General features: G+C 62.8%; 52 protein-coding genes and 1 riboswitch (1 of these 53 running past the window's edge). Of the genes, 35 read left to right on the top strand and 17 right to left on the bottom strand.

Features of this window, described 5'->3' with window-relative positions:
- From NTA49_RS15480 to nrdF, 7 genes are all read left to right on the top strand, one after another.
- On the top strand, positions 1-497 hold the end of the coding sequence (locus tag NTA49_RS15480; protein WP_258295713.1) for a TRAP transporter substrate-binding protein. 532 nt of this gene lie to the left of the window's left edge; the window shows 497 of its 1,029 coding nt (coding positions 533-1,029); the start codon falls outside the window, past its left edge; its stop codon occupies positions 495-497.
- Between the two features lie 73 nt (positions 498-570).
- Complete coding sequence (locus NTA49_RS15475; protein ID WP_258295712.1) at positions 571-1,140, top strand: TRAP transporter small permease subunit; 570 nt, start codon at positions 571-573, stop codon at positions 1,138-1,140.
- Positions 1,137-2,474 (top strand): TRAP transporter large permease, encoded by a 1,338-nt coding sequence (locus tag NTA49_RS15470; protein ID WP_258295711.1) that lies wholly within the window; start codon positions 1,137-1,139, stop codon positions 2,472-2,474. The genes NTA49_RS15475 and NTA49_RS15470 overlap by 4 nt, the downstream gene beginning before the upstream one ends.
- 43 nt (positions 2,475-2,517) lie before the next feature.
- Positions 2,518-2,701: riboswitch (cobalamin riboswitch) on the top strand.
- Positions 2,702-2,802: 101 nt separating this feature from the next.
- Entirely contained in the window at positions 2,803-3,024 is a 222-nt protein-coding gene (gene nrdH / locus NTA49_RS15465; protein ID WP_258295710.1) for a glutaredoxin-like protein NrdH, read from the top strand.
- A 16-nt stretch (positions 3,025-3,040) separates the two neighbouring features.
- The gene (gene nrdI, locus NTA49_RS15460; protein ID WP_258295709.1) at positions 3,041-3,457 is read left to right on the top strand and encodes a class Ib ribonucleoside-diphosphate reductase assembly flavoprotein NrdI; all 417 of its coding nucleotides are present in this window, start codon (positions 3,041-3,043) and stop codon (positions 3,455-3,457) included.
- On the top strand, positions 3,439-5,583 hold the full coding sequence (gene nrdE, locus NTA49_RS15455; protein ID WP_258295708.1) for a class 1b ribonucleoside-diphosphate reductase subunit alpha: 2,145 nt from the start codon (positions 3,439-3,441) through the stop codon (positions 5,581-5,583). The genes nrdI and nrdE overlap by 19 nt, the downstream gene beginning before the upstream one ends.
- A gap of 10 nt (positions 5,584-5,593) precedes the next feature.
- Positions 5,594-6,568, top strand: coding sequence for a class 1b ribonucleoside-diphosphate reductase subunit beta (gene nrdF / locus NTA49_RS15450; protein ID WP_258295707.1), 975 nt, complete (start codon positions 5,594-5,596; stop codon positions 6,566-6,568).
- A gap of 71 nt (positions 6,569-6,639) precedes the next feature.
- Here the strand turns inward: nrdF and NTA49_RS15445 are convergent, their stop codons facing one another.
- Complete coding sequence (locus NTA49_RS15445) at positions 6,640-8,202, bottom strand: acetolactate synthase large subunit (protein WP_258295706.1); 1,563 nt, start codon at positions 8,200-8,202, stop codon at positions 6,640-6,642.
- 163 nt (positions 8,203-8,365) lie between these two features.
- Complete coding sequence (locus tag NTA49_RS15440) at positions 8,366-9,853, bottom strand: alpha/beta hydrolase (protein ID WP_261368355.1); 1,488 nt, start codon at positions 9,851-9,853, stop codon at positions 8,366-8,368.
- Between the two features lie 228 nt (positions 9,854-10,081).
- On the opposite strand from NTA49_RS15440, the gene NTA49_RS15435 reads away from it, so the two are divergent.
- The 6 genes from NTA49_RS15435 (at position 10,082) to NTA49_RS15410 (ending at position 15,878) form a co-directional block, all read left to right on the top strand.
- Positions 10,082-10,444: an STAS domain-containing protein gene (locus NTA49_RS15435; RefSeq protein WP_258295704.1), complete on the top strand. Its 363-nt coding sequence runs from the start codon at positions 10,082-10,084 to the stop codon at positions 10,442-10,444.
- Between the two features lie 19 nt (positions 10,445-10,463).
- Positions 10,464-10,724 (top strand): DUF1127 domain-containing protein, encoded by a 261-nt coding sequence (locus NTA49_RS15430; protein WP_258295703.1) that lies wholly within the window; start codon positions 10,464-10,466, stop codon positions 10,722-10,724.
- Positions 10,721-11,596, top strand: coding sequence for an oxygenase MpaB family protein (locus NTA49_RS15425; RefSeq protein WP_258295702.1), 876 nt, complete (start codon positions 10,721-10,723; stop codon positions 11,594-11,596). The genes NTA49_RS15430 and NTA49_RS15425 overlap by 4 nt, the downstream gene beginning before the upstream one ends.
- Positions 11,597-11,749: 153 nt before the next feature.
- Entirely contained in the window at positions 11,750-12,823 is a 1,074-nt protein-coding gene (locus NTA49_RS15420; RefSeq protein ID WP_258295701.1) for a class I SAM-dependent methyltransferase, read from the top strand.
- A gap of 81 nt (positions 12,824-12,904) precedes the next feature.
- The gene (locus NTA49_RS15415; protein WP_258295700.1) at positions 12,905-13,420 is read left to right on the top strand and encodes an isoprenylcysteine carboxyl methyltransferase family protein; all 516 of its coding nucleotides are present in this window, start codon (positions 12,905-12,907) and stop codon (positions 13,418-13,420) included.
- 649 nt (positions 13,421-14,069) lie between these two features.
- Entirely contained in the window at positions 14,070-15,878 is a 1,809-nt protein-coding gene (locus NTA49_RS15410; protein WP_258295699.1) for a PAS domain-containing sensor histidine kinase, read from the top strand.
- Here the strand turns inward: NTA49_RS15410 and NTA49_RS15405 are convergent.
- Positions 15,875-16,483 (bottom strand): PAS and helix-turn-helix domain-containing protein, encoded by a 609-nt coding sequence (locus tag NTA49_RS15405; RefSeq protein WP_332844296.1) that lies wholly within the window; start codon positions 16,481-16,483, stop codon positions 15,875-15,877. The genes NTA49_RS15410 and NTA49_RS15405 overlap by 4 nt on opposite strands.
- 100 nt (positions 16,484-16,583) lie before the next feature.
- Between NTA49_RS15405 and NTA49_RS15400 the strand changes: the two genes are divergently transcribed.
- The 7 genes from NTA49_RS15400 to NTA49_RS15370 all read left to right on the top strand — a co-directional run bounded on the left by NTA49_RS15400 (position 16,584) and on the right by NTA49_RS15370 (position 23,269).
- Positions 16,584-17,780 carry a substrate-binding domain-containing protein gene (locus tag NTA49_RS15400; protein WP_258295697.1) on the top strand — a complete coding sequence of 399 codons (1,197 nt, stop codon included), beginning with the start codon at positions 16,584-16,586 and terminating at the stop codon, positions 17,778-17,780.
- A gap of 101 nt (positions 17,781-17,881) precedes the next feature.
- Positions 17,882-18,649 (top strand): ABC transporter ATP-binding protein, encoded by a 768-nt coding sequence (locus NTA49_RS15395; protein ID WP_258295696.1) that lies wholly within the window; start codon positions 17,882-17,884, stop codon positions 18,647-18,649.
- Positions 18,646-19,350, top strand: a complete 705-nt coding sequence (locus NTA49_RS15390) for an ABC transporter ATP-binding protein (RefSeq protein WP_258295695.1) — start codon at positions 18,646-18,648, stop codon at positions 19,348-19,350. The genes NTA49_RS15395 and NTA49_RS15390 overlap by 4 nt, the downstream gene beginning before the upstream one ends.
- Before the next feature lie 10 nt (positions 19,351-19,360).
- Positions 19,361-20,365, top strand: a complete 1,005-nt coding sequence (locus NTA49_RS15385) for a branched-chain amino acid ABC transporter permease (protein WP_258295694.1) — start codon at positions 19,361-19,363, stop codon at positions 20,363-20,365.
- A gap of 11 nt (positions 20,366-20,376) precedes the next feature.
- The gene (locus NTA49_RS15380; protein ID WP_258295693.1) at positions 20,377-21,453 is read left to right on the top strand and encodes a branched-chain amino acid ABC transporter permease; all 1,077 of its coding nucleotides are present in this window, start codon (positions 20,377-20,379) and stop codon (positions 21,451-21,453) included.
- Complete coding sequence (locus NTA49_RS15375) at positions 21,450-22,292, top strand: alpha/beta fold hydrolase (protein ID WP_258295692.1); 843 nt, start codon at positions 21,450-21,452, stop codon at positions 22,290-22,292. Before NTA49_RS15380 ends, NTA49_RS15375 begins: the two co-directional genes overlap by 4 nt.
- Before the next feature lie 101 nt (positions 22,293-22,393).
- A complete protein-coding gene (locus NTA49_RS15370) occupies positions 22,394-23,269 on the top strand; it encodes a DUF305 domain-containing protein (RefSeq protein ID WP_258295691.1) in 876 nt (291 codons plus the stop codon).
- An 18-nt stretch (positions 23,270-23,287) separates the two neighbouring features.
- On the opposite strand, the gene NTA49_RS15365 is transcribed toward NTA49_RS15370, so the two are convergent.
- Positions 23,288-23,770: a DUF1622 domain-containing protein gene (locus tag NTA49_RS15365; RefSeq protein WP_258295690.1), complete on the bottom strand. Its 483-nt coding sequence runs from the start codon at positions 23,768-23,770 to the stop codon at positions 23,288-23,290.
- Positions 23,771-23,978: 208 nt separating this feature from the next.
- On the opposite strand from NTA49_RS15365, the gene NTA49_RS15360 reads away from it, so the two are divergent.
- The 5 genes from NTA49_RS15360 to NTA49_RS15340 all read left to right on the top strand — a co-directional run bounded on the left by NTA49_RS15360 (position 23,979) and on the right by NTA49_RS15340 (position 28,845).
- On the top strand, positions 23,979-24,566 hold the full coding sequence (locus NTA49_RS15360) for an EF-hand domain-containing protein (RefSeq protein WP_258295689.1): 588 nt from the start codon (positions 23,979-23,981) through the stop codon (positions 24,564-24,566).
- Between the two features lie 325 nt (positions 24,567-24,891).
- Positions 24,892-25,953 (top strand): extracellular solute-binding protein, encoded by a 1,062-nt coding sequence (locus tag NTA49_RS15355; RefSeq protein WP_258295688.1) that lies wholly within the window; start codon positions 24,892-24,894, stop codon positions 25,951-25,953.
- A gap of 69 nt (positions 25,954-26,022) precedes the next feature.
- Positions 26,023-27,138: an ABC transporter ATP-binding protein gene (locus NTA49_RS15350; protein WP_258295687.1), complete on the top strand. Its 1,116-nt coding sequence runs from the start codon at positions 26,023-26,025 to the stop codon at positions 27,136-27,138.
- Positions 27,128-27,994: an ABC transporter permease gene (locus tag NTA49_RS15345; protein ID WP_258295686.1), complete on the top strand. Its 867-nt coding sequence runs from the start codon at positions 27,128-27,130 to the stop codon at positions 27,992-27,994. Before NTA49_RS15350 ends, NTA49_RS15345 begins: the two co-directional genes overlap by 11 nt.
- Positions 27,991-28,845 (top strand): ABC transporter permease, encoded by an 855-nt coding sequence (locus tag NTA49_RS15340; protein WP_258295685.1) that lies wholly within the window; start codon positions 27,991-27,993, stop codon positions 28,843-28,845. The genes NTA49_RS15345 and NTA49_RS15340 overlap by 4 nt, the downstream gene beginning before the upstream one ends.
- A 15-nt stretch (positions 28,846-28,860) precedes the next feature.
- Here NTA49_RS15340 and NTA49_RS15335 read toward each other — a convergent pair whose 3' ends face one another.
- From NTA49_RS15335 to NTA49_RS15305, 7 genes are all read right to left on the bottom strand, one after another.
- Positions 28,861-29,253 (bottom strand): Na+/H+ antiporter subunit G, encoded by a 393-nt coding sequence (locus NTA49_RS15335; RefSeq protein WP_258295684.1) that lies wholly within the window; start codon positions 29,251-29,253, stop codon positions 28,861-28,863.
- Entirely contained in the window at positions 29,250-29,534 is a 285-nt protein-coding gene (locus tag NTA49_RS15330) for a K+/H+ antiporter subunit F (protein ID WP_258295683.1), read from the bottom strand. Before NTA49_RS15330 ends, NTA49_RS15335 begins: the two co-directional genes overlap by 4 nt.
- Positions 29,531-30,031 carry a Na+/H+ antiporter subunit E gene (locus tag NTA49_RS15325; protein ID WP_258295682.1) on the bottom strand — a complete coding sequence of 167 codons (501 nt, stop codon included), beginning with the start codon at positions 30,029-30,031 and terminating at the stop codon, positions 29,531-29,533. Before NTA49_RS15325 ends, NTA49_RS15330 begins: the two co-directional genes overlap by 4 nt.
- A 1-nt stretch (position 30,032) precedes the next feature.
- On the bottom strand, positions 30,033-31,574 hold the full coding sequence (locus NTA49_RS15320; protein WP_258295681.1) for a monovalent cation/H+ antiporter subunit D: 1,542 nt from the start codon (positions 31,572-31,574) through the stop codon (positions 30,033-30,035).
- Positions 31,571-31,927, bottom strand: coding sequence for a Na+/H+ antiporter subunit C (locus tag NTA49_RS15315; RefSeq protein WP_258295680.1), 357 nt, complete (start codon positions 31,925-31,927; stop codon positions 31,571-31,573). The genes NTA49_RS15320 and NTA49_RS15315 overlap by 4 nt, the downstream gene beginning before the upstream one ends.
- Before the next feature lies 1 nt (position 31,928).
- Complete coding sequence (locus NTA49_RS15310) at positions 31,929-34,808, bottom strand: monovalent cation/H+ antiporter subunit A (protein ID WP_258295679.1); 2,880 nt, start codon at positions 34,806-34,808, stop codon at positions 31,929-31,931.
- Between the two features lie 164 nt (positions 34,809-34,972).
- The gene (locus NTA49_RS15305) at positions 34,973-35,620 is read right to left on the bottom strand and encodes a TetR/AcrR family transcriptional regulator (protein ID WP_258295678.1); all 648 of its coding nucleotides are present in this window, start codon (positions 35,618-35,620) and stop codon (positions 34,973-34,975) included.
- 61 nt (positions 35,621-35,681) lie between these two features.
- On the opposite strand from NTA49_RS15305, the gene NTA49_RS15300 reads away from it, so the two are divergent.
- From NTA49_RS15300 to NTA49_RS15285, 4 genes are read left to right on the top strand one after another with little or no spacing between them, the layout of a single operon-like run.
- Positions 35,682-36,998, top strand: coding sequence for a flavin-containing monooxygenase (locus NTA49_RS15300; RefSeq protein WP_258295677.1), 1,317 nt, complete (start codon positions 35,682-35,684; stop codon positions 36,996-36,998).
- Complete coding sequence (locus tag NTA49_RS15295) at positions 36,995-37,888, top strand: bile acid:sodium symporter family protein (protein ID WP_258295676.1); 894 nt, start codon at positions 36,995-36,997, stop codon at positions 37,886-37,888. The genes NTA49_RS15300 and NTA49_RS15295 overlap by 4 nt, the downstream gene beginning before the upstream one ends.
- Positions 37,885-38,814, top strand: a complete 930-nt coding sequence (locus tag NTA49_RS15290; RefSeq protein ID WP_258295675.1) for an SDR family oxidoreductase — start codon at positions 37,885-37,887, stop codon at positions 38,812-38,814. Before NTA49_RS15295 ends, NTA49_RS15290 begins: the two co-directional genes overlap by 4 nt.
- On the top strand, positions 38,811-39,581 hold the full coding sequence (locus NTA49_RS15285) for an SDR family NAD(P)-dependent oxidoreductase (protein ID WP_258295674.1): 771 nt from the start codon (positions 38,811-38,813) through the stop codon (positions 39,579-39,581). The genes NTA49_RS15290 and NTA49_RS15285 overlap by 4 nt, the downstream gene beginning before the upstream one ends.
- A gap of 13 nt (positions 39,582-39,594) precedes the next feature.
- Here the strand turns inward: NTA49_RS15285 and NTA49_RS15280 are convergent, their stop codons facing one another.
- On the bottom strand, positions 39,595-40,773 hold the full coding sequence (locus NTA49_RS15280; RefSeq protein ID WP_258295673.1) for an amidohydrolase: 1,179 nt from the start codon (positions 40,771-40,773) through the stop codon (positions 39,595-39,597).
- A 147-nt stretch (positions 40,774-40,920) separates the two neighbouring features.
- Here NTA49_RS15280 and NTA49_RS15275 point away from each other — a divergent pair, with 147 nt between their 5' ends.
- Positions 40,921-42,105 carry an efflux RND transporter periplasmic adaptor subunit gene (locus tag NTA49_RS15275; RefSeq protein WP_258295672.1) on the top strand — a complete coding sequence of 395 codons (1,185 nt, stop codon included), beginning with the start codon at positions 40,921-40,923 and terminating at the stop codon, positions 42,103-42,105.
- Positions 42,102-45,191, top strand: coding sequence for an efflux RND transporter permease subunit (locus tag NTA49_RS15270; protein WP_258295671.1), 3,090 nt, complete (start codon positions 42,102-42,104; stop codon positions 45,189-45,191). The genes NTA49_RS15275 and NTA49_RS15270 overlap by 4 nt, the downstream gene beginning before the upstream one ends.
- Here the strand turns inward: NTA49_RS15270 and NTA49_RS15265 are convergent.
- Positions 45,188-46,102: a LysR family transcriptional regulator gene (locus NTA49_RS15265; protein ID WP_261368353.1), complete on the bottom strand. Its 915-nt coding sequence runs from the start codon at positions 46,100-46,102 to the stop codon at positions 45,188-45,190. The two genes, NTA49_RS15270 and NTA49_RS15265, sit on opposite strands and share 4 nt — an antisense overlap.
- Positions 46,103-46,208: 106 nt before the next feature.
- Between NTA49_RS15265 and NTA49_RS15260 the strand changes: the two genes are divergently transcribed.
- Entirely contained in the window at positions 46,209-47,792 is a 1,584-nt protein-coding gene (locus NTA49_RS15260) for a proton-conducting transporter transmembrane domain-containing protein (RefSeq protein ID WP_258295669.1), read from the top strand.
- Entirely contained in the window at positions 47,789-50,194 is a 2,406-nt protein-coding gene (locus NTA49_RS15255) for a YbcC family protein (RefSeq protein WP_258295668.1), read from the top strand. Before NTA49_RS15260 ends, NTA49_RS15255 begins: the two co-directional genes overlap by 4 nt.
- Positions 50,195-50,242: 48 nt before the next feature.
- Here the strand turns inward: NTA49_RS15255 and NTA49_RS15250 are convergent, their stop codons facing one another.
- The 4 genes from NTA49_RS15250 to NTA49_RS15235 are packed head-to-tail and all read right to left on the bottom strand — an operon-like array spanning position 50,243 to position 54,184.
- Positions 50,243-50,806 carry a PqiC family protein gene (locus NTA49_RS15250; protein ID WP_258295667.1) on the bottom strand — a complete coding sequence of 188 codons (564 nt, stop codon included), beginning with the start codon at positions 50,804-50,806 and terminating at the stop codon, positions 50,243-50,245.
- A gap of 7 nt (positions 50,807-50,813) precedes the next feature.
- On the bottom strand, positions 50,814-52,913 hold the full coding sequence (locus NTA49_RS15245) for a PqiB family protein (protein ID WP_258295666.1): 2,100 nt from the start codon (positions 52,911-52,913) through the stop codon (positions 50,814-50,816).
- Positions 52,914-52,916: 3 nt separating this feature from the next.
- Positions 52,917-53,561, bottom strand: a complete 645-nt coding sequence (locus tag NTA49_RS15240) for a paraquat-inducible protein A (RefSeq protein WP_261368352.1) — start codon at positions 53,559-53,561, stop codon at positions 52,917-52,919.
- On the bottom strand, positions 53,531-54,184 hold the full coding sequence (locus NTA49_RS15235; protein ID WP_258295664.1) for a paraquat-inducible protein A: 654 nt from the start codon (positions 54,182-54,184) through the stop codon (positions 53,531-53,533). The genes NTA49_RS15240 and NTA49_RS15235 overlap by 31 nt, the downstream gene beginning before the upstream one ends.
- A gap of 325 nt (positions 54,185-54,509) precedes the next feature.
- Here NTA49_RS15235 and NTA49_RS15230 point away from each other — a divergent pair, with 325 nt between their 5' ends.
- On the top strand, positions 54,510-55,676 hold the full coding sequence (locus tag NTA49_RS15230; protein ID WP_258295663.1) for a M20 aminoacylase family protein: 1,167 nt from the start codon (positions 54,510-54,512) through the stop codon (positions 55,674-55,676).
- Positions 55,677-55,754: 78 nt separating this feature from the next.
- The gene (locus NTA49_RS15225; RefSeq protein WP_258295662.1) at positions 55,755-56,894 is read left to right on the top strand and encodes a M20/M25/M40 family metallo-hydrolase; all 1,140 of its coding nucleotides are present in this window, start codon (positions 55,755-55,757) and stop codon (positions 56,892-56,894) included.
- Positions 56,895-57,245 lie beyond the last annotated feature (351 nt).

Below are 57,245 nucleotides of genomic sequence, written 5' to 3'. Positions count from 1 at the left end.
AGCTGGGCGCGAACACGCAACTGGTCCCCGCGGGAGAGATTTACGTCTCGCTTGAAACCGGCCGCATCGACGCTGCCGAATTTTCGGCGCCGCAGCTGGACAAGAACTTTGGTTTTTCGGAAATCGCCAAGACCTACTACTTTCCTGGTTGGCACCAGCCATCCAGCTGGGACAGCATCATCATCAATCAAGACGTCTGGAATGGTCTGACCGAACAGCACCAGAACATCATGGTCGAGGCCTGCAAGGCCAACATCGTGGACAACCTGGGCGACCAGCTGAACCAGCAGATCACCGCGATCGAGGAAATCGAAGCCTCCGGCGTGACGGTCAAGCGGTTCCCCGATGAGGTCTTGCTGGCGATGAAAGATGCCGCAAACGAAGTGATGCAGGAAGAGGCGGCCAAGGACCCGATCTTCAAGGAAGCCTACGAGTCTCTGACAGAGTACGTGGCTCGCGTCGGGCGTTGGAGCGACTTGCAGACGCTGCCCCGCTAAGACGGCTCGCAAACTTGCAGTGGGGGCGGGGTCTTCGTCGCCACTGCGCATCCTACTTTCGGGACACTTGGTTATGGACAGATTTCTGACGCATGTGATTGACCTGTGCGTTCTCCCCGGACGGCTGGTCGGATGGCTTTTGTTGCCACTGATCGCGTTCGTCTGTGCGGCCGTCTGGGCTGCGCAGAGCGGGCGGAACAGCTTTTTTACCTGGGACGCCGATCTGTTCCTGCTGGGGCAGGGCGTCACGGTGAACACGCTGATCGACCTGCAATGGCATATCTTTGCGATACTTGTACTGGCAGGCGGGTCCTATGCGTTTCGCGACGACGCCCATGTTTCCGTCGATTTCGTCTCGGCAAACCTTTCGCCGCGCAGCAGGGCCGTCATTCAGGTGATGGGCGATCTGCTTTTCGTATTGCCCTTTTGTCTGATCATCCTGTGGTTCGGGCAAAAGTTCGCGATGACGGCCTTTACCTCGGGCGAAGGCAGTAACTATGGCGGGTTGCAAGACCGCTGGTTCATCAAGGCTTGTGTGCCCATCGGCTTTGGTCTTCTGGGTCTGGCCGCCCTAGCACGTGCACTTCAAACCATACTGCGGCTGGTGCGTGGCACGCTGCCGGAAAGCGAGCATTTGACATGAGCGATTTCATCTGGCCGATGGCCATGTTGTTGGCTTTGATGGCCGGCATCTTTTCGGGCTATCCAGTGGCTTTCGTTCTGGCAGGCGTGGGCATCATATTCTCTGTGATCGCCGACGTGCCGATCCTGTTTTTGTCGCTGGGCATGCAGAGGATATTCTCCGGCGTGCTGACCAACTGGTTGCTGATCGCCATACCGTTGTTTGTCTTCATGGGCCTGATGCTGGAACGCTCCGGCGTGGCCGAGCGGCTGTTGCGTTCGCTGGCGACGCTCTTTCGCACATTGCCAGGCGGTTATGCCTTCGCGGTGGCCTTGATCGGCGTCATCATGGCCGCCTCGACCGGGATCATCGGCGCGTCTGTCGTGTTGATGGGGATGATGGCGTTGCCCCCGATGCTGGCCAACGGCTATGATCCCAAGATCTCGACCGGGTTGATCGCGGCCAGCGGTACGTTGGGCATTCTGATCCCGCCTTCGGTCATGTTGATCATCCTGGGCGACCAGCTGGGAATATCCGTCGGCAGCTTGTTCATCGGCGCAGTCGGGCCCGGTTTGCTTCTTGCACTGCTTTATGTCGCCTATCTGGCATTCGTCGTCTGGCGTCAGCCCGAACGCATGCCGCCCATCGCGCAAGAGCCGCATGCAAATTTCGGCGCACTGGTGCTGCGGCTGGTGTTTGATCTGATGCTTCCGATTGTTCTGATCCTTTCGGTGCTGGGAACCATTGTCGCGGGCATCGCCACACCGACCGAAAGCGCAGCCATCGGTGCCGCCGGGGCCATGATCCTTGCGCTGATCTCACGCCGTCTGGACATCGCCACGCTTGGACGGGCGTTGTCGGATACGACGCGTACCACAGCCATGATTATATTCGTGATGATCGGCGCCACCATCTTCAGCCTGATCTTTCGCAAGCTCGGGGGGGACAAGATGATCCTGGACCTGTTCTTGTTGGAAGGCATCACGCCCTACGCATCCTTCCTGCTGATCATGGGCGTCGTGTTCGTCCTGGGGTTCTTTCTCGAGTGGGTCGAGATTACCCTCGTTGTGGTGCCCATCGTGGCGCCAGTGATTGTCGGGCTGGACTTTGGGCTTGAGAAAGACGCCGCACTGGCCTGGTTTGCGATTGCGCTGGCCGTGAATTTGCAAACGTCTTTCCTGACGCCACCGTTCGGGTACGCATTGTTCTATCTGCGCGGAATCGCACCGGATGTTCCGATCACGACCATCTATCGCGGCGTGATGCCATTCGTGGGGCTTCAGATGTTCGCGCTTGCGTTGATCATCGTATTTCCGGGTATTGCGATCTGGCTTCCTGCCTACTTGGGGCGTTGAGAACCCGCTAAATCTATATATTGACACCCCTCCACCCCAAGGCCCAATATGCAGGTGCTTTGGTTCTCGCGATTCACACCGCGAGCTAAGAGGGAAGCCGGTGAAAAACCGGCACTGCCCCCGCAACTGTAAGCGGCGAGCGACGCTGGATCACCACTGGGAAACCGGGAAGGCCAGCCAAGCGATGATCCGCAAGTCAGGAGACCTGCCCAGGCAAGATACGACGACCAAAGGCGGAGGGCCTTGTGGTGCGCGATTGCCTTGGACTTAGCTGCGCCAATGCCCGTGTGTCCTGCCCTTGCTGAACATAATGAAAGAGGGCAGAGCCATGACAATCACCGTTTACTCCAAACCCGCCTGCGTGCAGTGCACCGCGACCACCCGCGCGCTCGAAGCGCGTGGGCTCTCCTTTGACGTCATTGACCTGACCCAGGACGACGAAGCGTTTTCGCGGGTCAGCGATCTGGGTTACCGCCAGGTCCCGGTCGTCATCGCGGGCGAGGATCACTGGACCGGGTTTCGCCCCGACCTGATCGGTCGGCTGTTCTGAGATCGGACCCGAGATCATGGCGGGGCTGGTCTATTTCTCTTCGCGGTCGGGCAATACCGCGCGTTTCGTGCAGGCCCTTGGCGGGCCAGCCCAGCGCATTGCCGTGGCGATGGATGCCCCCCTGCCGATGCCGCTGGCGCCCTTCGTGCTGGTCTGTCCGACCTATGCCGATGGCACGGGGCGCGGTGCTGTGCCGAAACAGGTGATCCGGTTTCTGAACGATCCCGTCCGTCGCGGCCTGATCCGCGGCGTGATCGCAGGCGGCAATCGAAACTTCGGTGCCACCTTCGCGCGTGCGGGCGATGTGATCGCGCGCAAATGCAATATTCCGGTGCTCTATCGTTTCGAGCTGGCCGGTTCCGAAACCGACATTGCCCGCGTGCGCGCAGGGCTTAACACATTCTGGGGGATGGTATGCTTGACCACGGCCTGACCACTACGGACACCAAGGGGCTGGATTACCACGCCCTGAACGCGATGCTGAACCTCTACGACGAGGCGGGCAATATCCGCTTTGACGCCGACCGCATGGCGGCGCGGCAGTATTTCCTGCAACACGTCAACCAGAACACGGTGTTCTTTCATTCACTGGATAAAAAGCTGGGCTACCTCGTCGACGAAGGATATTACGAGGCAGAGGTGCTGGACCATTATCCCCGCGCCTTCCTGCACCGTATCTGGGAGGCTGCATTCGCCCGCAAGTTTCGCTTTCCCACTTTCCTCGGGGCGTTCAAATATTACACCTCTTACACCCTGAAGACCCGCGACGGTCAGAGATTTCTTGAGCGGTTCGAGGATCGCGTGGTCATGGTTGCCCTTGCCCTTGCGCGCGGGGACGAGGCGCAGGCGATGGCCTTTATGGAAGAGATCATCGCTGGCCGGTTCCAACCTGCCACCCCCACCTTCCTGAACGCGGGCAAGACAAGCCGCGGCGAGTTGATTTCGTGTTTCCTGCTGCGGCTGGAGGACAACATGGAAAGCATCGGGCGCGGCATCAACTCCGCGCTGCAACTCAGCAAGCGCGGTGGCGGCGTGGCGTTGATGCTGACAAACGTGCGCGAGCACGGCGCGCCGATCAAGGGCATCGAGAACCAGTCATCGGGTGTCATTCCGGTGATGAAACTGCTTGAGGACAGCTTTTCCTATGCCAACCAGCTTGGCGCGCGGCAGGGCGCGGGGGCCGTCTATCTGAATGCGCACCACCCCGACATCCTGCGCTTTCTCGACACCAAGCGCGAGAATGCAGACGAGAAAATCCGCATCAAGACGCTGAGCCTGGGCGTGGTGATCCCGGATGTCACGTTCGAATTGGCCAAGACCAACGCGGATATGTACCTGTTTTCGCCACACGACGTGGAAAAGGTGTACGGGGTGCCGTTCTCGGAAATCTCGGTGACCGAGAAATACGACGAGATGGTCGGTGACAAACGCATTCGAAAACACAAGATCAACGCGCGTGATTTCTTTCAGACCCTCGCCGAGATCCAGTTCGAATCCGGCTATCCCTACATCATGTTCGAGGACACGGTGAACCGGATGAACCCCATCGACGGGCGCATCACCATGTCGAACCTCTGCTCCGAGATCCTGCAGGTGAACGAGGCGTCGCAGTTCAACGACGATCTGAGCTATGCGCATCTTGGCACCGACATCTCCTGCAACCTTGGCTCGCTCAACATCGCCACGACCATGGACGGAGGCGATCTGGGCAATACGGTTGAAACCGCGATCCGTGCCTTGACGGCGGTCTCGGAAATGTCGGCCATCGACAGCGTGCCCTCGATCCGGCGCGGCAATGACGAAAGCCACGCCATCGGGCTGGGGCAGATGAACCTGCATGGCTTTCTCGCCCGCGAGCGGATCATGTACGGCAGCCCCGAGGGCATCGACTTTACCCGCGCCTATTTCGCCGCCGTGGCCTTTCACGCCCTGCGCGCATCCCACGCGATTGCCTGCGAAAAAGGTTCGTTTTTCAAGGGGTTCGAGAAAACCGACTATGCCGATGGCAGCTTTTTCGACAGATACACCACCCGTGATTGGCTGCCGGAAACCGACACCGTGCGCGACCTGTTCGCGCACATGGGTGTCAACCTGCCCGTCCGCGCGGATTGGGCAGCCCTCAGGCAGGCCGTGATCAAGGACGGGCTTTACAATCGCAACCTTCAGGCCGTGCCGCCCACCGGGTCGATCAGCTATATCAACAATTCGACATCCTCCATCCATCCGATCGTGTCCAAGATCGAGATCCGCAAGGAGGGCAAGATCGGCCGCGTCTATTATCCCGCGCCCTTCATGACCAACGCCAATCTCGACTTCTACCGCGATGCCTATGACATCGGGCCAGAGGCGTTGATCGACACCTACGCGGCGGCGACGGAACACGTGGATCAGGGTCTGTCGCTGACGCTGTTCTTTCCCGCCGAGGCCACGACCCGCGACATCAACCGCGCGCAGATCTACGCGTGGAAGAAGGGCATCAAGACCATCTATTACATCCGCCTGCGCCAGACCGCCCTGGAAGGCACCGAGGTGCAAGGCTGCGTCTCATGTTCGCTGTAAGGAAATCATCGTGAAAGACATCGCCCAAACCCGCCCCGTTCCCCGCGCGATCAACTGGAATCGCCTGCAGGACGACAAGGACCTTGAGGTCTGGAACCGTCTGACCGTCAATTTTTGGCTGCCCGAAAAGGTGCCGCTGTCCAATGATGTGCAATCCTGGGCCACGCTGCGCCCCGAAGAGCGCGAGCTGACGATCCGCGTGTTCACCGGGCTTACGCTTCTCGACACGATCCAGAACACCATCGGTGCGCCCGCCATGCTGCCCGACGTACAAACCCCCCACGAAGAGGCGGTGTTGACGAATATCGCCTTTATGGAGGCCGTTCATGCGCGCAGCTATTCGTCGGTCTTTGCGACGTTGTGTTCCTCCAAGGAGGTCGATCAGGCCTTTCGGTGGTCCGAGGAGAACCCGCATTTGCAGGCGAAGGCAGCCAAGATCCTGGGTGAGTACGCCGCAGGCGCGGACCCGCTGAAACGCAAGATCGCAAGCGTGTTCCTGGAGTCGTTTCTGTTCTATTCCGGTTTCTATCTGCCGATGTATTGGTCCAGCCGGGGCAAGCTGACCAACACCGCCGATCTGATCCGGTTGATCATCCGCGACGAGGCGATCCACGGCTATTACATCGGCTACAAATTCCAGAGGGCCACCGAAACGCTGCCCGAGACGCGTCGGCAAGAGCTGAAGGATTTCGCCTTTGCGCTGATGTTCGACCTCTACGAGATCGAGGCGCATTATTCCGAGGCGCTGTATGATGGCATCGGTCTGACCGAGGACGTGAAGGCGTTCTTGCACTACAACGCCAACAAGGCCCTGCAAAATCTAGGGTACGAGGCCCTGTTCCCGCCCGCCGCGTGCGAAGTGAACCCTGCGATCCTGGCCGCCCTGTCGCCCGATAGCGAAAATCACGACTTCTTTTCGGGGTCGGGCTCGTCCTATGTCATCGGAAAAGCCGTCGCCACAGAGGACGAGGACTGGGATTTCTGAGGGGCATCTGCCCCGTCTCCTCCAGGTCTTGCGCCGCTACGCCAAGGGCTGCCTCCGCAGCGGCGCAACCGTCAGAGCGCGACTTCGATCAGGAAAGGTCCGTCGTGTGCAAGGCCGTCCTGCAGTGCTGCCTCCAAGTCTTCGCAGCTGGTGGCGCTTTGTGCGTCCACCCCCATGGAACGCGCCATTTGCACCCAGTCCAGCGCCGGGCGGTCAAGCGACAGCATATCAATCGCGCGCGGTCCGGGGTTGCCGACGCCCACATTGGTCAGTTCGCCCCGCAGGATCTGATAGCTGTGGTTGGCGAACACCAGGATCGTGATATCAAGCTTTTCGCGGGCCATCGTCCAGAGCGACTGGACCGTGTACATGGCCGAGCCGTCACCCGTCAGCGCCAGCACCTTGCGATCGGGGCAGGCAATGGCCGCACCGATGGCGGCGGGCAGACAGTAGCCGATGGAGCCGCCGGTGTTGTTCAGCCATGTGTGCTGCGCTGCCCCCTTGGTCACGGGAAAAAATGCACGTCCGGTCGTCACGGATTCGTCCATGACAATCCCGTTTTCAGGGATCGCACGGGCAATCTGCGCGGCAAGACTGTCCAGGGTGATCGGCCCCTCGGGACGGTCGGGCAAGGCGGCCTCTGCCACATGCGCGGGCGGCGTATCCGTCGCACCTGACGCTTCGCACAGCGCCGAAAGTGCTGCGTCGATGTTGGTTCCTGCCGGAGCAAGTGTCAGGATGTCGGCATCGGGGTCGGTCAGCACCGCTGGTTTGCCGGGATATGCAAAGAACCCGATCGGTGCCCGCGCGCCGATCAGGACGATCCGCTTGTATGGCTTCAGCGTCTCCAGCGCCATGTCGATGGGATATGGCACCTTGCCGATGAAAACCCGGCCAGCCCCGCGTTCAAGCCGCGCGTTTGACCATTCGGACAGCAGCTTGCATCCGGTCTTTGCAGCAATCCGGCCGGCGATCTGCAAATTGGCTTCGGTCAGCGCGCCGCCGCCCAGTAACAACAGGCTGTCAGGGCCGGACAGTGCACGCGCCGCGGCGTCCAGCATGTCCTCGGCGAACGGCTGCGCAGAGGGGACGGGAAGCGGCGGATGGACCACACCGCCGGTGTTCCACGCCGTGTCGCTGGGCAGGATCAGCGAGACGATCTGCCCCGGTGCGACCTGGGCAGCCTGTACCGCCTCGGCTGCGTCCTTGCCGACAGTTTCGGCAGAGGGTGAGGTGCGCACCCAATGCGACATGGGCCGTGCGATGCCTTCGATATCGGCCGTCAGCGGCGCATCAAGCTCGATATGGCTTGCTGCGTGTTCGCCGATGATGTTGACCACGCCGGAACCGGCTTTCTTGGCGTTGTGCAGATTGGACAATCCGTTCGCCAGCCCCGGCCCAAGGTGCAGCAAGGTCGACGCAGGTTTGCGCGCCATCCGCCAATAGCCGTCGGCTGCACCCGTCGCGACACCCTCTTGCAGTGCCAGCACGCACCGCATGCCTGCAATATGATCGAGCGCTGCAACAAAGTGCATCTCGGAGGTGCCGGGATTGGTGAAACAGACCTCTACCCCGCTGTCGATCAAGGTATGCACAAGGCTTTCGGCGCCGTTCATCTGGGGTGTGTCGGTCATGTGTCGCTCTCCTTTGGCGGGTCCAACAGGGCACGCGCAAGACCCCTTGGGAATCTTGCCGCTGCTGTTGCGGGGCAAAGTTTCGCGGATTGCTTCAAATGACAAGAGCCGGGTCGTTACGGCATTTGCAGAGGGGCCACTTGTCTTAAGCGGTGGCCAGGGGTCACAGGCCCAGTTCGGCCAGAAACGCGTCCACGGCGACGGCGCAGACCTGCCAGGCGGGTTCGTCGCCGACAAGGACGTGATTGCGGCTGTCCAGCGGGACGAACTGCGCGCCGGGGATGCCGGATGCAAGGGCGTGGCCCATGGCAAGGGGAATCCTCTGGTCGAATTTCGAATGCAGCACCAGTGTCGGCGCGCGCACCTCTGCCAGACGGTGTCTGACGTCGATATGGCCGAACGCATCCTGAAAACGTGCGGCGTTGCGCGGCGATGTGGTCTGGCGCTGAAGCTCGTCGAACCAGTCCAGCGTCTCGCCACTGGCGTCGGGCATGAATGTCTTGGAAAAGATGTGGCAATAGGCGGGATTGTCGGTGCCCCAGCCCACTTCGGTCAGCGCCATCACGGCCTCGCGCCTTGCGTGTTCTTCGGGGTCGACCATGTGACGCCAGCCGGCCGCGTAGCCGCCCACAAGGATCAGGGCAGAGACACGCTCGGGGTGGCGCACGGCGTATTCGATGGAGACTGCCGCCCCCTGCGAGATGCCCAGCAGAGGAAAACGGTCAAGGCCCAACCTGTCCGCGACCGTCTCAAGGTCTTCGACAAAGGCGTCGAAGCTCAGGTCTTTCACGTCCCAGTCCGACAGGCCGCAGCCGCGCTCGTCGTATCTGATGAACTTGCGCCCCGTTGCGATCTCGGCAAAGCTGCGCCCCCAGATCGGGCTTTGCCAGTCGAATTCAAGATGCGTCAGCCAGTTGGCGGCCTTCAGCAGGGGCGCGCCCGATCCCACAGTCGCATAAGCGATCTTGGTTCCGTCGCGCACCTCGCAAAATCCGATGCGCTGGGTTTTCAACGCTTCGGTTTCGCGGGTCCATGGCCGCAGCTGTGTCGCATCGGCAGGACCCTCGGCACTTGTCGCCTGGTCGTGCGCCTCGGCGCCTTCGGGGTCGGCTTCGCGCCACCTGCGCTGCCATTGCCTTGCGTTGACCGTGCCGATGTCAGGGTGCGTGGCCAGCTGGCGCAGGATCGCCACGCGCGCGGTCTCGGCCCCCTCGCGTTCGCTTTGCAGCCATGCGTCGAACACATCGCTGCCTGCCCCGTCCAGACCGTCAAGCGGCACCTGGTCAAGCTGCTGGGCCATCTGCTCAAGCTCGGGGATCGACGCATTGCGCAGGGACCGCAGGTGGTCGTGTATGCGCCACAGATCGATCTGAACATCGGTGGCATCCACCGCGACCCGTTCGCGGTCCGCGATGATGCGGGGCCGATCGGGCGCGTCCACGACCTGCCGCAGCTTTGACAGCGCCCACCGCAGGGCGGCGCGGGGGTCGTCGGGCAGGTCCCAGAACATCTCGCACAGACGCTCGCGCCGATGCGGGCGGGCCGTCGCGAACAGAAAGGCAAGCAGCGCGCGCGCCTTGCGGGAGGCTGGCAGCGGCAGCTCCGCGCTGCCGTTCTCGACGCGAAATTCGCCAAGCAAAGACACATGCATAAGACGGTCCCCCAAAAGAATCATGAAATAAAACGCTAATTCGGGCCTGTTACCACTCGCATTACAACGCTCGCAACAACCTTTGGATGTAAAACACCGGGTCAACAAGAGGGGCGGCGTGCGTTGCGCGGCCCGTTCTCGCGTGGCCCAGCTGTGTCTGGAAAGCGCCGAATTGCCCCGCGTCGGTCGCCGTGACCGACCGAGGCTGAAAGAGAAGGAGAGCGGCAAGTGAAGTTGTTCGTAAAGAGCGATCCGGCAAGCGGTGACGTTGCCATTTCCGGCGTGGTGGACAGCATCAGCGCCGGGCAGCTTCTGGATGAGGTTGTGGCCCTGTGCCTCAAAAGGTCAGGCACGACGCTGACCCTGGACCTGTGCGGTGTCACGCGCATGACGCGCGCCGGGGTGCGTGGTTTTGTCGTTGCAGCCAGACTGGCCAGGTTCCGCGGCGGCGTCCTGCACGTGACAGGTGCCAGCCCTGCCGTCGCGGCGCTGCTGGACAGTCTCGGCTATGCGCATCTTTTCCGATTTGACCAGATGCAGGGCGCAACTGCAGGCCCGTTTTACACGCACGCCGTTTTTGAACATCATTGAACGAAGGATATTGAATCTGATGACACAGTACTTTTTCCAAGCCCTTTGGGGGATGCTGCCACTGAATCCGCGCTGGACCCCGCGCCGTGCAGGCCCGATACGTCGTCTGTTCACCGCAATTGCAACCCATCTGCGCCACCAGCGCGACCTGCGAAGGCTGGAAAGCCTGCCGGATTACCTGCTTGAGGATGTCGGCCTGTCGCGGAGCGATATCAGGCGTAAGGCACGCAGACCGCGCGCGACCGCGTCGCGGCCTGCGCGTGCGGGGGCGGGCGCATGACCGCGACGGGCACCCCCATGTGGACGCCGGGACGACGCGAGCGCGTTGCCGACCGGATTGCCACCCTCGATCCAGAGGTCGATTTCGAAGAGATCGCGCGGCTTCTCTATGCCTATGAATTCTCGTGGGATATCGAACGCGCGTTGGAATTTGCTCTGTTTCGCACCTATGCGGTGCCGTCGATTTCCGGCCTTCTGGCAAAGACGGGCGAGTTTGAGCGTCGTCCGCGCAAGCGCTATGACGACACCGAGATCATTCTGGCCGAGGTCATCGAGCACGGGCTGGACAGTGACCGGGGGCAGCGGTCCGTGGCGCGTATGAACGCGATGCACGCCCGCTACCGGATTTCCAATGCGGACATGCTTTACGTGTTGACCACGTTCATCTGCGAACCGATCCGCTGGCTGGACCGCTTTGGGCGCCGCCCGATGACCCCGCATGAAACCCAAGGCTGGTTCCTTTATTACCGAAATCTCGGGAGCCGCATGGGCATTGCAAGTTTGCCTGACAGCCTGGATGACGCCTACCGCTATAATCTCGATTACGAAGCGGAGAATTTTCAGTTCACCGAAACCAACCGTCGGATTGCGCAGAGCACGCTTGATCTGCTGCTGGGGTTTTACCTGCCGCGCTTTCTTGTGCCGCTTGGGCGACCCGTGGTGCACGCCCTTCTGGACACCCCCCTGAGCGAAAGCATGGGGTTTGCGCGGCCGCCTGCATGGCTGCGCCGTGCCGTTCCTGCAGGGCTGCGGTTGCGCGCAAGTCTGCTCAGACGGCTTCCGCTGCGCCGCAGGCCGCGGCGTCTGACACAGGTTTCGCGACCAACCTATCCGGGCGGCTATGCCATCGAACACCTGGGCACCTTTCGCTGAGGCCGCCGGGCGCGCCAAGGGCCTACACATCGGTAACCCGTCAAAACAACGGTTCTTTGCCAAAACTACAACGATCGCCACAACGCTCGGGCACACGTGTCTGCCCTAGACGATCACACATCAAGAAATTACTACGTTTAAGGAGAAATAGCCATGAAATCTCATGATCTGAACGCGACCGTGTTCGAAACCGCCTCGCAAGCCAAGGATGCGCTGGAGCGCCACAAGACCGCAGGGCAGGCACCGACCGCCGCTTCGGCGAATTTGCCGGACGCGCCCACCGGCACCTTTGGCGAGATGGCCGAGGATCTGTCGCACATCCTCGACACCTCGCATTTTTTCCTGACCGGAGAACGCGATGCGGGCCATGTGGTCGAATGTCTGGTGCTGCAACTGCACGACCTGCGGTCGGAATGCACGCCCGAGGTGTGGAAAGCGCTGATCCCGATGGCGCAGGCGCACCCGATCCGCGAAAGGCTGATGGCTGATCCGTTCACCCGCCGGTCTTTCGAGAAGCCGCGCGGATATTCCGGCGACGGTGTGTTACTTGACCTCTTGTACCGCCATCCGGCGGCCAAGGCCGAGGTGGACGCAAGCAGCAAGATGGGGCGCGATATCTATGCCCACACCAGCATCTCGGAAAGTTCCTGCGCAGTGCAGGAGCGGCGCGAAATCCTTGCACGCTATGTGGACAAGGCCGCGACACGCCGTCCCGGTGCCGAGATCCTGACCGTCGCCAGCGGTCATTTGCGCGAGGCCGAGTTTTCGGCGGCACTGGCCAAACAGAAATTGTCGCGCTGGGTCGCGCTGGACCAGGACGAGGCGAACCTGGCCGTGGTCGCCAAGGAGTTTGCCGGAACCGTCGTCGCCCCCGTGTCAGGCAGCATCAAGGGGCTGATGATGCAGCAATACGATCTTGGCAGCTTCGATCTGGTCTATTCTGCGGGGGTTTACGACTATCTTCCATTCGAAATCGCGGTCGCCTTGACCCGCCGGCTGCTGGATTCGGTCCATCCGGGCGGCACGCTGCTGTTCGGGAACTTCAGCACCGAGGTGGTCCCGGACGGCTATATGGAAACCTTCATGAACTGGTCCCTGATCTTCCGCGATCAGGCGCAAATGCGTGACATCGTCGATGCCGCCACGGCGGACACCGAGGCGCAGGCCGAGCTGTTTTTCGGACAGAACCGTCACATCATCTACGCACAGATCACAAAGGCCGCCTGACGCCTTTCAGAACATCCAACCACGTGCAAACTCCGGCCCGCTTTGCCGTGGCGGGCCGGGACGCAGACCCAAGGAACCCGAATGCTGGAACCAATCTTTATCGCACTGGCAGTGTCAGTGCGGCTTGCCACCTTGGCAATATCAATGCGCAACGAGCGGATTTTGCGCGCGCGCGGCGCGGTCGAACATGGCGCCATGACGTCCAAGGCCATAGCGCTTGCGCATGTCGCCTTTTACCTTTGCGCAATCGCGGAAGGCATCGGGTCAACATCGCAGCCCGGTTGGACCAATGATCTGGGGATTATCGTCTACATCTTGTCGGTTTGCGCACTGTTCTGGGTGATCGCGACGCTTGGCCGCCTCTGGACGGTAAAGCTGTATATCGCGCCTGATCACAGGCTGGCGACGAACTGGCTGTTCAGGCGGGTCCGGCACCCGAATTACTTCCTCAACATCATTCCCGAGTTGATCGGCCTTGCCCTTGTGCTGGATGCTTGGGTGACGCTTGCCATCGGACTGCCGCTGTATCTGGTGATCCTTGCCCTGCGCATCCGGGAAGAAGAACGGATCATGGGATATACCTTCGCGCAGTATTGAGGCTGCGGTCGGAATGCCCATGAGGCCGTGGTCCTCCCCAGGGACCACGGCCGATTTTGTTTCGCGGGGTCAAAGGCCGAAGGGCGTGACCCTGCCGTTGCTGGCGATCCAGCTTCCGAACGATCTGTTCAGGTCGCCTTCGAAGAACAGGAGCGAAACTGTTGTCTTGGGGCTGTTCGCGGATGCGCCATTCGGTGGCATATTGCACAGTGATCAACCTTTGGTTTTCCAATATCAGCGTGGTCAGGGCAGGGCGCGTGACACCAAGACGATCTTGGCCGCGTCTGACGTGTTGTCTGGAAGACCGTAGTGATGCCATAACACTGCCCCTCTCTGGGCATTATGCAAGCGTATCGCGCCAAGCCGGTTCTGCCAAATTCATCGTGTTTTCCAGGCCTTAAAGGCCAGTCACCCAAAGCCCCGAAATCGCATCGCGCCCCCTGCGCGGCATAGTGCCAAAAGAGCAACGGACCTGTTGAAAACGGGCCGATGCCAAAACCTTGGGGATAGCCGACTGCTGAATCGCAAACTACTTTAGATGTTATGGTTCTTCGCAACTCAACCCTCTGTTGTGCCTCGACGCAGTGTGATTCCCGAAGTGTCCATCAGGTTCCCGTTCACTTGTGATCCATCGTTCAGAGGCTTTTTAATGTTCCAGTCCATCATACAAAACGCGCCGCTTGGCGTTCTGGTCGTCGACGCGCCGGGCAATGTGGTGTTTTGCAACGCTAGCGCAGAGGCGATGCTGCCATGGGACACCGCCCGGATCCTTGGCGCGCGGATATCGGACATTCTGCCCCAGCTTTTGGTGTCGGGTGGCAAACTGCTCATCGCCCCCACCGATAATGAGGATCTGGCGCAAGTGATCGCGCTGCCCTCTCCCAAGGGGCCGCCGCGCCACGCCGAGGTTCAGCTGAGCCAGCTGACCGACGAGACAGGCGCCACCCTCAACATCGCGACACTGAACGAGGTCACCAGCCGTATGCACGCCTGGCAGGCGATCAAGGATCAGGAGGAGCGCTGGAACCTTGCCCTTCAGGGCAGCCAGATCGGCGTGTTCGAATCCGATCTGCGCACAGGGGCGGGGGTGGCTTCGGATTCGTGGTATCACCTCTTGGGCATCTCCAACATCGAGGGGCGCAACTCCGACGAGGAGTGGCGCGCGCGGGTCCACCCCGACGATCTGGCCACCGTCGAAGCGATTGATGCCCAGTGTATCGAGGGGCGGACCGAAAAGGCCGAGGCAAAGTTCCGCATGAAGGTCGGCGATGGCACCTGGCACTGGATGCGGTCGATCCTGCGCGTGACCGAGCGCGACGAGGACGGCAACGCTGTCCGTCTGCTGGGCACGATGATCGACATCACACCGCTGGAGACGGCTTTGGAACTGGCAAAGGCACGCAAGGCGGGGCTGGAAATGCTGATCGCCAACGCGCCCGTGGCCATGGCCGTGCTTGCGCTTGATGGGACTTTCCTGCTGTTGAACGATGCCTGCTATCCGCTGCTGGGGCATCCGCGCGGCAGGCTGGAACAACAGAAATTCTGGAAACTGCTCAACGCGCAGATGCTGCGCGAGATCAAGGCCGAGGTCGACAACCTTATCCAGGGCAAGACCGACACCTGCAAGATCGAGCAGCGGTATATCAAGCCCGACGGCGATGCGGTCGATATCGTGATCCGCATCTCGCTGATCCGCCGCGACGAAGCCGAAGAGACGCGGCTGATCGTGCAGATGGTCGATATCACCGAAAACAAACGGCTGGACGCGCTTAAGGATGACTTTGTGGCGACCGTCAGCCACGAGTTGCGCACGCCGCTGGCATCGGTCTACGGCGCGCTTTCGCTGCTGGCCGGCGCCATGGGCGACAACGCGTCCGAACAGGCCCGCAAGCTGCTGAGCATGGCGCAAAGAAACAGCACCCGGCTGATCGAGGTGGTCGATGACCTGCTGGATTTCCAGAAACTCACCACCGGGCATTTCTCGATCGAGCTGGCTAAGGTCGATATCCGGGAACTGGTCCGGCAGGTCAGCACCGACAACGAACTTTTCGCCAAGAAATTCGACGTCTGCCTGGCGCTTCAACTGCCCGACCACGAGGTTTTCGTGAAGGCGGACGCGCTGAGGCTGCGGCAGGTCGTCACCAACCTTTTGTCGAACGCCGCCAAATTCTCGCCGACGGGTGGCAGGGTTCTGGTCAGGATCACGAACACCGAACACTGCTGCACCGTCTGCGTCAGCGACAACGGGCGCGGCATTTCCTCGGAGTTCGGAGAGCGCATTTTCCGCCCGTTCTCGCAACAGTCGGAGCATCTGACACGCGACCGAGAGGGCAGCGGTCTTGGCCTTGCCATCTCGAAAGGGCTGGTCGAGCGGATGTCGGGCGAGATCGGATATACATCCGAGCCGAACGTCGAGACGACCTTCTGGATACGCCTGCCGCTCTGGCGGCAGGACTAGCTCTGGTCCGTGCTGCGTGACACCACGTGGCTGCTGCCGATGCCGCCCAGCGACTGGAACAGGCCGCTGGAATTGCTGACCCCGAACTTCTTCAGGAGCTTGGCGCGGTACACCTCGACGGTGCGGTGCGACAGCTCCAGCTTGTTGGCGATTTCCTTGCTGGTCAGCCCGTCCGAGAGATAGGAAATGATCTCGCGTTCACGCCGCGTCAGGGGCACATAGGGGCGGGTTTCGGACAGATCGGCAAAACTCCAGACGGCGCGCATCAGCGGCTTGTCGGGGGTAAAAGAATGGCCCCTGACACGGCACCAGAACAGCGTTCCGGTCTTCTTTGCCATGATCCGCTCGTCCCAATAGGTGTTGGTTTCGCGCAGCTGTTTCACGCCCCGGTCGCGGATGTTCACGAACTCTTCGTCCGATGGGTAAAGCATTGCAAACACTTGGTTTTGCAGCTCATCGCGGGCATATCCGAACATCTCGGCAAAGGCTGCGTTGCAGTCGCGGATCACCCGGTTTTCGGTGATCACAAGGCCCACGGGCGCAAAGGCATAGGCAAGCTGCGCAAAGTCTCCCGTCTCGTAGGCCTCGTCTATACGTATTTCCACAATATTGCCTCTGCCGCTTTCTGCCGTGATCATGGGCGCAAGGTAGGTCGGCGGTGCATCGGGATGCAACAGCCCGAGCCTGCCGGAACGGGAGGATACCATGAATTTTATCAAGCGCATCGTCGCAACCGCCGTCCTTGGCCTTGCTGCCGGAACGGCTGCACAGGCACAGGACCCGATCAAGATCGCTCTGCTGCACGGCCTGAGCGGGTCCAGCTTCGAGGCATTCTCGAAACAGGCCCAGACCGGTTTCGAGATGGGCATCGAATACGGCACCAACGGCACCAATGAGATCAACGGCCGTCCCATCGAGCTGATCATCAAGGACACGCAGTTCAAACCTGACATCGCCCGCGCCGCACTGGCCGAAGCCTACGGCGACGACGAGGTTCTGCTGGCCGTTGGCGCGACATCGTCCGGTGTCACCGTCGGTATGCTGCCCATCGCCGAGGAATACGAAAAGATCCTGATCGTCGAGCCTGCGGTTGCGGACAGCCTGACCGGCCCGGATTCGAACCGCTACGTGTTCAAGACCTCGCGCAACTCGTCGATGGACATGCAGGCGCAGGCGCTGGCCCTGCAACCTGACGAAAATCTCGTCGTGGCGACACTGGCCGAAGACTACGCCTTTGGCCGTGACGGCATCACCGCATTCAAGACTGCGCTCGACGGCACCGGTGCCACTGTGGCGGCAGAGGAATACGTGCCGCAAGGCACCACCGACTTCACGGCTGTGGCCGAACGGATGTTCAACGCGCTGAAGGACAAGGAAGGCCGCAAGGTCATCCTGATCTACATCGCCGGCGGCGGTGACGCACCGGGCAAGATCCAGGCGATGGACCCCAGCCGCTATGGTATCGAGATTTCGATGGGCGGCCACATCCTGCCGGTTCTGCCGACCTACAAACGGTTCCCCGGCATGGAAGGCGCGGTTTACTACTACTACGAAGCCTTCGACAACGAAGTGAACGACTGGCTGGTCAAGGAGCACATGGAACGCTTCGACAGCCCGCCCGATTTCTTCACCGCCGGTGGCATGTCCGCAGCCCTCGCCGTGGTCAAGGCGCTGAACGAAGCCTCCGACTACGAGACCGAGACGCTGATTGAGACCATGGAAGGCATGACTTGGGAGACGCCCAAGGGCACCATGACATTCCGCCCCGAGGATCATCAGGCCTTGCAGGACATGCTGCACTTCAAGGTCAAGGTTGACGAGAACGTCGACTGGGCGATCCTTGAGAAAGTGCGTATCATCCCCGCGGAAGATATGGATATCCCTCTCGGTCGCGAGAACTAAGCCCTGCTTCCCTCTCCCCGCTACCTTGGGGGGAGGGACACACGCGCGCGCCCCCGCGCGCCTCAACCATTCCCCATTTCACCTGATTTCCGAGGATGTCCATGACCTCCCCTTCGCTCGTCACCAGCGACCTGACGATCCGTTTCGGCGGGCATGTCGCAGTCAACAGCGTCTCTTGCGCCTTCACTCCGGGCGAGCTGACGGTGATCGTCGGCCCCAACGGCGCCGGCAAGACGACCTATTTCAACCTGATTTCGGGCCAGCTGAGCGCCAGTTCGGGCACCGTGACAAAGGATGGCGTGAACATCACCGGCATGTCGCCCTCTGCACGCGCGGGCCAAGGCATTGGCCGTGCGTTCCAGTTGACCAACCTGTTTCCGCAACTGACCGTGCTGGAAAACATCCGCCTTGCCGTGCAGGCACGTGCCGGGGCCGGGTGGCGCATGTTCACGCCGGTCGGAAATTTCCGCCGCCTGACCGAAAAGGCCGAGCATTACCTTGAGGTTACGCGCCTGTCGAAGCTGGCGCATCAGCCCGCCGCCAACCTGCCACATGGCGATCAGCGCAAGCTTGAGGTCGCGCTGCTGATGGCGATGGAGCCCGATGTCTACATGTTCGACGAGCCGACCGCAGGCATGAGCCTGGACCACGCGCCCGATGTTCTGGACCTGATCGCGGGGATCAAAGCGGACACGTCGAAAACAGTGCTTCTGGTCGAACACAAGATGGACGTGGTGCGCGCGCTGGCGGACCGCATCATCGTGCTGCACAACGGCGAGCTTCTGGCCGATGGCGACCCGACCGAAGTGATGAACAGCCAGATCGTCCGCGACGTCTATCTTGGGCGGGCAACGGAGGGCGCGGCATGACCTTGCTCACGATCCGCAACATGAAGACGGACATCGACCAATACGTCGTCTTGCACGACATCAGCTTCGATGTGCCCGAGGGCGGCGTCTTTGTCCTGCTGGGCCGCAATGGTGCCGGCAAGACGACGACACTGCGCTCGATCATGGGGCTGTGGAAGCCATCGCCGGGGTCGGTCCTGTTCAAGGGCGAGGATATCACTGGGCTGCACACCGCAGACATCGCCCGCAAGGGCATCGCCTATGTGCCCGAGAACATGGGTATCTTCGGCACCCTGACAGTCGATGAAAACCTGATCCTGGCCACGGCGTCGGGGCGGTTCGATCCCGCGCGGCTGGCCCGCATCCACGCGCTGTTCCCGGCGCTGGAACAGTTCCGCGACAAACAGGCATGGAGCCTGTCGGGCGGTCAGAAACAGATGCTCTCCGTCGCCCGCGCCATCATCGAGCCGCGCGCGCTGATCCTGATCGACGAGCCGACCAAGGGGCTGGCCCCCTCAATCGTGGACGCGATGGCCGAGGCCTTTCGCGAGATCGCCCAGACCACGACGATCCTGCTGGTCGAGCAAAACTTCACCTTCGCGCGCAGCCTTGGCCGCGACATGGCGGTGATCGACGACGGCCGGGTTGCCCATTCCGGGTCGATGGAAGATTTCGCCGCAGACACCGCGCTGCAAGACCGGCTTCTGAGCCTGTCGGCGTGAGGAGAACAAGATGAACACACTCACCAATACTCTGGGACAAACTCTTGGCCGGGCAGGGGGCGTGAACCTGCTGCCTTTGATCGTCGCCGCCGCCGCCTTCGGGCTGATCGGCGCGCCCTCGTCGTGGCTTACGCTGACAGTCGCGGGGCTGGCGATGGGCATGATGCTGTTCCTGATGGCCTCGGGCCTCTCGCTGGTCTTTGGCTTGATGGACGTCCTCAACTTCGGCCACTCCGCCTTTGTCAGCTTCGGCGCCTTCATCTCGGCGACCGTGCTGGCGGGCCTGGGTGGTTGGCTCGCGGCGGACAGCTGGATGCTGAACGCGCTGGCGCTGGCCGCGGCCTACCTTGCCGCGATCAGCTTTGGCCTTGTCGCGGGCTGGTTCTTCGAGACGGTCATCATCCGGCCCGTCTACCGCGACCACCTGCGCCAGATCCTGATCACCATCGGTGCCATGATCGTGGCCGAACAGACCATCCTCGCGTTCTGGGGCGGCACCCCGCTTTCGGTCGCGCGCCCGCAATTCCTCGAAGGATCGTGGATCATCGGCGATGTCTCCATCGAGATCTACCGCGCCTTCGCCTTCGCGCTCGGGGCAGTGGTCTTCGTCATGCTCTATTTCATGCTCAACCGCACCCGCATCGGCCTGCTGATCCGCGCAGGCGTCGAGAACCGCGAGATGGTAGAATCCTTGGGCTTCCGGGTCGACCGGCTGTTCATCGGGGTCTTCATGCTCGGCTCCGCCCTCGCGGCGCTGGGCGGTGCGATGTGGGCAGGCTACGAAACTCTGATCACCCCCGCGCTGGGCGGCGAGCTGATGATCGTCGTCTTCATCGTGGTCATCATCGGCGGGCTCGGCTCGATCGAGGGCACGTTGCTGGGCGCGATCCTCGTAGGGCTCATGACCAACTACATTGGCTTTCTGGCCCCGAAACTGGCGCTGGCGTCGAACATGATCCTGATGGTGGCAATTCTGCTGTGGCGGCCCAACGGCCTGCGCCCGGCGATCAAGTGAAGGAGCCTGCCATGCAAAACACCACCCGAAACGCCGGCGCCTACACGATCAAGGGCATCGTGCTGATCATCGCAGCCCTGCTTCTGTTCGCGCCGTTCCTGTTCCAGGACGTCCGCTCGCTCGAAGTCGCCGCGCGCATCTGCATCTTCATCGTGCTGGTCGCCAGCTTCGATCTGCTGATCGGTTACACCGGCATCGTCAGCTTCGCCCACACCATGTTCTTCGGCTTCGGTGCCTACGGGGCAGCTATCCTGCTCAAGGAGATGGGGCCGGGCTGGACCCCGGTGATCCTCGGTGGGCTGGCAGGCGTTGCGGTGTCGATGGTATTCGCCGTTGCCATCGGGCTCTTGTCGCTCAGGGTCAAGGCGATCTTCTTTGCGATGATCACCCTCGCGGCGGCCTCTGTCGTGCTGGTGCTGGCCTCGCAACTGTCGCAGATCACCGGCGGCGAGGACGGTATCACCTACCGGGGCCCTGACCTCTTCAAGACCGCGACCAAGCTTGTGACCGACGAGGATGGTAAGGTCATCCGCCTTTGGGGCGTAAAGCTGAACGGCAAGCTTGCGGCCTATTACTTTGTCTTCATTACGTCGCTGATCCTGTTTCTCGCGATGCTACGCTTTGTCGGCTCACCCTTCGGTACGGTTCTGAAGGCGATCCGCGAGAACGAAGCCCGCGCCGAGGCCATCGGTTACCGCGTCGTCGCCTATCGCACCGCCGTCTTCTGCCTGTCGGCGGCTGTCGCGTCGCTGGCGGGAACGGTCTACGCGGTCTGGCTGAAATATACGGGGCCCGCCACCACGCTGTCCTTTGCGATCATGATCGACATCCTGCTGATGGTGGTGATCGGCGGCATGGGCACGATGTGGGGTGCGGTGATCGGCGCGGTGCTGATGATCCTTGCGCAATACTATCTGCGGGATCTCATGGGCGTCGCGTCCGAAGCGCTGGCGGGTGTGCCGGTGCTGCCGGAACTTCTGGCCCCTGACCGCTGGCTGTTCTGGCTGGGCATCATCTTCATCCTGCTGGTCTATTTCTTTCCCAAGGGCATCGCGGGCACGGCCATGTCGGGCGGAGCCAAGCAATGACCGCGCCGCGGTTTTCGCTGGTCCCCGTAATGGACCATGAAATCCACGTGACCGAATGGGGCGATCCGTCAAGCAAACCGCTGGTCATGTGGCACGGTTTGGCGCGCACGGGCCGGGACTTCGACGAGTTGGCGCAGGCGCTGTCCGACAGCTATTTCGTGATCTGCCCCGACACCATCGGGCGCGGACTGTCCAGCTGGTCGCAAAACCCCGAGGCCGAGTATTCCGTGGAGTACTACTGCGGCATCGCGACCGACCTGATGGACCACTACGGGTTCGAGCGTGTGGCGTGGCTGGGCACTTCGCTGGGCGGTCTGATCGGGATGCGCCTTGCCTCGGGCCCCCATGCCGACCGGCTGCGCTGTCTTTTGATCAACGACATCGGCCCCGAAATTCCCGAGCCCGCAATCGAGCGTATCCTGACCTACGTGAGCGACCCGCCTGTGTTCGACCACCTGTCCGAGGTCGAGACATGGCTGCGCGCCGCCTACCGCCCGTTTGGCACTGCGCCGGATGCCTATTGGCGCAGGATGGCCCGAACGTCGGTGCGGCGGCGCGACGACGGGCAACTGACGCTGCACTATGACCCGCGCATCACGATCCAGTTCACCGCGTCACGCGAAGAGCTGACATCGTGGGACCGCTACGCCCGGATCATGACCCCCTGCCACGTGTTTCGCGGGGAAACGTCCGACATCCTGCCCGCCGATGTGCTGGACCTGATGCGCCAGCGCGGCCCCCGCCCGAAGGCGACCGAGTTCGCGTGCGGCCATGCCCCGAGCCTCACCAATGCGGCGGATGCAGCCGAGGTGCGCCGGGTGCTCAAGTCGCTCTCCTAGCGCCTTCCACTTGCACAGGTCGTAACCGACAAGGGAACCTTCCAGTGCTGTAAAGTCGTTGGCCCAATACCTGCGTGAACAACCAGCAAAGGGCCAACGCTATGTCTTATTGGAGATTTGCCGCGATGATCGCGACCTCGACGGTCGTGATGTTCGGGCTGATGTACCTCAACACCTATCTCGTCACCCATGTCTTCTGGTCGGAAACCCGTGTCTACATGGCGCTGCTGATGGGGGCCACGATGGCCATCATCATGCTCAGCTTCATGCTGTCGATGTATTCCAACAAGGCGATCAACGCAGCGATCTTCGTTGGCGCCGCCGTGGCCTTCGCCGGGTCGCTCTGGCTGGTGCGCAGTCAGGTCACTGTCGCCGACACCAGCTATATGCGCGCGATGATCCCGCACCACTCGATCGCGGTCATGACCTCGAACCGCGCGAACATCTCCGACCCACGCGTGCGCAAGTTGGCGGATGAGATCATCTTTGCCCAGGACAAGGAAATCGCCGAGATGCGCTATCTGATCAACTCCATCGAAGCGTCGGGCAAGGCAGTCATGTCGGAAGAGCAGCCGACCGCCACGATCGTCAGCCTCGATCAGGCCCTCTCCACCGCCCATGTCGAGGTGCTCGACCCCGGCTTCCTGTCGCCGCAGGATATCGCGGCGCTGTTCCCCAACGGTCAGTCCTGCAGCTTTACCTACACCACCGACAGTGCGCCCGTGCTCGCCATCGGCGACGTGGCCGGCCAGACCGCCGGTCTGGTAAAGCTCAGCGGTGATCTGGTGCGTCTCGACGTCGCCTCGGCCACCGAACTCAGCGTCGATGGCCTGACCATCCGCATCGGCCCGCCCACAGGCGAGGACGACGCGACCCTTGCACCGGTCGGCACGGAGCCGTCCGAGGCGGACATGCATCTGGAATTGGACGAGGGGCTGACCGCAGGCTACCGGGGTTTTTACGCCTGCAGGAGTTAAGTGACAGGCGGCGGCTTGTCAGTCGCCGCCCGACTTCCACGGCAATCTCCCGGTGATCTCGGTTTCCAGCGCAAAGCTGAGGAAGGTTCGCACCGCCACCACGGCAGCCAACACCGCAACGCTTTCCAGCGTCGGGTCTATTGCCACTGTATTGATGATGTCGGCGGCAACCAGAAACTCCAGCCCCAGCAGGATTGACCGCCCCAGCGAGGACCGCAGATTGTGATAGTTCTCGCGGCCAGGGCCCTCGCGGGATATGCGCGCGAGGTAAATCCAGACAGATGCGACAGCACCCACCACGATGGCCCCGATACCCACGAATTCGATGGCGCGCACGGTCCAATGCAAGGCGCTGTCGACCCAATCCGCCGTGTGGCCGGTCTGGGCATTGGGCGCGGGTGTCCTCTCCTGCGCAGCGGCGGTCTGCGCCCAGCAAAACGACATGGCGACGATCAAAAGTCCAAGCGGGTTCAGCGGGTGTTTCTGGCGGGCTGTTCTCATGCCCCGATAACGTCTGATCCGCGATGTCGTTCCGCGTACGGGCTACGCGGGTTCCAACGCTTCGGGCACATCCAAGTGATGATTTGCGCGAAGTTCTGCCCATCTGAAAACCTTCGGAACAGACCCTCGCATCAGGTGTTGAGACATCAGGAAACGGCGATGAACCATGAGGGGGCATCGCTGGTTCATTGAGAAAAGGAGGAACAACATGTTTAATCATATCAAGAAGTTGAGCGCAATCTCCATGGCGGTTGCACTTCTGGTCCCGGCAATGTCGAGCGCTCAGGGCACCTGGAGCTCTGCGGACTGGGACACTGACGGAACAGCCGGTCTGACGTCGGACGAATTCAACGCGCAGTTCGCCACCACTGGCACCTATGATGCATGGGATCGCGACGACGTCGTTGGTCTGAACGAAGGTGAATTTGCCACCGGCATGTACGCCAACTGGGATGCAGACAACGACATGCAGATCACCGAAGACGAATACACTGCAGGCGCCAACCGCTGGTATGGCCCCGACTACGCAACGCCGTTCAATGACTACGACGTCGATTCTTCGGGCTACATTGACCGCACAGAATTCGGCAATGCGTGGGATAATGAGTACTATTCCACATGGGATACGGATGCGGACGGCACGCTGACCGAGGACGAGTTCTCTACCGGCACCTATAACACCGCTGACGTGAACAGCGACATGGTCGTGACCATCGAGGAAGAAGGCTGGTTCGAGGGCTGGTTCGACGGTGACGATATCGAAGCCGAAATCCAGGAGGTCGGCGACGTCATGTAAGCGTCTCGCTTTCTTACAAGGGGGCTGGTTCACGCCAGCCCCCTTTTTTTTGCGTATTTCATCTCGGGCACAGTCGTTGCCCAAAAGCCATTTTCCAGATCTTCAGTCCAAGTCTGTCAGGCATGCCAAGCATAGCCGCAGCCCAACTTCGCCCTCCATTCAACACCATTGTTTTAGTGCCGAATTAATGCCTTACTCACAAACGGGAAGGCCCGGACAAGGCATGTCTGTCATGTCACTGTCATACGGGATGTCTAACGACAGGTGTCCCGGTGGGGTGGTCGGCTACCGTCCCCTTCACCGGCTAAGAATGGAGATTATAGACATGAAATCGAAACTGATCCTATCCACGGCTGCCGCCATGCTGCTGTCATCCGTTGCCGCAAACGCTGATACGCTGCGCCTGCTGACATGGGGCGGCTACGCGCCCGACGACGTGATTGCCATGTTCGAAGAACAGACAGGCCACACCGTCGAAGTGACCAAATCGAACAACGAAGAGATGATCGCCAAGCTGCGCGCGACCAACGGCGGCGGTTTCGACCTTGCACAGCCCAGCCAGGACCGGATCGCCGGCCCGCAGGCCGAGTTCGGCATCTACAAGCCGCTCGATATGTCCAAGATCGAAACCGGGCTGTTCATCCCGTCGATGCTGGAAGCGACCAAGGGCAATACCACCGTCGAGGGCGAGGTTTACGCCGTGCCACACGTCTGGGGCACTTCGGGTCTGGTCGTTAACACCGCGATGGCGGGTGACGTGAAGGATTACACCGACCTGTGCAACGACGATGTCGCGGGCAAGGTGTCCTACCGTCTCAAGCGCCCGACGCTGATCGGCTTTGCCTTTTCGATGGGTCTCGATCCCTTCGCGGCCTATGGCGACGAAGCGGCGTATAAAGAAATCCTCGACCAGGTCGAAGCAAAGCTGACCGAGTGCAAGGCCAACGTCAAAACCTATTGGGATGGCGGCGACGAGCTGAAGAACCTGATGCGGTCCGGCGAAGTCGTGGCCTCCATGGCATGGGACACGGGCGGCTGGCAGCTGAACGACGACAACGCCGACATCACCTTCGTGGCCCCTGCCGCGGGCGCTCTGGGCTGGATCGACACCTTCGCACTGCCCGCGCGCGGTCGTGCCGACGATGCCGCCTATGACTGGATCAACTTCGTCATGCAGCCCGAGATTGCGGCGATGATCACCGCCTCGGCGGGCAACTTCACCGCATCACAGGGCGGCGACGCCAATGTCGACGACGCGCTGAAGGCCAAGTATCAGGCAAGCTTCCCGCAGGAAGCCATCGACAACATCAAATGGTATCCGTCGGTGCCCGCAGGTCTGGAAGCCATGGAAGGCGCCGCACTGGACCGGATCAACGCCGCAAACTAAGGCTGTTGAAAACGTGACGATAGGGAAGCGCGCACCCCGCGCTTCCCGTTTTTATGAAGGCTGCAAGCGATGTCCGAAACACCCGATCTGGAATGCCGTGCGATTTCGAAGAACTTCGATGATTTCAAGGCGGTGAAAGACGTCAGTTTTTCTGTGCCGCAGGGCACATTCTTTTCCATTCTGGGCCCGTCGGGATGCGGCAAGACCACGCTTTTGCGCATGATCGCGGGGTTCCAGAAACCTTCGGGCGGCGATCTGCTGATCAAGGGCAAATCTATGCTGGACGTCCCACCGAACAAACGCCCGGTTTCGATGGTGTTTCAACACCTTGCCCTGTTCCCGATGATGAACATCGGCGCGAATGTAGGCTTTGGCCTGCGCCAGCGCGGCGTGAACAAGACGGACGTGAAACAGCAGGTCGAGCGTGTGCTTGAGCGTGTGGGCCTGGGCGGCGTGGCCGAGCGTCCGGTAAGTTCGCTCTCGGGCGGGCAGAAACAACGGGTCGCGATCGCCCGCTGCATGGTGCTTGAACCGGACGTGCTGTTGCTGGACGAACCCCTTGGCGCGCTGGACCTGAAACTGCGCGAACACATGAAGATCGAGCTCAAGCAGCTGCAATCCGAATTCAACACCACCTTCGTCTATATCACCCACGACCAGTCCGAAGCGCTGGTGATGTCTGACCAGATTGCCGTGATGAACCACGGCGTCTTCGAACAGTTGGGCACCGCGAAAGAGCTTTACTACGAACCCGCCACCTCATTCGTCGCGGGTTTCGTCGGTGAGGCCAACCGCTTTGCCGCGACCGTGGAAAGCGCCGACAGCGGCGCGGTGCAGATGGTCACGGCCGAGGGCAAGGCCCTGCGCGGGGTCGAGGCGGGCAGGGGCCTGAGCCATGGTGACAAGGTCGATGTCTTCGTGCGCCCCGAAGCGATCCGCCTGTCGCGCTCCGCCGCTGATCTTGCGCAACTGGGCAACACCAGCGAGGGCAAGGTCGAGAATATCCTTTTCAACGGGGCCAACAGCCAGCTGATCCTGCGCGATCTGACGACGGGCGCGGAAATGAGCATGGCCTTGCCCCAGACCGGAGAGTTCCGCGATCTGGCGCAGGGCGATGTCATCGCCTTCGGGTGGGAGCCGCAGCAGACACGGGTTTACCGGGCAGGGGGCGCACATGGCCTCTGACCGTTCGAAACTGGCGTTCTGGCTGCTGATGGCACCGCTGCTGATCTGGCTGGTGACGCTGATCATCTTGCCGCATATCGGCATGTTCCTGGTGTCACTGCGCGAAAAGGTCGGCGTGCGCGAATACGAAACCAGTTTTGCCAACTACGCCGTGTTCTTCAACGAACCGCTCTATTGGAACACCTTCGCGCGCACCGCATATATGTCGATTGCCGCCACGGCGCTGACGCTGCTGATCGGCTTTCCCATCGCCTATTACATCGCCAAGCTGACGCGCGGGCGGGCCAAGACCACGCTGTTCCTGATGTGCCTGATCCCGTTCTGGGTCAGCGAGTTGGTGCGCACCTTCGGCTGGATGATCCTGCTGCGCGAAACCGGCGTATTCTCGAACCTGCTGCAATACCTCGGTCTGGTCGATGGTCCGGTCGAGATGCTGTATAACGACGCGGCGATCATGACCGGGTTGGTTTACACGTCGATGCTGTTCATGGTCGTCCCGCTGGTGACTACGCTCGACAGTCTCGACGACAGCCTGATCGAGGCGGGCTATGATCTGGGCGCCAGCGGTTTCGCCATCCTGCGCGAGATCGTGATCCCCCACGCCATGCCCGGTATCGTGTCGGGTTGCATCGTGGTGTTCATGCTCAGCCTGGGCAACTACCTGACCCCGATCCTGTTGGGCGGCAAGGACAGCCTGTGGTTCACCGGGCTGATCTACAGCCAGTTCATCACGCGCTTCAACTGGGAACTCGGCTCGGCCTTCGGCTTCCTGCTCCTCGGTCTGTCGTCGCTGATCGTCTTCGTCGGCCTCAAGCTGTCGCGGCAATCACTGGGCAAGACGATGGCGCGCACATGATCACCGGCATCCCCCAAAGCGGCGCATTCAAGTGGACCTACAGGGCCTATGTAACACTGTTCTTCCTCTATCTGGCGCTGCCGCTGGCGACGGTCTGCGTCTTTGCCTTCAACGATTCCGTGTTCCCCTCGCTCCCGTGGGAGGGGTTCACATGGGCCTGGTTTTTCGGTGACGAGGCGCCCTATGTGGGCGTCTTCAACGAACGGCCCATCCTGCGGTCGGTCGTGACTTCTGGTGTCGTGGCCTTCTGGGTGTCGCTGCTGGCTGTCTTCGTGGGCACGTGCAACGCATTCCTGTTCGTGCGCCATGACTTTCGCGGCAAGGGGTTCCTTTATATCCTGATGCTGCTGCCGCTGATCATTCCCGGCATCATCCTTGGCATCTCGATTCTGGTGTTCTCGTCTTCGGTCGCCAACACCCTCGAGGATGCCACCGGCCTGTGGTTCGACGGCTTGCGGCCCGGTCTGATATTGGTGGTGCTGGGACAGTTCTCGTTTATCACCACCTTCGCCACGCTGGTCATCTCGGCGCGTCTGCAAAAGTTCGACACCAGCCTGGAAGAGGCGGCGTTGAACCTTGGCGCGACGCCTTTCGGAGCGGTGCGCGCCGTGACCCTGCCGTTTCTCTATCCGGCGATGGGGGCGGCGGGCGTGGTTGCGGTGCTGATGAGCTTCGAGAACTTCAACACCACGCTAATGCTCGTCGGGTCCGACGCGCCGCTGACCATCACCATGTTCGACCGGCTCAAGCTGGGCTCGACTCCGGTGCTGAACGCGGTGTCGCTTTTGCTGATCGTGGTCTCTGCTCTGCTGGGTCTCGCCTCGCTCCTGCTGCAAAAGCGCGAAGACTGAGGCGGGCCGGGCGGCTCACGCCTGCCCGCGATTCTCAAGGTCCTCGTCATCACTGTCGGGCGAGTTCAGCGTGGCCCAGGTGTCATCGCGCGGCGGCCGTGGCGGCGCGTCGCTGACCGCCTGATGGATGTTCACCTTGGCGATGAAATTCGCCGAAATCGGTGCGGTGACAAAGAGAAACGCCATGATCAGCAGCTCGTGCAGCGACCCTTCGCCCGCAACGAAGGAATGGACCATCGACGCCATCAGCAACATGCCGATGCCGATGGTGCCCACCTTGGTCGGCGCGTGCAGGCGCGTCATCGGGTCGCTGAATTTCAGCAGACCGATCACCCCGATCAGCACAAAGGCCGATCCGATCAGCAGGAAAATGGCGACGGCATAGGTGCCGATTGTCTCAGCAGTCATTCGATGATGTCTCCCCGCAGCAAGAACCGCGCCAGCGCCACGGTGGACACAAAGCCCAGCATGGCGATCAGCAACGAAACCTCGAAATAGATCTGAACGCCCTGGTGAATGCCCAGGACCAGCACCAGCCCCAACGCGTTGATCACCATCGTGTCCAGCGCCAGAATTCGGTCGCCGGGGGTCGGCCCCAGCAAAAGGCGCAGCATCGACAGGATTTGTCCCAGCGCCAGCGCGACAAAGGCGATGATCAGCGCGATGTCCATCAGTTCGGAAGCTGTCATGCGAATATCCTCTCCAAACGGTTCTCGTAGCGCGTCTTGATCTCGTCACGCACGGCGTCCGGGTCGTCGGTGTGCAGGACATGCACAAGCAGGCTATGCCCCTCGTCCGACAGGTCCGCCGACACGGTGCCGGGGGTCAGGGTGATCGTTCCGGCCAGCAGCGTGATTGCCTCGGGATCGCGCAGGTCCAGCGGCACCACGATCCACGCCGGTTTCAGCTTGGCGTTCGGCACCGTCAGCACGATCCAGGCAACTTGAAGGTTGGCGACGATGATGTCCCACAGCACGATGATACTGTAGATGACCATCCGACCGGGGCGAAACCCCATCGGACGGTCGGGCCACCAGATCGACGTCCCCAGCGGGATAAGGATGCCCAGGATCAGACCGAATACGACCATCCCGGCCGAGATATCGTTCTGCAACAAGGTCCAGACAATCGCCAGAACAACGGTCAGAAACGGGTGCGGCAAAAGCCGTTGGAATGCGCGCGACATTTCAATAGCCCTCCTTTGGCGTGCTCAGCTTACCGGGTGTCTCCAGAACGGTCGAGAGGTACGGCTCGGGTGCAAAAAGCTGCGCTGCCACAGCTGTCGTATAGCCATGCACCTGCCCGGCAAAGACGGTATGCGCCATCAGCGCCGCAATCAGCCCGCCGACCGCGACATAGGACAGTATCGCAGGCGGGGTCGCGGCCTCGGCGTCGTCAGCGGGGGCCACGCTGGTGGCCTTCCAGAAGACCACGCTGCCCGCACGGGCAAAGCCCAGGATGCTGATCAGGCTCGATCCCAGGACGATGGCCCAGATCCAGACCACATATTCACTGTCATACGCTGCCGTCAGCACCAAGAGCTTGCCGATGAAACCCGACAGGGGCGGCAGTCCGACCATGGCGATGGCCGCGACAAAGAACAGCGCCGCCGTCAACGTGGCCCCGGCAACGGGGGCCTGCGCGGTCAGGTCCAGATCACGCCGACTGCTGCGCACAAGGTCCGCAATCAGGAACAGCGCGGCCCCGGCCAGGGTCGAATGCACGATATAATAAAGTGCCGCGGCAATCCCCTCGGGCGTGAACAGCGCGATCGTGACCATCACCATGCCCATCGACCCGATGACGGAGAACGCCACCAGCCGGTCCAGCCGCTTGGCGGCCAGCACGCCGATCATCCCGATGGCCAGCGACACCAGTGCGGCGGGTTGCAGCCAGACGTCATGCAGGCCCGACGTGACCTCCAGTTCCGGCGGAAAGATCATCGTATAGACCCGGATGATCGCATAGGCGCCCACCTTGGTCATGATCGCGAACAGTGCGGCGACAGGGCCCGGCGCTTCGGCATAGCTGGAGGGCAGCCAGAAATGCAACGGCACCACAGCCGCCTTGATCGCAAAGACCAGCAGCAGCAGCACCGCCGCCACGCGCAGGCCAACGGTCTCGTCCGCGCCGATCAACGTGGCACGCTGCGCCAGATCGGCCATGTTCAGCGTCCCGGTCTCGGCATAGATCGAGCCGAGCGCGAAGAGGAACAGCGTCGAGCCGATCAGGTTGAACAGCACGTATTGCACGCCCGCGCGCAGCCGCGCATTGCCGCCCGCATGGATCATCAGACCATAGGAGGCGATCAGCAGCACCTCGAAGAACACGAACAGGTTGAACAGGTCGCCCGTCAGGAACGCGCCCATGATTCCCATCAGCTGGAACTGGAACAGGGCATGGAAATGCCGCCCGCGATTGTCCCAGCCCGACCCGATTGCATAGAGCAGCACAAACAGCGCCAGCACCGCGGTCAGCAGCACCATCATCGTTGACAGCCTGTCGCCCACCAGAACGATGCCGAAGGGCGCGGCCCAGTCCCCCAGCTGATAGAGCGTTATGGTGCCGTCGGATGCCTGCACCGCCAGCCCGAAGGCGACGGCGATCAGCGCCAGCACGCCGACCACGGAAAACGTGCGCTGGATGCCGATATGATAGCGCGCGGCCAGCACGATGAACGGTGCCAGCAGCGCGGGCAGCACGACGGGGGCAATGATCCAATGGGTCATGATGCATCCCCTGCGCGGTCTTCGTTTTCGTCCGTGGGATCGTCCACGTGGTCATCGTCCGAGCCGAGGAAGGCGCCCAGACCGATCATCACGACCACCGCCGTCATGCCGAACGAGATGACGATGGCCGTCAGAACCAGCGCCTGCGGCAGCGGGTCGGCATAGATCGCGACGCCATCCCGCAGGATCGGTGGCGCGCCGGTGGTCAGCCTGCCCGAGGTGAACAGAAACACGTTCACCGCATAGGTCAGCAGCGATATGCCCATGATCACCGGGAAGGTCCGCAGACGCAGCACCAGATAGATGCCGCCTGCTGTCATGACGCCGATGGCGGAGGCAACGAGCATTTCCATATCAGAACGCCTCCTTTGCTGTCGGGGCGGGATCGGCATCAGGCCCCTCGCGCGAGGGGTCGATGTCCATCGGATGTTCGCTTTCGGGCTGTGAAGCCCGGCGCGCAAGCCGCGAGAAGCTTTCCAGCGACAGCATCACCGCGCCGACCACGGCCAGGAAAACGCCCAGATCGAACAGCGCTGCAGTGGCCAGCTCGAATTCCTCGAACGGCGGGATGCGCACATAGGCGAAGTCCGAGGTCAGGAACGGCTTGCCCACGAACCACGACCCGATGCCGGTCAGCCCCGCGATCAAAACGCCTGCGCCGATCACCCCGTGATAGGGGTATTTCAACCGCGTAGAGGTCCAGGCGAAACCGCTGGCCATATACTGCATCACCACGCCGATCGACACGACCAGCCCGGCAATGAATCCGCCGCCCGGCTCGTTGTGGCCACGCAGGAAGATGTAGAAACCCACCATCAGGATGACCGGCATGATCACCCGCGTCAGCACCACCATCATCATCGGATGGGTGTCGCCCGCGCGCTTTTGATCCGGCTTGCGGTTCAGCAGCCGCGCGCGCACCGGCCCGTTCAGCAGCGTTTCGGTCAGCGCATAGATCAACAGCGCGGCGATCCCCAGCACGATGATTTCGCCGTAGGTGTCAAAGCCACGAAAATCGACCAGGATCACGTTGACCGCATTGGTGCCGCCGCCGCCCTTGTAGGAATTGGCCAGGTGAAATTCGGAAATCGGCGTGCTGACCGCATCGCGCAAAAGATAGTGATGGGCCAGCGCAAAGGTCGCAAGGCCACCGGCCACGGCCACGCCGCCATCCCGCACGCGGCGCAGCAGGGTACTTTCGACGGGTGTGTATTTCGGCAGAAAGTTCAGGGCCAGCAGCAGCAGGATGATCGTCACCACCTCGACGGTAAACTGCGTCATCGCCAGATCCGGCGCGCTGAAAAAGACGAAACCGACCGACACCATCAGCCCGACAATCCCGATCAACATAAGCGACAGGAACCGGTTGCGGTGCAGGAACACCAGCCCGATGGTCGCAGCCACCAGCATCCCCCAGCCCGCAATCGGCACCGGCCCGGCGCTTTGCGGCAGGCGGGTGGCCCCGCCGACGGTGCCCGTGCTCCAGGCATGGTAGCCCGCCGCAAGGATCGCCACGAAGGCGATCATGGCATAGCGGGTGAACGCACCGTTGTGCAGCCCCAGGATCAGCTTTTGCGCGAGCAGGACAACGCCCGCGATCAGGGCGTCAAAGATCGTCTTGGCCTCAGGGCGGGGGGTGCTTTCCCAGATGCGGTTCAGCAACTGGAACGTGATCAGCAGCACCAGACCACCGACGACGGCGACGATTGACAGGTAGAGGGCGGGCACCAGACCGTGCCAGATCTTGAAATAGGCGGTGGGCACTTCGGCGGCATTGCCCAGCACCGAGACTGTCACCAGCTTGACAAAAGGTTCTGCCAGAAACGGTGCCACGCCGATCACCACGACCAGCACCACCAGCAGGGCGGGCGGCAGCCACAGGCCCGCGCCGGGATCATGCGGCTTGGCGGGATAGTCATCGCGCACAGGGCCGAAAAACACGTGCCCGATCAGACGGAAGCAATAGGCCGCCGAGAACACCGAGGCGACGGTCGCCAGCACCGGCACCAGCCATGGCGTGTCGAACAGCACCGTGTGCGTCGCCTCTTCCAGCATCATTTCCTTGGACAGGAACCCGTTCAGCAGCGGGATGCCTGCCATCGACAGGGATGCCAGCGCCACGATCACGAACGTCACCGGCATCAGCGTGCGCAGCCCGCCCAGGCGGCGGATGTCGCGGGTGTGCGCCTCGTGGTCGATGATGCCTGCGGACATGAACAGCGCCGCCTTGAACGTGGCGTGGTTCAGAATGTGGAACGTCGCGGCCATCGCGCCGAACGCGGTGCCGGTGCCCAGCAGCATGGTGATCAGACCCAGATGGCTGACCGTCGAGAATGCCAGCAACGATTTGAGATCGTTCTTGAACAGCGCAATCGTGGCACCCAGAACCATCGTCGCCAGCCCGGCGGTGGTCACGATCACGAACCACTCAGGGGTGCCCGAAAGCACCGGCCACATGCGGGCCATCAGGAAAATACCCGCTTTGACCATCGTCGCCGAGTGCAGATAGGCCGACACCGGCGTGGGTGCGGCCATCGCGTGCGGCAACCAGAAATGGAACGGAAACTGCGCCGATTTGGTGAAGCAGCCCAGCAGAATCAGGATCAGCGCGGTCAGATACAGCGGATCGGCCTGGATCAGGTCGCGATTCTGCAGGATCACGCTCAGGTCATAGCTGCCCGCGATCTGACCCAGGATCAGCATGCCACCGATCATGCAAAGCCCGCCCATGCCGGTCACGGTCAGCGCCATCCGCGCACCCTGGCGTGCTTCGGGCAGATGTTTCCAATAGCCGATCAACAGGAACGACGACAGTGACGTCAGCTCCCAGAACACCAGCAAAAGCAGGATGTTATCGCTCAGGACGATCCCGACCATCGCGCCCTGAAAGAGCAGCAGATAGGTGAAGAACTCGCCCATGTTGTCTTCACGGCTGAGGTAATGACGCGCGTAGGCGATGATCAAAAGCCCGATGCCGAGGATCAGCAGCGCGAAGAAAAAGCCCAACCCGTCCAGCATCAGGGTAAAGTTCAGCCCCAGTGCCGGCATCCATTCCAGCCGCGCGGTTACCAGATCTCCGGCCAGCACGGCGGGCAGGTTGGTCAGCAACCCGACAAAGGCCGCAAGCGTCACGGTGAACGTGACGCCCGCACAGGCCGACCGGCCCGCAGAATTCATCAGACCCGGTAGCAGCGCCCCGAAAAACGGCAGCGCGACGATAAAGAAGAGGGACATGGGCAGCCCTTGAACTGGTTGATCACTGGTCCACCGAACCTGCATTTGATTTGTGGAAGTGCAAGCGTAATCGACGGATTCCGTCGGAAATCGACGCTTTTTTCAGGGAATTGGCCCTGCTGCATTCAATGGGGAACCTGTCAGTCCGATCGGCTTGGCCTTCGTCAGGCGCGCAGACCCGCGGCGCAAAAGCGGATGAGGTGGGCCACCTCGGTGCCGTCCGCATCGGTTGCCGCCGCCAACGCGCCCATGCGGTCCTGCGATGTCAGCAGGGCAAGCATGGCCGAGACGGAAAACACGAACCCTTCCGCGATCTGCTTTCGGGTCTTGTCGGGCAGCAGTCGGGTGATCTCTTGCAGGAACACGTCCGCCACCGGATCGAAACACTCCGCCGAGATATCGCGCCAGCGCACATCGGCGGAAACGAAGGCGACCAGGCGTGCATAATCGCGCCAGCGCGGGTCCTGCGCCGAAAGGTCGAAAAACGGGCACATGAAGGCCGCAAGGACCTGCTCCAGCGTCGGATCGCCATCGGTCAGAACTCGCGCCAGCGATTCTAACCGGTCGCGCGACAGGGTGTCGGCACGGCGCGCAACCGTTTGATGGAACAGCGCGATCTTGCCCCCGCCATGATGGTGGATCGTACCCACAGGCTCGCCTGCCTCGCTCGCGATCCGGCGGATCGTCGCGCCATCGAAACCCTGCTCGGCAAACACCTTTTCCGCCGCATCCAGCACCCGCAGCTTCGTCGCCAGCGCCCGCTTGGACGGGGCGCGCTGTCGCTTGGTTTCAGGGGTTTGCGTCACTGCCATGAAAACATCTTGCCTTAACTTGAACAAGTGTTCAATCTAAACCACAACAAGGGAGGACGCGATGGGAGACGCGCACAACCGGCTGGCCCTGATCGGGGCGGGGCCGATGGGTCTGGCTGCGGCAAAGCTGCTGGTCGAACAGGGTATCGAGTTTCAGGGTTTCGAGCTGAACACAGACGTGGGGGGCCTGTGGGACATCGACGGTCCCCGCTCGACCATGTATGAAACCGCCCACCTGATTTCGTCCAAGACGATGACCGAATTCGCCGATTTCCCGATGCGGGACGAGGTGGCGGAATACCCGTCCCACCGCGAGTTGAAGCGTTACTTCCAGGATTTCGCGCAGCATTTCGACCTGAACAGGCACTACCGTTTCGGCGCCGAGGTGCTGTCGTGCTCACCTCTTGGCGGCCCCGCGGACGGCTGGCGGGTCACTTGGCGCGATGATGCGGGCGTGCATGTCGAGGATTTTTCCGGCCTGCTGATTGCCAACGGCACGCTGAGCACGCCCAACATGCCGAGTTTCAAGGGCAATTTCGACGGTGAGCTGATCCATTCGTCGCAATATCGTCATGCCACCCAGTTCGACGGCAAGCGGGTGCTGATCATCGGCGCAGGCAATTCCGGCTGCGACATCGCGGTGGACGCGATCCATCACGGTACGTCATGCGATCTGTCGATGCGGCGTGGCTATTACTTCGTTCCGAAATACGTGTTCGGCAAACCGGCGGACACGATGGGCGGCGCGATCAAGCTGCCGATGGCGCTGAAACGCATCGTCGACGGTGCGATCCTGAAGTGGTTCGTAGGCGATCCGCAGAAATACGGCTTTCCCAAACCGGATTACAAACTCTACGAAAGCCATCCCATCGTGAACTCGCTGGTGCTTTATCATGCGGGGCACGGCGACATCAAAATCCGTCCCGATATCGACCGGTTTGCGGGCAAGACGGTGCACTTCAAGGATGGAACCACCGCCGATTACGACATGATCCTGGCCGCTACGGGCTACAAGCTGAATTATCCGTTCATCGATAACGCCCATCTGAACTGGCAGGGCGATGCGCCGCATCTGTACCTCAACTGCATGCACCCCGAACGCGACGATCTGTTCGTGCTGGGCATGGTCGAGGCTTCGGGCCTCGGCTGGCAGGGAAGACACGAGCAGGCCGAGATGGTTGTGCGCTATATCAAGGGCTTGCGCGCGGGCACGGCAGAGGCGCGGGCCCTGCAAAAGACCAAGGCACAGGGTTTCGACCGGGCGACCGGTGGCATGGATTACATCGACCTGCCGCGCATGGCCTATTACGTCGACAAGGCGACCTATCGCAAAGCGGTGACCCGTTGGATCGGCAAGCTGCAGGGGCGCAGAGCATGATTGACGAGGCGGTTCTGGAGTTTTCCGCAGGGTCGATTACGCTGCTCAACGCAATCCTCGCCGTGGTGATGTTTTCCATCGCCATCGACCTTAAACCAAGCGATTTCAAGACGCTGGCTCGCGCGCCCAAGCCGCTGGTGGTCGGGCTGGTCTCGCAGTTCATCGTGCTGCCGGTGCTGACCTTTCTGCTGGTGCTTGCGACCCAGCCACAGGCGTCGGTGGCACTGGGGTTGATCCTGGTCGCGGCCTGTCCGGGTGGCAATATCTCGAACTTCATCACCCACCGCGCGGGCGGGAACGCGGCGCTGTCGGTGTCGATGACCGCCTTTGCCACTGTCGGCGCCGTAATTCTGACCCCGCTCAACATTGCGTTCTGGGGCAGTCTCTATGCCCCCTCTGCCGAAATCCTGCGCGCCACGGCAATAGACCCGGTCAGCGTCGCGATCACCGTAAGCTTGATGCTGATCGCCCCGCTGATCCTCGGTGTGGCGCTGAATGCCCGTCGCCCGGATGTGACGCGCAAGCTTCGCGGGCCGCTACAGTGGATTTCGATGGGCATCTTCGTCGGTTTCGTCGTCATCGCACTGGCCTCGAACTGGTCGTTGTTCCTGGCCTTTGCCGGTGGCATCGCGGGGCTGGTGATCGCGCACAACGCACTTGGCCTTGCCGGGGGCTACGCCACAGCCACCCTTGCCGGGCTATCTTCGTTTGACCGCAGGGCGGTGACCATCGAAACGGGTATCCAGAATTCAGGCCTGGGACTGGTCCTGATCTTCGGCTTTTTCGGCGGGCTGGGCGGCATGGCCATCGTCGCTGCGTTCTGGGGGATCTGGCACGCGATTTCGGGCCTTGCCCTCGCCAGCCTCATGTCGCGCAAGGCAGCGATATGACCCGTATCCTGATCACCGGCGGGGCGGGCATGGTGGGGCGCGCATTGGCCGAGGCGTTGCCAGAGGGGGATGTCATCGTGACCGACCTTGCGCGCGGCACCTTACTCGATCACATCCGGTTTCAGCGCATGGACGTCACCGGTACCGATCCCGACAGGATCATCGCAAACGTCCGTCCCGATGTGGTCGTGCACCTTGCCTCGATCGTGACGCCGCCGCCCGGCATGACCCGCGCGCAGGCCCATGCCGTCGACGTGACCGGCACGCGAAACGTGCTGGATGCTTGCATAAAACATGGCGTCGGGCGGCTGGTGGTGACCAGTTCCGGCGCGGCCTATGGCTATCACGCGGACAATCCCGTTCCCTTGACCGAGGACGCGCCCTGCCGCGGCAACCCCGAATTTCCCTATGCCGATCACAAGCGTCAGGTCGAGGAGATGCTGGCCAAGGCACGGCAGGATCATCCCGAATTGGCGCAGGTCGTCTTGCGTATCGGAACCGTGCTGGGGGCGGGCACCGACAACCAGATCACCGCATTGTTTCGCCGCCCAAGGCTGCTGGCGATCCGGGGCAGCGATAGCCCCTTCGTGTTCATCTGGACCCGCGACCTCGCCCGCATCGTGGAGCGTGCCGCGACCGATGGGCCGCCGGGCATCTACAACGTGGCGGGTGACGGCTGGCTGTCCATCGACGCGCTCGCCGACGCTCTGGGCAAGCCTGTGCTGCGCCTGCCTGCCTGGGCACTAAGGGCGGTGCTGGCCGTGGCACACCCGCTGGGGCTTTCGCGTTACGGACCGGAGCAGGTGCGGTTCCTGCAGTACCGCCCGGTGCTGGACAACGATAGGCTCAAGAGCGTGTTCGGCTATACGCCGGAACTGACCTCTGCCGAAGTGTTCGACCTATGGCGTCGCGAGGCGGGATTGTGAAGACGGCGATCATCTCCGGCGGCAACGGCGGTCTGGGCCGCGCATTGGCCACGGGGCTCGAGGCGCAGGGTTGGCACTGTGTGCTGATGGACGTGAACACCGACGGGCTAAAGGCATCCGACCGCCGCACGCCGATCACCGTGGACCTCACCGATACCGCAGCACTGACGCGCACCGCATCAGACATCATCGCCACGCGGCCCTCCATCGACATGGTGATCTACAACGCGGGCGTGTCGCAGATCGTGCCCTTCGCGGAGACCGACGCGCAGAGCCACAGGCGCGTGTTCGAGATCAACTATTTCGCCGCCGTCGAGATGGCGCGCCTGTTCCTGCACCCGCTCCGCGCCAGTCGCGGCACGCATCTGGCAATCTCGTCAGTCGCAGGGTTCGCGCCGCTGCATGGACGCACCGCCTATGCCGCGTCGAAACACGCGATGCAGGGGTTCTTTGCCTCCCTGCGGTCCGAAGAGGCGGCCCATGGCGTTCGCTGCCTGATCGCGGCACCCAGTTTCGTGGCCACCAACATCGGCAACGCCGAACGCCGCGATGATGGCATCCTACGTCCAGGTGCGGCAGCGGACGGTATCGACTACATGACGCCCGAAGATGCGGCATCGGTGATCCTGCGCGGTGTGGCAAAGGGGCAGGCGTTCATCCCCGTGGGCCGCGTCGCACGGCTGGCCTCATGGGTGATGCGCGTCTCGCCCAAGCTTTACGAACGCTCGATGCGGCGCAATATCCGCGCAAAGTCCGATAGGTCCTGAACCGGTCAGCCATTCAATAACAAAGCTCGTCCAGCGCCGCCGCGAACACCTCCGCCCCCATCGGGATGAGGTCGTCGGGGAAATCGTAATTCGGATTGTGCAAGCTTGGCGTCTCGACACCCGCCCCCAGCAGGAACATTGCCGATCTGGACCCCGCACGGAACCGCCCGAAATCCTCCGACGCACGCATCGGCAGTTCGGCGGTCGTTGGCGGCACGCCAGCAGCGCGCAATGCCGCTTGCAGGATCTCCGTCGCTTGAGGGTCGTTTTCACAGTGGTGGAAAATGTCGTGATAGGAAATCTCATGCTCCAGCTTGTGCGTCTCGGCGGCCTGCCGCACCAGATGCTCTGCGCGAGTGACCAGGGCGGCCATCGCCGCGTCTTGCTGGGTGCGCAGGGTCACCCAGATCTCGGCGTCGCCGGGTGCGATCCCGAATGCCCGTTCGCCCAAATGCGCATGTGTGACCGTCACCAGCGCAAACTCGGGATTGGCGCTGTCCTGCCCTCGCGCAAGTGCTGTCAGATCTGTCAGCAGTGACGCCAGCGCTGGTGCCGGAGAGATCCCCTTGTCAGGCTGCGAGGCATGGGAGGTGCGCCCACGAAAGCTGATCTTCATGCCACGCGAGGCGCAGTTCATCGGACCTGCGGCGATCACGGCATGGCCCAACGGCAGGCCGGGGAAGTTGTGCAACGCAAAAGCATAGTCGGGCGTGATCGCGGCAAAACGGGCATCTTCGATGACCCGCGCGGCGCCCGATCCGTCCTCCTCGGCGGGTTGGAACAGCAGAACGACGCGGCCTTTTGCCGGAGGGTTGCGCCCCAGCCAGCGCGCCGTCGCGGCCAGTATCGCCATATGCCCGTCATGCCCGCACAGATGCCCCTTGCCGGAAATCTGCGACAGATGCGGCAGATCGGGGTTCACCTCGTCGATCGGCAACGCGTCCAACTCGCAGCGCAGCATCACCGTCGGACCTTCCGCGCGCCCCCCATAGATCGCGGCGACACCGTGCCCGCCCAGTTCGGTCAGGATGGCATCCGGCCCGGTCGGCGTCAGCATCTCGACCACGCGACGTGCCGTCTCGGCTTCCTCTCCCGAAACCTCGGGGTGGCGGTGCAACTCGCGTCGCCACAGCGTGAGTTCTTCGACGTCGCTGTTGGTCAGCATCTGGCCCGAAGTGGCAGTGTCCGTCATGTCCCGTTCTCCCTCGCGGTATCGCCGCACCGCCTAGCCTAAGGGTTGGACCGGAATGACACAAACCCCTTGCGCATCGGCATACACACGGCGAATTGACGTGCTTTTCCGGGCAAAGCCATCCATGCTTACCCTCGCCAAAACCAGATGAAAGCCCTGTCGATGAAAGCCCTGCGCCAGATCGTTGTTTCGTTGATCCTGCTTGCCGCCGGGCTTTACGTCTGGATTACCTACGTGCCTGCGTCCCAGCCGTTCCTGGCCAAGCTCGGCGTATTCGAGCTCTTGGGCATCACACCCTCCGAGGCGGCACAAGCCGCACCCGATCAGCGCGGGGGCGCTGGCGGTGCGGTGCCGGTGGTGACCGCACGCGTCGGCGAACAGGCCCGTGCCGACCTCATTACCGCCATAGGCGATGGCCGCGCGCGCCGGTCGGTCACCGTGCGCTCGAATGCGGTCGGCACGATCACCGACCTTGCCATCGCATCGGGGCAATATGTCGAGGCGGGCACCATCATCGCAAGCCTTCAGGACGAGGCCGAGAAGATTGCGCTGGAAAAATCGCAGATCGAATTCGAGAACGCCCGCACCGAAGCCGCGCGCATCGCGCAACTGCAGACCTCGGGGGCAGTGACCGAAGTGCGCCTGCGCGAATCCGAACTGGCGCTGCGCAGCGCGGAACTGGCGGTGCGGCAGGCTGAGTTCGATCTGTCGCAACGCCAGATCACCGCGCCCATCGCAGGCTGGGTCGGGATCATCGACCTGGAAGAAGGCGACCGCGTCAACGCACAGGACGTGCTGGTGACCATCACCGACCGGTCCGACATCCTGATCGACTTTCGTGTGCCCGAACGGGTGATCGGCCTGATCGACGTGGGCCAGCAGATCGAGGTCACGCCGCTGGGTCAGCCCGACGCAATTCTCAGCGGCGAAATCAGCGTGGTCGACAGCGTCGTGGACCGCGCCAGCCGCACGCTTCTGGCACAGGGCCGGGTGCCCAACGACGCCGATCTTCTGCGCGCGGGCATGGCGTTTTCGGTCAACCTGTCCTTTCCCGGCGAGACGCTTTTGTCCATCGCCCCGCTGGCCGTGCAATGGTCCAGCGACGGACCGTTCGTCTGGGCGGTCCGCGACGGCAAAGTGGCGCAGGTGAACGTGGCGATTGCGCAGCGGACCAGCGATGCGGTGCTGGTGCGCTCGGATGATCTGCGTGCCGACGACGTGGTCGTGACCGAAGGCGTGCAGTCCCTGCGCACCGGGTCCGAGGTCAGCCCGCAGTCGGACGAGGCGGCGGCCATGCGCAGCACCACCACCACCGCAGGCGACACGCTATGAGCGCGAACGCATCCTCCGGCACAGCACTGTTCGTGCGCCGCCCGATCCTGGCCTTCGTGCTGAACGCCCTGATCGTCCTGGCAGGCGTGGCCGGGCTGTTCGGCGCTGAAATCCGCGAATTGCCCAATGTGGACAGGCCCGTGGTCACGATCACCACGCGCTTTGACGGGGCATCGCCCGAGACGGTGGATCAGGAACTGACCGGCCGGATCGAGGGCGCGGTTGGCCGCGTGTCGGGCGTGCGCTCGATCTCGTCAAACTCGCGCTTTGGGCGCAGCCGGGTGACGCTGGAATTCAACGACAATGTCGATATCGACGTGGCCGCCACCGATGTGCGCGATGCGGTCGCGCGGATCGTGAACCAGTTGCCCGAAACCGCGGACCAGCCCGAAATCGTCAAGGCCGACGCCAACGCCCAGCCGGTGATGCGCATCGCGGTCACCTCGGCGGGCCGCTCTCCGCAGGAACTGACGGCCATTGTCCAGGACCGCATCGAGGACCGTCTGATTTCCGTCGAAGGTGTCGCCGACTTGCAAATCTACGGCGACCGCGAACCGATTTTCCGTGTCGACATCGACCAGCTCAAGCTGGCCAGCCGCGGTCTGACCCTGGGCGACATGCAGCGCACGCTCTCGAATCTGGCCTTCGACACACCGGCGGGCGATCTGGCCGGCGACCGCCAGTCGATCAACGTGCGCACCACCGCGACCGTCGCCACCACCGCCGCCTTCGAGGCGCTGGAGATCAAGCCCGACGTCAAGGTCGGCGATGTCGCGACGGTCACGCTGGGGCCAGCCTCGGGCGAGACGGTGTTGCGCGCCAACGGGCAGCAGGGTCTGGGCATCGGCGTCATCCGGCAGGCCACGTCGAACACGCTGGAGATTTCCGCAAGCGTGCGCGCCGTCGTGGAAGAGCTGAACCAGACGCTGCCCGATGACGTGACCATTGCGGTCACCTCGGACGACGCGATCTTTATCTCGGGTTCGATCGAAGAGGTGCTGACGACGCTGGGCTACGCCGTGGCGATCGTGGTCGCGGTGATCTTCCTGTTCCTGCGCGACGCTCGCGCGACCCTGATCCCCACTCTGACCCTGCCCGTGGCGCTGATTGGCACGCTGGCTGCGATCTACATTGTCGGATTCTCGATCAACATCCTGACGCTTCTGGCGCTGGTGCTGGCGACCGGCATGGTCGTCGACGACGCCATCGTGGTGCTGGAAAACATCGTGCGCCAGCGTGCGGCGGGCATGGGGCCACGCGCCGCTGCGGTCAATGGCACCTCGCAGGTGTTCTTTGCCGTCGTCACCACCACCGCAACGCTGGCTGCCGTCTTCGTGCCGCTGTCGTTCCTGCCGGGGCAGGCGGGCGGGCTGTTTCGCGAGTTCGGCTTTACGCTCGCGATGGCGGTGCTGCTGTCCTCGGTCGTGGCGCTCAGCCTGTGCCCGGTGCTGGCCAGCCGCCTGCTGACCAAGGCCCCGGATACGGAGGCGCGCGGGCCGATGATCTGGCTCGGTAACCGGCTGATGCGCGGCTACGAGGCGACGCTGCGTGGCGCATTGGCGATGCCCTTCGTGATTGTGCTGATCGCGGTCTTTGTCGCGGCCACGGCGGCGATGATGGCGGGCGGTATCCGCCAGGAACTGACCCCCGCCGAGGACCGCGCCGTCGCATTGCTCAGCGTGACTGCCCCGCAGGGCGTCTCGCTCGACTACACCCGCGCCAAGATGCGCGAGATCGAGGATATCGTTGTCCCCATGCAAGAGCGCGGCGAGGTGACCAACGTCTTTTCGATCACCGGCTTCGGCGCGGACAATCGCGGGTTCATGGTGTTCACCCTGGCCAAATGGGACGAGCGCACGCGCAGCCAGCAGGACATCGTGGGCGAGATCAACGGCAAGCTGCGCGGCATCATCGGCGTGCGTGCCTTCGCGATCCAGCCGAATTCCCTCGGGATTCGCGGCGCGGGTCGCGGTCTGGCCTTTGCCATCACCGGCGACAGCTACGACCAACTGGCCGAGGTTGCCGAAACCATGGTCGCCCGGCTGAGCGAAAACCCCGAAATGGGTCAGGTCCGGCTGGAATACGAACGTACGCAACCCCAGCTTTTCGTGCAGATCGACCGGTCGCTGGCCGCCGATCTGGGCATCGACATCACCGGGCTGGGCCAGGCGCTTCAGGCGATGCTGGACGGGCGCACGGTCGGGTCGGTGTTCATCGAGGACAAGAGTTTCGACGTCAAGATGCTGTCGACGTCCAATCCGGTCAACGATCCGGGCGATCTTGAGAACATCTTTGTCCAGTCGGGCAACGATCTGATGGTGCCACTGTCCAGCTTCGTCACGCTGGAGGAACGCGCCGTGGCACCCGAACTGGACCGCGAGGGGCAGAACCGGTCCGTCGAGCTGACGGCGGGCCTGACCCCTGATTTGTCACTCGGCGACGCGCTGGAACAGGTGCGCGAGATCGGCGCAGAGGTTCTGGCCGAACAGAACCGCATCGTGCCGCTGGCCGAGGCCGCGACGCTGGACCAGACCAATTCGGGCATCTTCCTGACCTTCGGCTTTGCGATCCTCGTCGTGTTTCTGGTGCTCTCGGCCCAATTCGAAAGCTTTATCTCCGCCGTGGTGGTGATGGCGACGGTGCCGCTGGGGCTGGCCTGTGCTGTCTTCGCGCTGCTGCTGACAGGCCAAAGCCTGAACGTCTACAGCCAGATCGGGCTGGTGATGTTGATCGGGATCATGGCCAAGAACGGCATCCTGATCGTCGAATTCGCCAATCAGCTTCGGGACAAGGGCGACGACGTGCATGACGCGATCCTCGCCGCCTCGACGATCCGGCTGCGTCCGGTGATGATGACCATGACCTCGACCGTGGTGGGCGGCATCCCCCTGATCTTGTCGGCAGGGGCGGGGGCCGAAGCACGCGAGGCGCTGGGCTGGGTCATCGTCGGTGGCCTCGGGATGGCGACGCTGTCCACATTATACCTGACGCCAGTGGCCTACCTGCTGCTCGCCCGCTTCTCGACGCCCAAGGCCAAGGAAGAGGCGCGTCTGCAATCGGAACTGAGCGCTGCGCAGGGCATCTAGCCTTGCGCGGACTTGGAAGATGCTGTGGGTGAACCTTTCGCTGACCCCGCGAATAACGTGGCAAGCAGCGGATTGGGAAACTTGCGCTTGGCGGTGACCGCATAAAAGCTTTCGGTCAACCCGACGACCGCGTCCGCCTCTTTCAGCAGGCCCGATTCCAGCTCGTTCTTGACGACGATGGGCGGCAGCACGGCCAGCCCGATGCCCTCACGCGCCAGCAGACGCATCATCGCCATGTCGTCCACTTCCGCGGCCAGAACCGGCCTGACCCCCAGCTGCGCGCACAGCGTGTCGAACCCCGCCCGCACCGGGCTTTCCAGCGTCGGCACGATGATCGGATGCGTGTTCAGCAGCTCGCGCAAGGTCTTGTTCGCACCGATCCGCTCTGGCCTGCCGATCACGCTGACGGGTTGCTGCGACACCGGCTGCACGATGAACGCGGTCAGCGCATCCGGCGCAGGCGCGCGGTTGGTCAGCACCACGTCCAGGCTCAGCGTCTCCAACCCCTGCAACAGCTCGATTGACGTGCCCGAGCGCAAGACCAGTTCCACCTGCGGTGTGCCCAGCAAGGGCCGCAGAAATTCGATCTGAAAGTTGCGCGACAGCGTGGCCAGCGCGCCCACGCGCAACACCTGCTGCACGCTGCCGGTCCGGCGCAGCGTGTCCACCAGTTCCTGTCCTGCGCCAAAGATCGTGTCGGCATAGTCCAGCGTGATCCGCCCTGCTTCGGTCAGATGCAGCTGCCGGTTGCGGCGCTCGAACATCGGCTGGCCCAGCCGATCCTCCAGCTTGCGGATCTGCACCGATACGGCGGATTGCGACAGGTTCAGCCGTTCCGCCGTGCGCGTCAGGTTTCCGTCGCGGGCGACCTCCCAGAAATAGCGCAGATGATTATAGTTCATATCCGACATATCGTTCTATATATACGAACGTTTCATTGCAAACAATGAATTTTTATCGCGCAAAGCGGTTGCCTATGACGGTCCAGATCAATCTGCCGCCACAGGAGTTTTCATCATGATCCATTTGTTACCGCTGCTTGCGCCTGCCTTGTTCCTTGGGGCCATGGCGATGATTCATTTGCGCCGCGACATGGGCGCACAATCCACGGCCCTGCTGGGTGAAGGGGCCGCAGCCTTGGCGCTGCTGGTGGCGATGTGGTCGCTGGGGGTGCTTTTGGTCTTCGGTCCCGGCGACAGCGTGCTGCTGGGTTTCGCTGGCATCGGGCTGTCGGCGCGGGTCGATGTGGTCAGCGTGGTGATGCTGCTTCTGGTCACCTTCATCGGCTGGGTTGTGGTGCGCTATGCGCGCACCTATCTCGACGGCGAAGCGGGGCAGGGGCGCTTTACCTTCTGGCTGCTGGCGACGCTGGCCGCCGTGCTGCTGCTGGTGCTGGCGGGCAATGTCATCCAGTTCGTCGGAGCATGGATCACCACCAGCCTGTGCCTGCACAAGCTGCTGCTGTTCTATCCCGGCCGTGCAGCCGCGCAGCGCGCCGCGTTCAAGAAATTCGTGACCGCGCGTGCGGGCGACGCCGCCCTGATCGGTGCCGTGGCCCTGCTGATCGCGACCTACGACACCACGCAGATCACCCAAATGCTGGCCGCCGCACGTCTTGGCGAAGGCGGCGCGCTGGCGATAGGTGCAGCCGCCCTGCTGGCGCTTGCAGCCGTGCCGAAGTCCGCGCAGTTCCCCACCCACGGCTGGCTGACCGAAGTGATGGAGGCACCCACGCCCGTGTCTGCCCTGCTGCATGCGGGCGTGGTGAACGGCGGTGGCTTTCTGCTGATCCGCTTTGCCGACGTTATGCTCTTGTCGCCGCTGGTGCTGGCCGTGCTGGTCGGCATCGGCGGGTTTACCGCGCTCTTCGGCGGGGTGGTGATGCTGACACAGCCTTCGGTCAAGGTCTCGCTGGCCTGGTCCACTGTTTCGCAGATGGGGTTCATGATCCTGCAATGCGGGCTGGCGCTCTTTCCGCTGGCGCTGCTGCATATCGTGGCGCACTCGCTCTACAAGGCGCATGCGTTCCTCTCCGCCGGTGGTGCGGTCGCGCGTGTGGCCGCGATCCGCAGGCCCGGACCCATCGCCGTACCCTCGCTCGGCGCGGTCGCGCGGGCCTTCGGGCTGGCCATCGCGATCTACGGTGGTGTCTACCTTGCCTCCGGCATGCTGGTCGGTTTCGGCAACAAATCACCGCAGGCGGTGGCGCTGGGTGTGATCCTGATCCTGGGCGTCGGCTACCTGCTGGCGCAAGGGCTGGCCGATGCCGCGCCCCGCGCGCTGACCCGGCGGACCGGTGTTCTCTCGGTCGCCGCCGCACTGTCGTATTTCGCCCTGCAACGCGGGTCCGAATGGCTGACGGCAGGCACCTTGCCAGCCGCCCCCGTCGCGGGACCGCTGGAATGGGCGCTGATCCTGCTGGCGCTGTGCAGCTTTGGCGCAGTCGCGCTGGCGCAGTCGACCCTGCCGCTGTGGTCGCATCACCCGGCGGCGCAGGGCCTGCGGGTTCATCTGAGCAACGGATTTTACATCAACGCAATCGAAGACCGGCTGCTGAACATCTGGTCGCGGAACACTTCGAAAACAGGAGCGAAACCATGAAGACGCACAGCTTTTCCGGCCATTCGGGCACCGATCTCGAGTTTATCGCATCCTCCGAGACCGCCAGCCGCGCCATTCCACCGCTCTGGCCGCTCGCTGCATCGGTCGCGGTGAACCCGTTCCTGGGACAGACCGAGCTGACCCTCGCGCAGACCTCCGCTCTGCTGGGGCGGGTCGCAGGCCTGCGCGTGACGATGCCGAACAGGTGGTATCACACACGTATCGCCGATGGCACCATCAACGACGCCGACCTGATGGCGGCACTGGCAGCAGCGCCTGCCGGTGCGCCGGACGACTTGGCCGCGCTCAAGGCTGCGGCAGCGGCCACCGATGCCGCGCCCACCGCTTTGCCCACCATCGCGCATCTGGCGGCAGAGGCTTCGGGCATCGACTGGCCCGGTCTGATCGAGGACCGGATCGGGGCCTGGGCCGCCGGGCATTTCGATGCAGGTCAGGCGCTGTGGCAGGTCGCACCGGGGGTCGGCGCGTACGAAAGCTGGCAGGTCTTTGCCAGCCGGGACCTCACGCCCGAGATTGCAGGGCTTGCCGGGTTCGCAGGCATGGTCGCCGCCATGCCCGCACAGGCACGCGCTGCCCTTGCGCTGTCCTGCGCGTCACTCAAGCTGAGCCCGGATGCCGCCGCGACCTATTTCCACCAACTCCTGATGGGCATGGGCGGCTGGGCGCAACTGGCGCGCCAGCGGCTCTGGCAGGCAGAGCTTTCGGGGGCGACCGATCCCATCACCACCGACATGCTGGCGATCCGGCTGACGTGGGAAAAGGCGCTGCTGGCGCAATACGCGCCGCAGATCGCCGCGCGCTGGGCCGAGGTTTGCGCGGTTCACGCCACGCCGCCCGAAGCGACAGCAGAACAGATCGCCGCCGGTGTCCTGCAGGACGCGGCAGAGCGCGCAGCACAACGCGCGCTTGCCGTCACCCTGTCCGCTCCGGCCCAGGACACACCGCAGGACCGGCTCGTGTTGCAGGCCGCATTTTGCATCGACGTCCGTTCAGAGGTGTTTCGGCGGGCCTTGGAAAGCGTCGATCCTGCGATCCAAACTATTGGCTTTGCGGGATTTTTCGGCCTGACCCCGGCGCACCGCGACTTTGCCTCGGACGTGGACGAGGCGCGGTTGCCGGTGCTGTTGAACCCAGTGCTGCACACGACGGCGACACCCGCCAATGCGGCACATGCGGACACGGCTGCGCGCCTGCGGGCGCGGGCCGAACGGGCCTGGGGGCGGTTCAAGCTGGCGGCGGTGTCTTCCTTTGCCTTCGTCGAGGCGGCAGGTCCGGTCTATGTGGCCAAGCTGCTCCGCGATGCGCTGGGGCGGCCTGCGGACGCGCAGAATGCGCCGCACGCACCGCAGTTCAGCGATGATTTCGCCCTGTCCGACAGGATCGCGGCGGCGGCCAAGATCTTGCGGGCGATGTCGCTGGCTGACGGGTTCGCGCCGCTGGTCCTGCTGGTCGGGCACGGTGCCAGCGTGGTCAACAACCCCCACGCCAGTGCCCTGCATTGCGGGGCCTGCGGCGGCTACAAGGGCGACGTGAACGCGCGCCTGCTGGCTGGGCTGCTGAACGACGCAGAGGTGCGCAAGGGGCTGGCGCAGAATGGAATTTCCATCCCCGCCGACACGGTCTTTGTCGGCGCGCTGCACGATACCACCACCGACGACGTCACGCTGTTTGCGTCAGATCCGGGTCACCTTGCGTCCGGCACGAAGCTGGACAAAGCCAGAAACTGGCTTGCGGCGGCGGGCACGCTGGCGCGGACCGAACGGGCGTTGCGGCTGCCTCGGGCCGAGGCCGGGACGGTGGCCAGACGCAGCGCCGACTGGGCCGAAACCCGCCCCGAGTGGGCGCTGGCTGGCTGCAATGCGTTCATCGCGGCACCGCGCCACCGGACACGGGGCAAGGCGTTGAATGGCCGCGCATTCCTGCATGACTACGACTGGCAACAGGATGACGGCTTTGGCGTGCTCGAGTTGATCCTGACTGCGCCCGTGGTCGTCGCCAGCTGGATCAGCCTGCAATATTACGGGTCGGTCGTGGCACCGCAGATGTTCGGTGCGGGCAACAAGCTGCTGCACAACGTGACGGGGGGCATCGGTGTGGTCGAGGGCAATGGCGGCACCCTGCGCGCGGGTCTGCCCTGGCAATCTGTACATAATGGGGCGGAATATGTACATGATCCGCTGCGCCTGTCTGTCTGCATCGAAGCGCCCGCCGAAGCGGTGACCGACATTCTGGAGCGGCACCCGAATGTGCGCGCGCTGTTCGACAACGGCTGGCTGCACCTGTTCCTGCTGGATGCCAAGGGCCAGATGGCGCAACGCTATGACGGCGATCTGAAATGGTCCGCCGTTGCGCACCCTGAAGGCGAGCGCGAGGCCGCCTGAACCCCCGCAGGCACCCCCGGCGACAGGCTGGGGATGCCTGCGGTCACATCAAAGTCCGCGGCGCGCGATGGTCTCGGCCAGTTCCGCCACAGCCCGCCCGCGTGCGGACGCGATGGCGGCGGCAGGTGTCGGGCCGCCCGCTATGGGTTCTGCGATGGCAAAGGACTGCGCCGACGCGCGCCCGCCTGCTTCGGGGGCGACGAAATACTGACCCGACAGCAAAAAGACGCCCTCGGCGGTGGCCAGCAGTTCCTCGATCCGCACGTCAACCTTGGCCGCAGGGAATTCACGAAACGGCCAGGGTGCGGGGGCCACCGTCACGCCGGTGATCGCGCCCAGATCGCGCGAAAGTTGCAGCGTGATCGCGCGCGCCGGAAGGTCGGCCCAAAGCGTGCCGGTGGGAGAGATTGCGCCATCCGCGGCGCGGAAATAGATATCTTCGGCGGCGGCATAGCTGGGCAATGTCACTTCGGACACTTCCAGACTGGAAAAGCTGGACGCGATCCGCGTTTCGGGTGCGACCACGGGGGCTGCGACCCGCACTTCGGTCGAGCAGGCCGCCAGCAGCGTTGCAAGGCCAAGGGCAGCGATCCTGCCTGTGTTGATCATCATCATAGTTTTACCGTCCCAGGATTAGCGAGTTTGGATTGCGTTCAATGGCGCGCGCCAGCCGTTCGATGGCAGAGGCAGCCGCCTCGATCTGGCGCAATGCGGCACTGGTTTCGCGCGAGAATTGCGATTCCCGCCCGTAGGTGCTGAGGGTCGCACCGGCCTGATTGGCGACGCTGCGCAACTGTTCTGCGATGCCGGGCAGCAGCCCGGTTGCCTCTTCCACCGCAGAGGCCGCGTCGCGCGCAGAGGCAAGCGTGGCGTTGGCGTTGTTCACCAGACCGCCTTCGCGCAGCTCTGCAAGCGTGAGGTTCAACTGTTCCAGCGCCTCGTTCAGCTCTTGCGGCAGTGCGCGGGTCGAGGGCTGGTCGATCAGCGCCTCGGCTGCGGCGATCAGGCTTGTGGTGCGGTCGGCAAGGGTCTTGATCGACACCTCTTCGGCGTCGTCCAGAATGGCACCTGCCTGCTCGACGATGCCGGGTAGCCCGCCTGCGGCCTCTTCGACGCTTGCGATGGCACCGATCAGCTGGTCGATCACGTTGCGACGCTCGATTTCGGTGACGATGGTGTTCAGCTTGCCCGAGATCTGTTCCAGATCCCTCAGCACAACCGAAACCTGGCCGGGGATCGCCTGAAGCTCTTCGCCCTCGACCACGCCGCGCGCTGCCGACAGGATGCCGCGCAGCTCTTCGGGCGCATCTTGCAGCGCCTGCGACCCCACGAGGGCGGTGGCGTTGTCGAGGAAACCGATCGCGGATTGCATGACTTCTTCGATGGGCAGATCGTTCACCCGTTGCAACACACCCTGCGCCGAGGTCGCGACATCGGTGATGTCGGCTTCGGTGGTGGGCAGCACGGGATAAGGATCGGCGTCCAGATCAAGCGTTGCGTCTTCGGCCCCTTCGACGTCGATCAGGCGGATTTTCAACGCGCCGGTCAAAAGCGATGCATTGGTCAGCTGCCCGCGCAGCCCGTCGGCCACACGCCGGCTGAGGAAATCCAGCAGATCGTCGTCGCCCGCTTCCTCCCCCAGACCGATCCGGCTGGGGTTGATGCGCATGGTGGTCAGCAGCCGCACGTCGTCGTCGCCAAAGCGGTCCGCATCGACGATGCCGGTCAGCGATGTCACCTCGCCCACGCGCAGGCCGCCCAGTTCGACGGGCGCGCCGGGGGTCAGCCCTGCGAGGTTCTGTTCGAATATCATGGTCAGCGTCACGCTTGAATCGTCGCCATCGCCTTCGACGAGAAAGTCGTCGCGCGCGGTTTCTTCGCTGGGAAACAGCTCGAACACCGCGGCGTCGGTCAATGGATCACCGCCCGATCCCATGGTTTCGAAGGTGACACCGCCCGAAATAAGCGAGGCGAAACTGTCGAAGTTCAGCCGCGCGCCCGACGCGCCCAGCGAGAAGGAAAAGCCCGACACATCCCAAAAGCGCGTGCCGGATGTCACCAGCTGAGTGAAAGGTTCGTAGATCACCGCCGGGGCCGTGACGCCGCTGCCGTCTGCATTGATTTCTGCCCCGGCGACCTGACCGACCTGCACGCCCTTGTAGAGGATCGGCGTGTTCGCGGTGGGCAGGCTGTCGGTCGAGCGCAGGGTAAAGCTGATGCCCTCGCGGCCCGAGTCCAAGAGCGGCGGGTTCGACTGGCCCTCGAAGGCGGTTCTGAACCCTTCGGGCGTGCCGTCCCATGCGCCCTGGATATAGACGCCCGACAGCACGGTATCGAGGCCCGTCACCCCCTGGGCCGACACTTCGGGGCGCACGATCCAGAACACGGCGGAGGCGTCGATGAACGGGCTCAGCTCTTTTGCGACGCGCACGCTGACCTGAACCTGTTTCAGGTCTTCGGAAAAGCCGACCTCTTCGACCAGCCCCACGCGGATGTCGCGAAAGCGCAATTCGGTCTCGTCCGCCTTTACGCCTGCGGCGTTTTCGAAGGTGATTTCGATCAGCGGCCCTTGGGAGTTGTAGTTGTTCCACGCGGCCCCAAGCGCGACCACCAAGGCCACGATCGGGATCAGCCAGATGAACGATATACGTTCCCAGATCGAGGGCCTGCCCTCGTGCACGGGGATATTTTCAGGCGTCGGTGTGCGCGGATCGGACATATATCAGGGGGTCTTTCGGGGTTGTTGACGGCTTACGGCATCCCAGATCAGTCGTGAATCAAAGGACTGGGCCGACAGCATGGTGCAGATGACGGATATCGCAAAGGTCAACGCCGCAGGCCCCGGACGGATCGAGGCGACGACAGACAGTTGCACGAGCGACGACAGGATCGCCACGACGAAGACGTCGATCATCGACCAGCGGCCGATGAATTCGACGATCTCGAACAGGTGGGTGCGGGCGCGGGGGGTGACACTGGTGCCGCGCTGCGCGGTGATCGCCAGAAACGCGATGGCCAGGAACTTGCCCACCGGGATCAGCACGCTGGCAATCAGGATGATCGCCGCCACGCCGTAGGCACCATGATGCGCCACCTCGACCGCGCCGCCGACGATGGTGTTTTCCGAGCGGTAGACCAGCGTGTTGGTCACAAGCATCGGATAGATATTGGCGGGGATATAGGCGATGACGCCCGCGATCCACCACGCCCAGACCTTTTGCAGGCTGCGCGTGTCCCGCGAGACCAGCTTGCTGCCACAGCGATCGCAGCGCGCCTGACCCATCGGCCAGACCCGCGAACAGCGCCTGCAAGCCACGAGGCCTGCCTCGCGCGCTGTCAGTCTTCTTCCAGCTCCAGCGACTTCCATACTGACCACGTACACAAAAAGTTATCATTGATAAGAACCAGGACCACCAGAGCGGCGAACATCCAGAATGCGGGCCCGAGGCCGACATGCGCAAGATCCTGCACCTTGACCAGCGCCACGGCGCAGCCAATCGCGAAGATCTCGGCCATCGCCCAGGGTTTCAGCTCTTGCGACCAGCGAAACGCACGGCGGGCGTGCGGCAGCGGCGGGCGGTCGCGCACCACGGGCACCAGCACGTAGAGCGTGAGAATGGTGCGCAAGAGCGGAACGAACAGGATCGCCGCCGCCACCAGGACCGACAGGAACACCATATAGCCCGACCGAAAGCTTGATGCCGCATCCAGGATCGAGGTCGAGTTGCCGAAGCCGCTGGCGTTGATGTCGATGAACGGAAAGAACATCGCCGCGATCACCAGGATCATCACCGTCAGCGTCAGCGCGATCATCTTCTTGCCGGCTTTCTTGCGCGGAGCGATCAGCACGGTGTGGCAATGGGTACAGACCGCGCGTCCGCCGTGTTCAGGCAGGCGCACGACATAGAGCGCATCGCAATGCGGACAGCCGATCAGGTCCTTGATCGCTGCGGCATCGGGCGTGGTGTGTTCCAACTGATCAGGCGACATGCCGGTTCAGGCTCTCCGATTTCTGGGGCGCCGCATTCAGCGCCACCGGACAGGCACTATAGCATTGGCCTGCAAAGGACTATAGCCCGTGTCGGTCGCGCGGACAGGCCTGCCGGGCCAATCTCCGCTCACAAGCTGATGATGCGCGCAGTGTGTGGGGCGCCGAGCGGGGGCCATCGGCAAGACGTCACGGCGCGGGATGATCTGCGCGGTGGACATCAAATCCAGATCGTTCAAAGTGGCGGCAAGCGGTCCGGTGTACCCGTCGGACCATCGCACCATCCGCGCGCCCGCGACAGCCGCGCCCCCATGAGAGAGCCACACCATGAGCGTCATTCCCGCAATCGCAGCCTTTGCCGAAGAACTGACCGCCATCCGGCAGGATTTTCACGCGCACCCCGAACTGGGGTTCGAGGAAGTGCGCACCAGCGGCATCGTCGCGGACACGCTGCGCAGTTACGGCGTGGACGAGGTGCACACAGGATTGGGCGGCACCGGTGTCGTGGCTCTGATCAAGGGGCAGGGCGGCGGCAACCGCCGCGTCGGCCTGCGCGCGGATATGGACGCGCTGCCGATCGAGGAAGCATCTGGTGTGGCCTTTCAGTCGACCAATCCCGGTCGGATGCACGCCTGCGGCCACGACGGGCACACCACGATGCTGCTGGGGGCCGCGCGCTATCTGGCGGACACCCGCAATTTCGACGGCACCGTGGTGCTGATCTTTCAGCCCGCCGAAGAGGGGCTGGGCGGTGCGCGCCGAATGATCGCCGAAGGGCTGTTCGAGAAGTTCCCCTGCGACGAGATCTATGGGATGCACAACGATCCCAATTCCGAGCCCGGCGTGGTCAGCGTGACACCGGGGCCCGCGATGGCAGGTGCCAGTTTCTTCGACATCACGATCAAGGGCACGGGCAGCCACGCCGCGATGCCGCACCAGTCGCAGGACCCCATCGTGATCGGCACCACGCTGGTGCAGCAGTTGCAGTCGGTGGTCAGCCGCAACGTCCCGCCGACCAAGCCGCTGGTGCTGTCGGTGACGCGCTTCAATTCGGGCAGCGCCTATAACGTGGTGCCGGGGGTGGCGACGATCGCGGGTACGATCCGGTATTTCCATGACGAGGTGATCGAGATGGCCGAGGCGCGGGTGCGCGACCTCTGTGGCGGGGTCGCATTGGGGTATGGCGTCGAGATAGAGGTGGAATTGCGCAATGTCTTCGACGTGCTGGTGAACGATCCCGACCTCAGCACCGCCTACCTCACGGCTGCGGCGGATGTGGTGGGCCCCGACATGGCGTCGGAATCGACCCAGCAGGCCACGGGGTCCGAAGACTTCGCCGATATGCTGAAGGTCGTGCCCGGTGCCTATTGCCGTGTCGGTCATGCGGGCAGCGTGCCGCTGCACAATCCTGCCTTCGTGCTCGATGACGCGATCCTGCCCGTCGGCGCCTCGATCTATGCGCGGATCGTGGAGAGCCGCCTGCCCAAGGCCTGAGGCCGGGCCGATCATCTGCCGACAATATATATGCAATGAAAAACCGGTGCAGTGCCGCCGGACCCAAGGAGACCGAAGATGACCAATCCGCTTGAGCTGCCCTTTGACGCCGATGAGATGCTGGAAGGGCTGAAGCCTTGGATCGAGACCGAAAGCCCGACCTTCGACGCAGGCGCGGTGAACCGGATGATGGATCTGGTGCAGCATGAGCTTGCCGCCCTGGGCGCGCGGGTCGAACGTATTCCGGGGCGCATGGGCTTTGGCGACAGCGTGCGTGCGACGATGCCCCATCCCAAAGCGGGGCAGGGGGGCATCCTGCTGCTGGGTCACATGGATACGGTGCATCCGGTGGGCACGCTGGCGCGGCTGCCGTTCAAGCGTGATGGCGGCATCTGCTATGGTCCCGGCCTGATGGACATGAAGGGCGGCAACTATGTCTACCTGGACGCGCTGCGCAAACTGCTGGCCGCCGGGGTCGAGACGCCGCTGCCGGTGACGGTGCTGTTCACACCCGACGAGGAGGTCGGCACGCCCTCGACCCGCGCGCTGATCGAGGCCGAGGCGAAACGGCACAAGTATATCCTGGTGCCCGAGCCTGCCCGCGAAGACGGGGGAGCGGTGATCGGACGCTATGCGATTGCACGGTTCAACCTTCAGACGCGGGGCAAGCCGAGCCACGCAGGCTGGGCGCTGGCGGACGGACGCTCGGCAATTGCCGAGATGGCCAAGTCGGTGGCGGTGATCGAGGGGATGACGACGGAGGATTGCACATTCTCGCTGGGGGTCATCCATGCGGGCCAATGGGTGAACTGCGTGTCGTCGGTTTGCGACGCCGAAGTGCTGTCGATGGCCAAGACTCAAGGGCAGTTGGATGCGGGCGTGGCAAAGATGCTGGCGCTGAATTCGGACGCGGGTGACGTGATCATGGAGGTAAAGCGCGGCGAGACCCGCCCGGTGTGGGAACCCGACCAGCCCGGCACGATGGCGATGCTGGCGCTGGCACAGGACATCGCGGGCGAGATCGGGTTCGAGATGTCTGGCGCATCGTCGGGCGGCGGCTCGGACGGCAACTTCACCGGCTTCATGGGACTGCCGACGCTGGATTCGATCGGGGTGCGTGGCAAGGGGCTGCACACGCTGAACGAACACATCGAAATCGACAGCCTGGTGGAGCGGGCAAAGCTGGCGGCGGGGCTATATTGCCGGTTGGGCGCGTGAATCGGCAGGCTGAGGAGGGCGATTCCTGACGTGCGGACCGATTCACCCCTGAAACTTGGGGTGACTCGGCCCGAATGAGGGGAGGACTCGGGCAGTGAATCGGATTTCGGGGCTGATTTGGGTGAAAAGCCCGTGGATTTAAGCGAAGGTCAGGCACGAACCGCTGCTCTGCTGCAATTTTCATCCTGCGTAACGCTTTGTTTTTATGAGATATTCAATCTTAGTTCAGAAAACCGTCATAATGTTGAAAAAAGGGGTTGCGGGTTTTGGGTGTTAGACTTAGAACCCCCTTCACCGGCGGCGCAGTGATGCAGCGGCGGGGCGCCAGACGGGCCGGAGCGGAGACGCAAG

The organism is Pseudosulfitobacter koreensis, assembly GCF_024733015.1.
GTDB lineage: Bacteria > Pseudomonadota > Alphaproteobacteria > Rhodobacterales > Rhodobacteraceae > Pseudosulfitobacter > Pseudosulfitobacter koreensis.
This window is presented reverse-complemented; position numbering and strand designations above follow the sequence as displayed.

Bases quoted from the DNA above. Each gene is read 5' to 3' on its own strand.
- NTA49_RS15475 (WP_258295712.1), top strand. From the start codon at position 571: ATGGACAGATTTCTGACGCATGTGATTGACCTGTGCGTTCTCCCCGGA.
- NTA49_RS15470 (WP_258295711.1), top strand. From the start codon at position 1,137: ATGAGCGATTTCATCTGGCCGATGGCCATGTTGTTGGCTTTGATGGCC.
- nrdH (WP_258295710.1), top strand. From the start codon at position 2,803: ATGACAATCACCGTTTACTCCAAACCCGCCTGCGTGCAGTGCACCGCG.
- nrdI (WP_258295709.1), top strand. From the start codon at position 3,041: ATGGCGGGGCTGGTCTATTTCTCTTCGCGGTCGGGCAATACCGCGCGT.
- nrdE (WP_258295708.1), top strand. From the start codon at position 3,439: ATGCTTGACCACGGCCTGACCACTACGGACACCAAGGGGCTGGATTAC.
- NTA49_RS15445 (WP_258295706.1), bottom strand. From the start codon at position 8,202: ATGACCGACACACCCCAGATGAACGGCGCCGAAAGCCTTGTGCATACC.
- NTA49_RS15440 (WP_261368355.1), bottom strand. From the start codon at position 9,853: ATGCATGTGTCTTTGCTTGGCGAATTTCGCGTCGAGAACGGCAGCGCG.
- NTA49_RS15430 (WP_258295703.1), top strand. From the start codon at position 10,464: ATGACACAGTACTTTTTCCAAGCCCTTTGGGGGATGCTGCCACTGAAT.
- NTA49_RS15425 (WP_258295702.1), top strand. From the start codon at position 10,721: ATGACCGCGACGGGCACCCCCATGTGGACGCCGGGACGACGCGAGCGC.
- NTA49_RS15420 (WP_258295701.1), top strand. From the start codon at position 11,750: ATGAAATCTCATGATCTGAACGCGACCGTGTTCGAAACCGCCTCGCAA.
- NTA49_RS15415 (WP_258295700.1), top strand. From the start codon at position 12,905: ATGCTGGAACCAATCTTTATCGCACTGGCAGTGTCAGTGCGGCTTGCC.
- NTA49_RS15410 (WP_258295699.1), top strand. From the start codon at position 14,070: ATGTTCCAGTCCATCATACAAAACGCGCCGCTTGGCGTTCTGGTCGTC.
- NTA49_RS15400 (WP_258295697.1), top strand. From the start codon at position 16,584: ATGAATTTTATCAAGCGCATCGTCGCAACCGCCGTCCTTGGCCTTGCT.
- NTA49_RS15395 (WP_258295696.1), top strand. From the start codon at position 17,882: ATGACCTCCCCTTCGCTCGTCACCAGCGACCTGACGATCCGTTTCGGC.
- NTA49_RS15390 (WP_258295695.1), top strand. From the start codon at position 18,646: ATGACCTTGCTCACGATCCGCAACATGAAGACGGACATCGACCAATAC.
- NTA49_RS15385 (WP_258295694.1), top strand. From the start codon at position 19,361: ATGAACACACTCACCAATACTCTGGGACAAACTCTTGGCCGGGCAGGG.
- NTA49_RS15380 (WP_258295693.1), top strand. From the start codon at position 20,377: ATGCAAAACACCACCCGAAACGCCGGCGCCTACACGATCAAGGGCATC.
- NTA49_RS15375 (WP_258295692.1), top strand. From the start codon at position 21,450: ATGACCGCGCCGCGGTTTTCGCTGGTCCCCGTAATGGACCATGAAATC.
- NTA49_RS15370 (WP_258295691.1), top strand. From the start codon at position 22,394: ATGTCTTATTGGAGATTTGCCGCGATGATCGCGACCTCGACGGTCGTG.
- NTA49_RS15365 (WP_258295690.1), bottom strand. From the start codon at position 23,770: ATGAGAACAGCCCGCCAGAAACACCCGCTGAACCCGCTTGGACTTTTG.
- NTA49_RS15360 (WP_258295689.1), top strand. From the start codon at position 23,979: ATGTTTAATCATATCAAGAAGTTGAGCGCAATCTCCATGGCGGTTGCA.
- NTA49_RS15355 (WP_258295688.1), top strand. From the start codon at position 24,892: ATGAAATCGAAACTGATCCTATCCACGGCTGCCGCCATGCTGCTGTCA.
- NTA49_RS15350 (WP_258295687.1), top strand. From the start codon at position 26,023: ATGTCCGAAACACCCGATCTGGAATGCCGTGCGATTTCGAAGAACTTC.
- NTA49_RS15345 (WP_258295686.1), top strand. From the start codon at position 27,128: ATGGCCTCTGACCGTTCGAAACTGGCGTTCTGGCTGCTGATGGCACCG.
- NTA49_RS15340 (WP_258295685.1), top strand. From the start codon at position 27,991: ATGATCACCGGCATCCCCCAAAGCGGCGCATTCAAGTGGACCTACAGG.
- NTA49_RS15335 (WP_258295684.1), bottom strand. From the start codon at position 29,253: ATGACTGCTGAGACAATCGGCACCTATGCCGTCGCCATTTTCCTGCTG.
- NTA49_RS15330 (WP_258295683.1), bottom strand. From the start codon at position 29,534: ATGACAGCTTCCGAACTGATGGACATCGCGCTGATCATCGCCTTTGTC.
- NTA49_RS15325 (WP_258295682.1), bottom strand. From the start codon at position 30,031: ATGTCGCGCGCATTCCAACGGCTTTTGCCGCACCCGTTTCTGACCGTT.
- NTA49_RS15320 (WP_258295681.1), bottom strand. From the start codon at position 31,574: ATGACCCATTGGATCATTGCCCCCGTCGTGCTGCCCGCGCTGCTGGCA.
- NTA49_RS15315 (WP_258295680.1), bottom strand. From the start codon at position 31,927: ATGGAAATGCTCGTTGCCTCCGCCATCGGCGTCATGACAGCAGGCGGC.
- NTA49_RS15310 (WP_258295679.1), bottom strand. From the start codon at position 34,808: ATGTCCCTCTTCTTTATCGTCGCGCTGCCGTTTTTCGGGGCGCTGCTA.
- NTA49_RS15305 (WP_258295678.1), bottom strand. From the start codon at position 35,620: ATGGCAGTGACGCAAACCCCTGAAACCAAGCGACAGCGCGCCCCGTCC.
- NTA49_RS15300 (WP_258295677.1), top strand. From the start codon at position 35,682: ATGGGAGACGCGCACAACCGGCTGGCCCTGATCGGGGCGGGGCCGATG.
- NTA49_RS15295 (WP_258295676.1), top strand. From the start codon at position 36,995: ATGATTGACGAGGCGGTTCTGGAGTTTTCCGCAGGGTCGATTACGCTG.
- NTA49_RS15290 (WP_258295675.1), top strand. From the start codon at position 37,885: ATGACCCGTATCCTGATCACCGGCGGGGCGGGCATGGTGGGGCGCGCA.
- NTA49_RS15280 (WP_258295673.1), bottom strand. From the start codon at position 40,773: ATGACGGACACTGCCACTTCGGGCCAGATGCTGACCAACAGCGACGTC.
- NTA49_RS15275 (WP_258295672.1), top strand. From the start codon at position 40,921: ATGAAAGCCCTGTCGATGAAAGCCCTGCGCCAGATCGTTGTTTCGTTG.
- NTA49_RS15270 (WP_258295671.1), top strand. From the start codon at position 42,102: ATGAGCGCGAACGCATCCTCCGGCACAGCACTGTTCGTGCGCCGCCCG.
- NTA49_RS15265 (WP_261368353.1), bottom strand. From the start codon at position 46,102: ATGTCGGATATGAACTATAATCATCTGCGCTATTTCTGGGAGGTCGCC.
- NTA49_RS15260 (WP_258295669.1), top strand. From the start codon at position 46,209: ATGATCCATTTGTTACCGCTGCTTGCGCCTGCCTTGTTCCTTGGGGCC.
- NTA49_RS15255 (WP_258295668.1), top strand. From the start codon at position 47,789: ATGAAGACGCACAGCTTTTCCGGCCATTCGGGCACCGATCTCGAGTTT.
- NTA49_RS15250 (WP_258295667.1), bottom strand. From the start codon at position 50,806: ATGATGATCAACACAGGCAGGATCGCTGCCCTTGGCCTTGCAACGCTG.
- NTA49_RS15245 (WP_258295666.1), bottom strand. From the start codon at position 52,913: ATGTCCGATCCGCGCACACCGACGCCTGAAAATATCCCCGTGCACGAG.
- NTA49_RS15240 (WP_261368352.1), bottom strand. From the start codon at position 53,561: ATGGAAGTCGCTGGAGCTGGAAGAAGACTGACAGCGCGCGAGGCAGGC.
- NTA49_RS15235 (WP_258295664.1), bottom strand. From the start codon at position 54,184: ATGTCGCCTGATCAGTTGGAACACACCACGCCCGATGCCGCAGCGATC.
- NTA49_RS15230 (WP_258295663.1), top strand. From the start codon at position 54,510: ATGAGCGTCATTCCCGCAATCGCAGCCTTTGCCGAAGAACTGACCGCC.
- NTA49_RS15225 (WP_258295662.1), top strand. From the start codon at position 55,755: ATGACCAATCCGCTTGAGCTGCCCTTTGACGCCGATGAGATGCTGGAA.